At 60.7% G+C, this 56,102-nt stretch carries 56 protein-coding genes and 1 pseudogene (1 of these 57 running past the window's edge); 18 read left to right on the top strand and 39 right to left on the bottom strand.

The genetic code is table 11. The features are described from left to right. Window positions 1–223: 223 nt before the first annotated feature. The 19 genes from ACH0CP_RS16625 to ACH0CP_RS16715 all read right to left on the bottom strand — a co-directional run bounded on the left by ACH0CP_RS16625 (window position 224) and on the right by ACH0CP_RS16715 (window position 20,082). On the bottom strand, window positions 224–2,167 hold the full coding sequence (locus tag ACH0CP_RS16625; protein WP_406889822.1) for an NERD domain-containing protein: 1,944 nt from the start codon (window positions 2,165–2,167) through the stop codon (window positions 224–226). 130 nt (window positions 2,168–2,297) lie between these two features. Then, window positions 2,298–2,600 carry a hypothetical protein gene (locus ACH0CP_RS16630; RefSeq protein ID WP_406889824.1) on the bottom strand — a complete coding sequence of 101 codons (303 nt, stop codon included), beginning with the start codon at window positions 2,598–2,600 and terminating at the stop codon, window positions 2,298–2,300. Beyond that, the gene (locus ACH0CP_RS16635; protein ID WP_406889825.1) at window positions 2,597–3,796 is read right to left on the bottom strand and encodes a helix-turn-helix domain-containing protein; all 1,200 of its coding nucleotides are present in this window, start codon (window positions 3,794–3,796) and stop codon (window positions 2,597–2,599) included. Before ACH0CP_RS16635 ends, ACH0CP_RS16630 begins: the two co-directional genes overlap by 4 nt. Before the next feature lie 786 nt (window positions 3,797–4,582). Then, entirely contained in the window at window positions 4,583–5,116 is a 534-nt protein-coding gene (locus tag ACH0CP_RS16640; protein WP_406889827.1) for a hypothetical protein, read from the bottom strand. After that, entirely contained in the window at window positions 5,113–6,273 is a 1,161-nt protein-coding gene (locus ACH0CP_RS16645) for a toxic anion resistance protein (RefSeq protein WP_406889829.1), read from the bottom strand. Before ACH0CP_RS16645 ends, ACH0CP_RS16640 begins: the two co-directional genes overlap by 4 nt. Window positions 6,274–6,402: 129 nt before the next feature. Further along, window positions 6,403–7,305 carry an HpcH/HpaI aldolase/citrate lyase family protein gene (locus ACH0CP_RS16650; protein WP_406889831.1) on the bottom strand — a complete coding sequence of 301 codons (903 nt, stop codon included), beginning with the start codon at window positions 7,303–7,305 and terminating at the stop codon, window positions 6,403–6,405. Then, entirely contained in the window at window positions 7,302–8,408 is a 1,107-nt protein-coding gene (locus ACH0CP_RS16655) for a cysteine protease StiP family protein (RefSeq protein WP_406889832.1), read from the bottom strand. The genes ACH0CP_RS16650 and ACH0CP_RS16655 overlap by 4 nt, the downstream gene beginning before the upstream one ends. Beyond that, on the bottom strand, window positions 8,402–9,121 hold the full coding sequence (locus tag ACH0CP_RS16660) for a sucrose-6-phosphate hydrolase (RefSeq protein ID WP_406889834.1): 720 nt from the start codon (window positions 9,119–9,121) through the stop codon (window positions 8,402–8,404). The genes ACH0CP_RS16655 and ACH0CP_RS16660 overlap by 7 nt, the downstream gene beginning before the upstream one ends. A 7-nt stretch (window positions 9,122–9,128) precedes the next feature. Next, on the bottom strand, window positions 9,129–10,349 hold the full coding sequence (locus ACH0CP_RS16665; protein ID WP_406889836.1) for a phosphoribosyltransferase domain-containing protein: 1,221 nt from the start codon (window positions 10,347–10,349) through the stop codon (window positions 9,129–9,131). Window positions 10,350–10,359: 10 nt separating this feature from the next. Then, window positions 10,360–11,424, bottom strand: a complete 1,065-nt coding sequence (locus tag ACH0CP_RS16670; protein ID WP_406889838.1) for a DUF4236 domain-containing protein — start codon at window positions 11,422–11,424, stop codon at window positions 10,360–10,362. A gap of 8 nt (window positions 11,425–11,432) precedes the next feature. After that, window positions 11,433–12,560, bottom strand: a complete 1,128-nt coding sequence (locus ACH0CP_RS16675) for a S1C family serine protease (protein WP_406889840.1) — start codon at window positions 12,558–12,560, stop codon at window positions 11,433–11,435. Then, complete coding sequence (locus ACH0CP_RS16680) at window positions 12,557–13,564, bottom strand: ATP-grasp domain-containing protein (RefSeq protein ID WP_406889842.1); 1,008 nt, start codon at window positions 13,562–13,564, stop codon at window positions 12,557–12,559. The genes ACH0CP_RS16675 and ACH0CP_RS16680 overlap by 4 nt, the downstream gene beginning before the upstream one ends. A 35-nt stretch (window positions 13,565–13,599) precedes the next feature. Continuing rightward, window positions 13,600–14,889 (bottom strand): VWA domain-containing protein, encoded by a 1,290-nt coding sequence (locus ACH0CP_RS16685; protein WP_406889872.1) that lies wholly within the window; start codon window positions 14,887–14,889, stop codon window positions 13,600–13,602. A 102-nt stretch (window positions 14,890–14,991) separates the two neighbouring features. After that, on the bottom strand, window positions 14,992–15,573 hold the full coding sequence (locus ACH0CP_RS16690; protein WP_406889844.1) for a TerD family protein: 582 nt from the start codon (window positions 15,571–15,573) through the stop codon (window positions 14,992–14,994). Between the two features lie 68 nt (window positions 15,574–15,641). Beyond that, window positions 15,642–16,220 carry a TerD family protein gene (locus tag ACH0CP_RS16695; RefSeq protein ID WP_406889846.1) on the bottom strand — a complete coding sequence of 193 codons (579 nt, stop codon included), beginning with the start codon at window positions 16,218–16,220 and terminating at the stop codon, window positions 15,642–15,644. Window positions 16,221–16,355: 135 nt separating this feature from the next. After that, window positions 16,356–17,456: a DUF475 domain-containing protein gene (locus ACH0CP_RS16700; RefSeq protein ID WP_406889847.1), complete on the bottom strand. Its 1,101-nt coding sequence runs from the start codon at window positions 17,454–17,456 to the stop codon at window positions 16,356–16,358. Window positions 17,457–17,563: 107 nt separating this feature from the next. After that, the gene (locus tag ACH0CP_RS16705) at window positions 17,564–18,727 is read right to left on the bottom strand and encodes a TerD family protein (RefSeq protein ID WP_406889849.1); all 1,164 of its coding nucleotides are present in this window, start codon (window positions 18,725–18,727) and stop codon (window positions 17,564–17,566) included. A 61-nt stretch (window positions 18,728–18,788) separates the two neighbouring features. After that, window positions 18,789–19,370, bottom strand: coding sequence for a TerD family protein (locus ACH0CP_RS16710; protein WP_406889851.1), 582 nt, complete (start codon window positions 19,368–19,370; stop codon window positions 18,789–18,791). Window positions 19,371–19,932: 562 nt separating this feature from the next. After that, window positions 19,933–20,082, bottom strand: coding sequence for a hypothetical protein (locus tag ACH0CP_RS16715; protein WP_406889853.1), 150 nt, complete (start codon window positions 20,080–20,082; stop codon window positions 19,933–19,935). Between the two features lie 179 nt (window positions 20,083–20,261). On the opposite strand from ACH0CP_RS16715, the pseudogene ACH0CP_RS16720 reads away from it, so the two are divergent. After that, window positions 20,262–20,552 (top strand): annotated as a pseudogene (locus tag ACH0CP_RS16720) (integrase core domain-containing protein); the annotation flags it as partial. Between the two features lie 768 nt (window positions 20,553–21,320). Here ACH0CP_RS16720 and ACH0CP_RS16725 read toward each other — a convergent pair. Further along, window positions 21,321–21,974, bottom strand: coding sequence for a recombinase family protein (locus ACH0CP_RS16725; RefSeq protein ID WP_406889855.1), 654 nt, complete (start codon window positions 21,972–21,974; stop codon window positions 21,321–21,323). Window positions 21,975–22,222: 248 nt separating this feature from the next. Between ACH0CP_RS16725 and ACH0CP_RS16730 the strand changes: the two genes are divergently transcribed. From ACH0CP_RS16730 to ACH0CP_RS16755, 6 genes are all read left to right on the top strand, one after another. Beyond that, window positions 22,223–22,471 carry an AbrB/MazE/SpoVT family DNA-binding domain-containing protein gene (locus ACH0CP_RS16730; protein ID WP_018251286.1) on the top strand — a complete coding sequence of 83 codons (249 nt, stop codon included), beginning with the start codon at window positions 22,223–22,225 and terminating at the stop codon, window positions 22,469–22,471. Then, window positions 22,464–22,862 (top strand): type II toxin-antitoxin system VapC family toxin, encoded by a 399-nt coding sequence (locus ACH0CP_RS16735; protein WP_066781968.1) that lies wholly within the window; start codon window positions 22,464–22,466, stop codon window positions 22,860–22,862. The genes ACH0CP_RS16730 and ACH0CP_RS16735 overlap by 8 nt, the downstream gene beginning before the upstream one ends. Window positions 22,863–23,052: 190 nt before the next feature. Then, entirely contained in the window at window positions 23,053–23,580 is a 528-nt protein-coding gene (locus ACH0CP_RS16740) for a GNAT family N-acetyltransferase (RefSeq protein WP_020819857.1), read from the top strand. Then, window positions 23,580–24,704: a tyrosine-type recombinase/integrase gene (locus ACH0CP_RS16745; protein ID WP_241211911.1), complete on the top strand. Its 1,125-nt coding sequence runs from the start codon at window positions 23,580–23,582 to the stop codon at window positions 24,702–24,704. The genes ACH0CP_RS16740 and ACH0CP_RS16745 overlap by 1 nt, the downstream gene beginning before the upstream one ends. Continuing rightward, the gene (locus tag ACH0CP_RS16750) at window positions 24,701–25,291 is read left to right on the top strand and encodes an ADP-ribosyltransferase (RefSeq protein WP_080993660.1); all 591 of its coding nucleotides are present in this window, start codon (window positions 24,701–24,703) and stop codon (window positions 25,289–25,291) included. Before ACH0CP_RS16745 ends, ACH0CP_RS16750 begins: the two co-directional genes overlap by 4 nt. Further along, window positions 25,288–26,052: a hypothetical protein gene (locus tag ACH0CP_RS16755; RefSeq protein WP_020819854.1), complete on the top strand. Its 765-nt coding sequence runs from the start codon at window positions 25,288–25,290 to the stop codon at window positions 26,050–26,052. Before ACH0CP_RS16750 ends, ACH0CP_RS16755 begins: the two co-directional genes overlap by 4 nt. A 3-nt stretch (window positions 26,053–26,055) precedes the next feature. On the opposite strand, the gene ACH0CP_RS16760 is transcribed toward ACH0CP_RS16755, so the two are convergent. From ACH0CP_RS16760 to ACH0CP_RS16770, 3 genes are all read right to left on the bottom strand, one after another. Then, complete coding sequence (locus ACH0CP_RS16760) at window positions 26,056–27,228, bottom strand: MFS transporter (protein ID WP_020819853.1); 1,173 nt, start codon at window positions 27,226–27,228, stop codon at window positions 26,056–26,058. Window positions 27,229–27,345: 117 nt separating this feature from the next. After that, window positions 27,346–27,798 carry a Cu(I)-responsive transcriptional regulator gene (gene cueR, locus ACH0CP_RS16765; protein ID WP_020819852.1) on the bottom strand — a complete coding sequence of 151 codons (453 nt, stop codon included), beginning with the start codon at window positions 27,796–27,798 and terminating at the stop codon, window positions 27,346–27,348. Beyond that, a complete protein-coding gene (locus ACH0CP_RS16770; protein ID WP_020819851.1) occupies window positions 27,795–30,305 on the bottom strand; it encodes a heavy metal translocating P-type ATPase in 2,511 nt (836 codons plus the stop codon). The genes cueR (ACH0CP_RS16765) and ACH0CP_RS16770 overlap by 4 nt, the downstream gene beginning before the upstream one ends. A 160-nt stretch (window positions 30,306–30,465) precedes the next feature. On the opposite strand from ACH0CP_RS16770, the gene ACH0CP_RS16775 reads away from it, so the two are divergent. From ACH0CP_RS16775 to ACH0CP_RS16785, 3 genes are all read left to right on the top strand, one after another. Next, complete coding sequence (locus ACH0CP_RS16775; RefSeq protein ID WP_020819850.1) at window positions 30,466–30,684, top strand: heavy-metal-associated domain-containing protein; 219 nt, start codon at window positions 30,466–30,468, stop codon at window positions 30,682–30,684. Then, window positions 30,681–30,983, top strand: a complete 303-nt coding sequence (locus tag ACH0CP_RS16780; protein ID WP_020819849.1) for a DUF305 domain-containing protein — start codon at window positions 30,681–30,683, stop codon at window positions 30,981–30,983. Before ACH0CP_RS16775 ends, ACH0CP_RS16780 begins: the two co-directional genes overlap by 4 nt. 198 nt (window positions 30,984–31,181) lie before the next feature. Then, window positions 31,182–31,412, top strand: a complete 231-nt coding sequence (locus ACH0CP_RS16785) for a hypothetical protein (protein WP_020819848.1) — start codon at window positions 31,182–31,184, stop codon at window positions 31,410–31,412. A gap of 100 nt (window positions 31,413–31,512) precedes the next feature. Here the strand turns inward: ACH0CP_RS16785 and ACH0CP_RS16790 are convergent, their stop codons facing one another. Genes ACH0CP_RS16790 through ACH0CP_RS16800 form a run of 3 tightly spaced genes read right to left on the bottom strand, consistent with a single transcriptional unit; the run spans window position 31,513 to window position 33,415 of the window. Continuing rightward, complete coding sequence (locus ACH0CP_RS16790; protein WP_021224427.1) at window positions 31,513–32,118, bottom strand: short chain dehydrogenase; 606 nt, start codon at window positions 32,116–32,118, stop codon at window positions 31,513–31,515. A gap of 33 nt (window positions 32,119–32,151) precedes the next feature. After that, window positions 32,152–32,835: a DUF1349 domain-containing protein gene (locus ACH0CP_RS16795; protein ID WP_048938673.1), complete on the bottom strand. Its 684-nt coding sequence runs from the start codon at window positions 32,833–32,835 to the stop codon at window positions 32,152–32,154. Between the two features lie 31 nt (window positions 32,836–32,866). Beyond that, window positions 32,867–33,415, bottom strand: a complete 549-nt coding sequence (locus tag ACH0CP_RS16800; RefSeq protein ID WP_237449739.1) for a TetR/AcrR family transcriptional regulator — start codon at window positions 33,413–33,415, stop codon at window positions 32,867–32,869. 239 nt (window positions 33,416–33,654) lie between these two features. Here ACH0CP_RS16800 and ACH0CP_RS16805 point away from each other — a divergent pair, with 239 nt between their 5' ends. From ACH0CP_RS16805 to ACH0CP_RS16815, 3 genes are read left to right on the top strand one after another with little or no spacing between them, the layout of a single operon-like run. Next, complete coding sequence (locus tag ACH0CP_RS16805) at window positions 33,655–35,487, top strand: copper resistance system multicopper oxidase (protein ID WP_037445095.1); 1,833 nt, start codon at window positions 33,655–33,657, stop codon at window positions 35,485–35,487. Beyond that, window positions 35,484–35,795, top strand: a complete 312-nt coding sequence (locus ACH0CP_RS16810; RefSeq protein ID WP_125445810.1) for a hypothetical protein — start codon at window positions 35,484–35,486, stop codon at window positions 35,793–35,795. The genes ACH0CP_RS16805 and ACH0CP_RS16810 overlap by 4 nt, the downstream gene beginning before the upstream one ends. Further along, on the top strand, window positions 35,792–37,003 hold the full coding sequence (locus ACH0CP_RS16815) for a copper resistance protein B (protein ID WP_037445092.1): 1,212 nt from the start codon (window positions 35,792–35,794) through the stop codon (window positions 37,001–37,003). Before ACH0CP_RS16810 ends, ACH0CP_RS16815 begins: the two co-directional genes overlap by 4 nt. Before the next feature lie 161 nt (window positions 37,004–37,164). Here ACH0CP_RS16815 and ACH0CP_RS16820 read toward each other — a convergent pair whose 3' ends face one another. Beyond that, on the bottom strand, window positions 37,165–37,515 hold the full coding sequence (locus tag ACH0CP_RS16820) for a metalloregulator ArsR/SmtB family transcription factor (RefSeq protein WP_048938679.1): 351 nt from the start codon (window positions 37,513–37,515) through the stop codon (window positions 37,165–37,167). A gap of 87 nt (window positions 37,516–37,602) precedes the next feature. Continuing rightward, entirely contained in the window at window positions 37,603–38,787 is a 1,185-nt protein-coding gene (locus tag ACH0CP_RS16825; RefSeq protein ID WP_037445089.1) for an MFS transporter, read from the bottom strand. A 100-nt stretch (window positions 38,788–38,887) separates the two neighbouring features. Between ACH0CP_RS16825 and ACH0CP_RS16830 the strand changes: the two genes are divergently transcribed. Then, window positions 38,888–39,163: a metal-sensitive transcriptional regulator gene (locus ACH0CP_RS16830; RefSeq protein WP_017502085.1), complete on the top strand. Its 276-nt coding sequence runs from the start codon at window positions 38,888–38,890 to the stop codon at window positions 39,161–39,163. Here the strand turns inward: ACH0CP_RS16830 and ACH0CP_RS16835 are convergent. From ACH0CP_RS16835 to ACH0CP_RS16850, 4 genes are read right to left on the bottom strand one after another with little or no spacing between them, the layout of a single operon-like run. Continuing rightward, window positions 39,123–40,610 (bottom strand): efflux transporter outer membrane subunit, encoded by a 1,488-nt coding sequence (locus ACH0CP_RS16835; RefSeq protein WP_125445809.1) that lies wholly within the window; start codon window positions 40,608–40,610, stop codon window positions 39,123–39,125. The genes ACH0CP_RS16830 and ACH0CP_RS16835 overlap by 41 nt on opposite strands. Window positions 40,611–40,618: 8 nt before the next feature. After that, the gene (locus ACH0CP_RS16840) at window positions 40,619–41,530 is read right to left on the bottom strand and encodes an efflux RND transporter periplasmic adaptor subunit (protein ID WP_037445086.1); all 912 of its coding nucleotides are present in this window, start codon (window positions 41,528–41,530) and stop codon (window positions 40,619–40,621) included. A 9-nt stretch (window positions 41,531–41,539) separates the two neighbouring features. Then, window positions 41,540–41,731, bottom strand: coding sequence for a DUF1656 domain-containing protein (locus tag ACH0CP_RS16845; protein WP_037445084.1), 192 nt, complete (start codon window positions 41,729–41,731; stop codon window positions 41,540–41,542). Beyond that, window positions 41,728–43,803: an FUSC family protein gene (locus ACH0CP_RS16850; RefSeq protein ID WP_048938671.1), complete on the bottom strand. Its 2,076-nt coding sequence runs from the start codon at window positions 43,801–43,803 to the stop codon at window positions 41,728–41,730. The genes ACH0CP_RS16845 and ACH0CP_RS16850 overlap by 4 nt, the downstream gene beginning before the upstream one ends. A 307-nt stretch (window positions 43,804–44,110) precedes the next feature. Here ACH0CP_RS16850 and ACH0CP_RS16855 point away from each other — a divergent pair, with 307 nt between their 5' ends. The 4 genes from ACH0CP_RS16855 to ACH0CP_RS16870 all read left to right on the top strand — a co-directional run bounded on the left by ACH0CP_RS16855 (window position 44,111) and on the right by ACH0CP_RS16870 (window position 46,949). Continuing rightward, on the top strand, window positions 44,111–44,806 hold the full coding sequence (locus tag ACH0CP_RS16855; protein WP_048938670.1) for a FadR/GntR family transcriptional regulator: 696 nt from the start codon (window positions 44,111–44,113) through the stop codon (window positions 44,804–44,806). A 44-nt stretch (window positions 44,807–44,850) separates the two neighbouring features. Then, entirely contained in the window at window positions 44,851–45,321 is a 471-nt protein-coding gene (gene cueR, locus ACH0CP_RS16860) for a Cu(I)-responsive transcriptional regulator (RefSeq protein WP_037445076.1), read from the top strand. A gap of 199 nt (window positions 45,322–45,520) precedes the next feature. Beyond that, window positions 45,521–46,411, top strand: a complete 891-nt coding sequence (locus ACH0CP_RS16865) for a hypothetical protein (RefSeq protein WP_200875329.1) — start codon at window positions 45,521–45,523, stop codon at window positions 46,409–46,411. After that, window positions 46,350–46,949: a hypothetical protein gene (locus ACH0CP_RS16870; protein ID WP_125445808.1), complete on the top strand. Its 600-nt coding sequence runs from the start codon at window positions 46,350–46,352 to the stop codon at window positions 46,947–46,949. The genes ACH0CP_RS16865 and ACH0CP_RS16870 overlap by 62 nt, the downstream gene beginning before the upstream one ends. Window positions 46,950–46,975: 26 nt before the next feature. Here the strand turns inward: ACH0CP_RS16870 and ACH0CP_RS16875 are convergent, their stop codons facing one another. The 7 genes from ACH0CP_RS16875 to ACH0CP_RS16905 all read right to left on the bottom strand — a co-directional run. Then, window positions 46,976–47,242 carry a hypothetical protein gene (locus ACH0CP_RS16875; RefSeq protein WP_125445807.1) on the bottom strand — a complete coding sequence of 89 codons (267 nt, stop codon included), beginning with the start codon at window positions 47,240–47,242 and terminating at the stop codon, window positions 46,976–46,978. Between the two features lie 408 nt (window positions 47,243–47,650). After that, on the bottom strand, window positions 47,651–50,878 hold the full coding sequence (locus ACH0CP_RS16880) for an efflux RND transporter permease subunit (RefSeq protein ID WP_037445067.1): 3,228 nt from the start codon (window positions 50,876–50,878) through the stop codon (window positions 47,651–47,653). Between the two features lie 3 nt (window positions 50,879–50,881). Next, complete coding sequence (locus ACH0CP_RS16885; protein ID WP_052648640.1) at window positions 50,882–52,051, bottom strand: efflux RND transporter periplasmic adaptor subunit; 1,170 nt, start codon at window positions 52,049–52,051, stop codon at window positions 50,882–50,884. 3 nt (window positions 52,052–52,054) lie between these two features. Further along, window positions 52,055–53,317 carry a TolC family protein gene (locus ACH0CP_RS16890; RefSeq protein WP_037445066.1) on the bottom strand — a complete coding sequence of 421 codons (1,263 nt, stop codon included), beginning with the start codon at window positions 53,315–53,317 and terminating at the stop codon, window positions 52,055–52,057. Between the two features lie 74 nt (window positions 53,318–53,391). Next, on the bottom strand, window positions 53,392–53,733 hold the full coding sequence (locus ACH0CP_RS16895) for a hypothetical protein (RefSeq protein WP_234415797.1): 342 nt from the start codon (window positions 53,731–53,733) through the stop codon (window positions 53,392–53,394). Window positions 53,734–54,099: 366 nt separating this feature from the next. Beyond that, window positions 54,100–55,161 (bottom strand): cation diffusion facilitator family transporter, encoded by a 1,062-nt coding sequence (locus tag ACH0CP_RS16900; RefSeq protein ID WP_037445065.1) that lies wholly within the window; start codon window positions 55,159–55,161, stop codon window positions 54,100–54,102. Window positions 55,162–55,293: 132 nt separating this feature from the next. Further along, window positions 55,294–56,102, bottom strand: the 3' portion of a protein-coding gene (locus tag ACH0CP_RS16905) for a TonB-dependent siderophore receptor (RefSeq protein WP_234415798.1). The gene runs 1,390 nt beyond the window's last position; 809 of the gene's 2,199 nt are visible here — the last part of the coding sequence; its start codon lies off the right edge, out of view — the gene reads right to left on this strand; it ends in the stop codon at window positions 55,294–55,296.

A 56,102-nucleotide genomic window follows, 5' to 3' on the forward strand; every position in this document is an offset into this window, starting at 1 on the left:
TCCTCACCGGCGAATACCTCTGGCCGAAGGGTGCCGAGGCTTAGGGTGTCATTTCGCCCTCAGCCGGATTCGACCCCTAATATGGGACTTCTCAGCCGTTGCACCGCCCCCATCGCCGAGAGACACGTTGATGGGGGTACCCATCTTACACCACGGTCTGGACCCATTGATGTGGACTATCCCCATGACTACCCGAAGGTCATACGTATGCCGCACCTTAGGTTTAGCTGACCATCTCGTTGTAACGCCTGCCAAATTCTGCGAGTCTAGGCTCCGAGCAAACGACAATTATATGACTGCCAGCTGGATGACGCTTCAAGCGAGTGAGTGCAGCATAAATTGCGGTGCAGTTTTTATATTCGCGGATGCTAGCGATGTAAACTACGAGAAGCCGGGTCTCCCATCCTTTGAAACTGTGAAAGGTCGTGGCCTTGATGCGCGGTTGACCCATCCAAAATGCCATTTTCAGGCGGCCTTCCTTCGCCTTGTCATGTTCGTAAGTGTGGGCGATGTTGTGCTTATATCCTGTGTATGTTTCCAACTGGTCGACCACCTTTTGACCGTGATCGATTGAATCACAGAGAAACACGATGTCGCTGTTGGACGTGCTATTGTCTTTCACATTGTATTTCATTTGATGCACTGCATATGTGCACTTCGCGACGGCCTCCTGCTCTGAACATTGGATCCAGCGAACCGAGCTTTCGTCCAGTTCGAGGCTAGCCTGGTCACGTTCAGGCAAATCGCGCGATTCTGCGGGTAGGTAACGCGTGGCGAAGTCCCTCGCGAGGCCCAGGGCAGCGGAAGGGACGCGGTAGCCGACCTTGAGTTGGGCCCAGGGCCCCTTGAATCCGGCTCCCGACATCACCTCTTCGGTCCAGTTCCCGGCTGTGCCGTAAACGTCCTGAGTGACATCGGCGACCAGCACCATTTCACCATCCGTGCGGCAAATTTTGCGCAGGGCGTCCCACCACTGGGGCAGGAGATCCTGTCCCTCATCGACAAGCACGGCATCGAACTGTTCGAATTGGCTGAGCGCACGCGCAGCCTCTCCGGCTAAGCGAGGAACCTGATCATTCAGGATTGGGCCACTGATCGCACTGATTCGCCGCTTCTTCTCTTTAGGATCGAGGCTTGGATTATTCTGAATCTCGGCGATCGGCTTCATGATCTTGCTGTATCGATCGAGGAACCCCAGGTGTTCGATCCGCCTGTGCTGGCAGACCTGTTTGGACCACCCGTGAAAATGAGTGAACGTTACTCCGCTCATCGGCTTCGACACGGATCTGCCGTTCACGACGAGATCGCGCAAGCCGCGCACGATCATGTCATGCAGGTAGTGCCACAGCGTGATGTTGAACGAGACAATGAGGACCGATTTGCCCTCGCTGGCAAGCCGAGCGGCGCGACCGGCCAGCACCACCGATTTGCCCGATCCCGCTGGCCCTTTGATGCGGCGATAGCCCGATGGGGTTCTCGTGTTCGTCATGGTCCGCTGGTTGCTGTCCATGACCAGCGGTTCGCGCTGGGTTTTGGCAAAATCGGGTTCGACGAGCCATTTCCGCATGTCGGCAGCGTGATATGGCCGCATGACCGTTTGACCTTCACGTTTGAGCAAGGGGATCCTGCGTTTCAGGCCGCCTGCCATCATGTCTTCCTTCCCGGCGACGGGGAGCCAAGTTTCCCGGTTTTCCTGTTCCTTGTCGTTCAGAAAGCGCTTTTGAAGCTCCAGTATCTGGTCCCGGGGAGCAAATGGGAAGATCACGAGGGGCGTGATCGTGCCGAATCCTGCCTTTTCGGGCAGGCGGGGGCAGTATATATTGAAGATCGCTTCCTTGTATTCCTTGATCCTTGAAAACGGGTTGGGGATGGCAAATTCCTCGTCACCCTTTCGAGCGTAGAGTTCGGCGTGGCCGTTGTCTCGCGTTTTGATAAAATAGTGCATCGCGTCGAAGTTCCAGTCCTTCACCTCGATCACGACGATGCCGACAGTCGGATTAAGGAGCACGAAGTCTGGGCGTGTGCCGTTGAGGTGGGGCTGGAGGTAAATCTCCCAGGCCTCGTCCAGTTCGCGATCCAGTTGATCAAACACCAAGCGCTCGCCAGCAGTGAGCGGCTGCCTCAGACTGTCGAGTTCGTTCCGGGGAGGTTCGACGATACGGGACATGAGCAACCTTTTTCAGAAATTCAAAAGTGTGTTATTGCAAAAACCTAAAACGGACGTTTACCGGTTGTTTGCACGTGCTACTCCCGGTCCGCAGTACCTTCCTGGCACCTTCGGGCCGGTAGCCTCCCGATCAGTGGATCCAGGCGGTGGTGACGACGAGGCCGTTTTCAGCGACGATCACGTAAGCGCTGCGGGCGCGCTCAAGCCGGCGGGCGTCTGACCCGACCTGCTCGACGAACCGCCGCCAGGTGCGATCGGTGAAGGCATAGCTAAAGCATCCCCCACCTGCGTGGCGCTCCTGGCCGAAGTCGATGACGGCATCGATGATGTCTGGTGACATGCTGCGTTGCTGGCTGCGCAGCGCCGCGTGTCTGCTGAGTTTCGTGCCCGCGGCGGCGCACGAGGTGGGGCGGCGGCAATCGAACGGGTTCACTGGCTGCCTCCCTCGAACGCAGCCTTTGATGCGGTGCGATGCGCCTGAAGTTCCTCGAACCTCTCGACGTCAGCCTTAGTGCAAGGGTAACTAGGTTCGGGCTCGTGCTTGAACCGCCTACGGAAGGCGAAAGGGGCGGGGTACCGCGCGTCGTCAACGAAGCGGGTTTCTGCGAAGGGATTGGCACGGGCCTCCTCAATCGTCTTGTCTGAGTAGTAGGCCGGATACCATTCTGCCGGATGGCAAAGCGCTGCTGTCAGTTTCTCGTATTCCTGCGCCCATTCGGGATGCTCCAGTTCGTAGCCCTGGCGCCATTGATCGAGCTTTGCCTGGCTTGCTCGCCGCTGGTCCTCGAGCATCGCGTGGTGCGCGGCCGCTTGGTCGGCCAGATCCTTACGAATGAGCTCGGCCAGCTGGTTCAGGTCGCCCTTGTTCGCGATCTCGGCCTTGTCGATACTGGTGGAGAAGCGCACCTCGCCGCGGACCAGCCTGCGGGTGATTTCCGGATCTCCCTCGGCGACGAGATCAAGCAAGGCAACGTGGGGATTGAAGCCGTTGGCATCGGGCACATGGTCGGGCCAGTTTTGATCCCACATATCGATGCTGACCGCATTGTCGGTTTCCGCGACCATCCGGCGCAATACCTCGAAGAAGAGATTGCGCGGAAGAGCCGTTGAACCCTGTTCTGGTTCGAGCCCGAAGCATTTGTGATTACGGACTGCCTCGCGATCGAGGTCCAGACCTTCGACTTCGTCCGGGCTTCCAAACCTTCCGATGCGGATGCCCCGGTTCCTCGCTTCGCACTCATGCGCCGCGAAGAAGGCATCGTCATCGCCGGGGATCTGGAGCGCCCGGGCCGCGACGGTCGCGAACAGGATTGGCGCCAGTTCGAGGATCTGGGTCTGCGAAACGTTGAAAACTAGCTTCATGGCCGCGTAGGCATTGTGCGACGCTGCCGACACCCGGCCCGAAACGATGACGCCTTCCATGCTGTCCGCAAAGTCCGGGTCGAAGTCCTTGGGGCTGCAACCAAGCGCTTCGGCCAGCTTCACGATAGAGGCGCTCTTGGGTATCTGGTGGCCATTGGCCCAGCGACTGACTGAGCGCACATCGCACTGGATTTTTTCGGACAGCTGTTTTTGGCTGGCCCCACACGCCTTCATTTTCTTACGAAAAAGTTCCGCCTTAAATGCCATGTCACATCTTCCTCTGGGTGGTACGATGCCAGTAGTACGGCGGTGTGAAGGTCATTTTAAGATGGTCAATTTTGTCCTGTTTTCCCAGGTGTAAGAGGGTAATATTTTGGATATTTGCAAACCCGCATTGAGAAAGGACAAAATATACGACAATTAGGGATTATCCGGTTAGTTCGATCGAAATTCGCGCAAATTAACCGTACACGTTGACGACCGATCGGGCTGTTTGAGGTGGCCCCCTAAATGACCTGACAGGGTCTCACTCTTAGATAAGAGTGAGGCATATGACTGAGCATACGACCATGCGTTACACCGATGGCGAGGCTTGGTCCGGCACTGGCTTTCCCGATTGGGATCGAATAGCGGGACGCTCTCAGCCGTCCCAAATGGCGTGATGTGGGACATTTCTGCCGCTCCTAGATGATGTGTCGAATGGCAAGTCTTGCCAGGAGCCGACTTCCAGCGCTGCGCCAACCGGCTGCCAGATGTCGACCGAGGCTGGCCGATAGGCGAATGTCCGGTTCCGGACCGGCATATGGCGATAGCTGCCGTTTGCGCGCGTTGACTACCGGCCAAACTCGGCCGTTCAAAGCTATCTCAAAGAATGGCTGATCCGCTGTAACCCGCCGTTCGTTCACCGACGCCGTATCGGACGGACGACAGTCCGGCTCTAGGCTAGCAGTCTGGTGAGACTGTAGGAGACGGTTCCGTCCTGTGGGACGCGGCCGCCCGTATTATCCGTTGCATCATCCTAGCCGCCCTAAGTGGCGGTTAGGCCCAGTTCTCTCATCTGTCGAACGGATTGCTGTTCGTGTAGCGCTGGCTGATGAACTTCGTGTTGTTGGTGAAGGCGTCGATGTCGTGTTGGGCGAGGTTGCGCAGGATCTCGTCGATCTTGCCTTGCATCTGGTCTAGGCTCTCATTCAGGATGAAGCTGGCAGATTTTCCGGTTTTTCGGAAGATCTCGGATCTATGCTCGGATGGGATGTCGATGTAGCTCTTGATGAGCTTTGGCAGGTGCTGCTCGCGCATCTGGATGACATCAGCTTGGCTGAATCCCGGTATATGCTCCCGGTGCATCGCCTTCTCAGCTTCTGTGAGGGAGGCCAGGATGCGGGTGACGCGCCCCTTCGAACTATTGGGAACCCGGTCGTCGTCATAGTTGACAATGACAGGCGGGATAGCCGGTGACGTCGGCATAGCCGTTGGCGCGGGACTAAACCCGCTCACCAGTCGCCGGAAGAAGCCAGTCCCGCGCATACGGAGCACCAAATAGCCAAAGGTGAGGCAAAGGGATAGGAGAAGGAGAAGGCGGATCACGTTGCACTCAACAGCGGACTAACTTCGCTCGACCGCGAGGCGCCCTGCGAACGGGCGATATAGGCTTCGGCCTTTTCGCTCTCGTTGGAGAGCGTGGTGACAGTCGCCTTCATGCTGTCGAGAGCCTTCAGCTTGAACTCATCGACAGCATCCATGGTGGCGTAGATGTTTGCGAAGGCGCGCTGGAGAACCTCGACCTGGATCGTTGCCGAGGCGGCCTGCTCATGAATGCGGCTGGTGTTGTCGCGCAGCAGGTTGCCGGTGGAGTCGATGATGTTCGCCCTCGTCGAGTTCAGGGATTCGATCTGCTGGAGAACGAGGCGTTGGTTCGTCAGGGCCTGCGCAACGGTGACAGCCGTGCGGAGTGCGCTGATCGTGGTCGTGCAGGCGCGATCGACGCCCTTGATGAGCTCAACGTTGTTCTTCTTGATCAGATCGAGCGCGAGATAGCCCTGAACCGTCACGGCCATCTGCGTGAGCAGATCGGTCTGTCGCTGACGAACATAGAACAGCGCGGTCTCGCGGATGGCTTTGGCCTTCGCAGGATCCGCGTGGTCGAGATCGTTGGCCTTGTCCCCAAGCTTGGTGTCGAGCGATTTGGCGATGACGATCATCTGCTCGAGCTTGCCCATCAACTCCCACATCTTGGCGCGCTCACTGTCGACCGCGATGTTATCCTGCAGCAGCTCGTCCTTGCCGCGGGTCAGGGCGCTCAAGATGCCCTGGATGTGTCCCTGCGCCGACGTGTAGCGGTCGAAGTAAGCCGTCAGTTTGTTGCCGATGGGAATGAGGCCGAGCAGCTTGCGCGGCTTGAGGAGATTCCCTTCACGGCTAGGATCGAGCCGCTCGACAACCTGGCGCAGCTCGACCAGGGAATTGCCGACGCCGCCGTCGATCGACTTGGTTGAGCGATCGAGGAAGCGGTTCGACTGTCCGGCGAGAGCGTTGATTTCCTTCTGACCGATGTTCGTCAGCTGGTTCACCTTTGCACCGAACTCGGGGCTCTGCGCATCTTGGACAAGCAGGTCGTTGACGAAGCCATCGACCTTCACCTCCAGCTGAGAGCGCACATCGTTCGCCACCGGTACGAGACCCGCTGCTTTCTCGACGAGGACAATTGCGACAGGATCCGGAGCAGTAAGGGTGAGATCGGTCATGTTCTGCTTTCGCGTCGGCCCCAGAGAGCATTGAGACAAAAGTCGCTAGAAAGCGCTAGTGGCTAAAGTCCAGAAGCCTCATCTCAGGGCTTCCAGATACGCCTCAAGCGCGCAGAGAAGGCCTTCCTTTTAGGCGACCATCACTGCCCGCAGATTGTCGTCCTGCCGCACGCCGAAGTGGTGAGCACGCTCGATGACTGTCCCCGCCCACCGGCGATGAGTTGCCGGCTCGCACATGCTGCCGCCGGAGGCGAACACCGCGCGGGCGTTGACGTCGAGGATGGAGCGCGCTTCGCACAGTTCTGCGGCCGACGGCTGGAAGCAGCCGTGGATGACCTCTACCTGGGACGGATGGATCGCAGTCTTCGTGAGAAGGCCGTGCTCGATATCCTGCTCAACTTCTTCACGGAGTAGGTCGAGCGAACTGTAATGCTCGAGCACCGGTGCTGAGACGGCAAAGCCGGCAGGAATGAACGTCGATACCAGATCGCGAATGACGTTGCCGAGCGGTCCGTCATACGCCGTTCGATACTTCGACCGACGAACGCCGAGCACGTTCAGGATGTCGTTGCCGCCGGTACGGATTGCCGTGACGCGATCGCTGAAAGGTTCGAGCTGGCGGCACAGTTGCTCAAGGGCGCGACGGTCGAAGGCTTCTGGACCTTCAATCGTAGGCATGAAGCAATGCTCATTCGTCGTCATGGGTGCGAGCCAGTGTGCGATGTTGCCCGTGTCGACCTTTGGCATGACGAAGCCGTTGATCGCATGGATGTTGGAGAGACCTAGCATCGAGTGCATCATCGAGATGTCACGTGGGCGCACATAGACGGTCAGCCGTTCCGGCAGATCGGCGATGATAGCGAGATTCTTGACAAAGGCGTCTATGCCATCGACCACCTGGTCTTCGCGAAGGGAGTCCTCCAGGCAGATGACAATCGAGCGCAGCGCGTGGTGTTTGCCACGAACGATGTCGATCAGGTTCGGACGAAGGACTGGGACGTAGAGCGTTGCCCCAAGAGCGATGGCGTTCATTCTTGATCGCCTCCAACTTTCTTGATGATGGTAACTGCTCGATAGGTGAACAGATCTCTCCGCTCGATCGGGACGCCAGACTGGTTCGCGATGTGAATCATGTGCTGGACCTCGGGGTCATTCAGATCGCTGAGGTAGAGCTTGTCGGGAACGCGCCGCAGGATAGCGCGGGTCGCCTCGGCGATGCCTGGCTTGATGCGATTAACGTCGCCGACGTCATCCTTGGCCATGAGCTCACGAAGCATGCGCTCACAAGATGCCTGCGCGGCCGCGGCGCTCACGGGAGTCCAGTCGGGAAGACGGTCCGAGAGCGTTGGGGCGCTTTCAATCGCATGGATGAATGCTGCACTGATGTCGGCGTGAGCGAATTCGCTCATGTACCGGCAGGCATGAAAGTCGCCTGGGCCGACCACGTCATCATTCAGAACAGATCGGCTGATGAGCCCGGAAGCGATGCCATTGAGCAGGCCGCTCGGGATGACATAATCTTCGGTAGTTGCTGCGAGGTGCGCGCGGCCGGCGGGATCTGCGATTACCGCTAGGAAGGCTTCGAAGCCGAGGTCGTTCTCGCGAAGAGAACCTAGCAACTGCTTCGTAATGGCCCCCTTGCCCGTCCAGCCGTCGACGAACAGGGTCGTCTCGACCCCGTGTCTCTCTTTGATGAAACGCAGGGCATTTTCATCGATGCCGCGGCCGCGGATGATGCTGACGGAGTAGTGGTGAGTGGTGATACCAATCCGTTCGAGTTCGCGCTTCAGGAGCACGCCGATCGGCGTGCCTGCGCGCGCCAGCGAGACAACCACGCATTCGCGGTTGGTCTGAGGACGTGTGGTAATGCGCGCGGCGAGATGGTGGATGTCCATCTTCAACCGCGAGGCGTTGCGCGCAAGGGCCTCCGCATAGAGCGCCATATAGCGCTCGTCCGGGACCTTCTCGGCCGACAGCATCTCGGAATAGTGCTTGGCGCCGGACTGGATCAGCAGCTCCTTCTCGTTGACCGGCGTCGGATCGATGTCGACGGGCTTCAGAAGGATCTGCACGTCGCTCGGATCATAGCTGCCGGAGAAACAGGTAGCCGTGGCTGGATGATCAGCGATCAGCACCAGTTGCTCTCCTTGATCACGCTCTTCCAAAGCTGCGAGTTGGTGGGCGTCATTGCGAAGTCGCAAAGGTCCATGAAGCCCACGTCCGAATGGCTGTCGCCGGCCCCGATGATGGGAACTTCGCCATCACGCTGGCGGACAATCGCGATCAGATAACGCACGGCATCGCGCTTGTTCAGCCAGCCGGGGAGGAATGCCAGGTTGTTGCCGTTTCGGTGAACGCGCCAGCCTTCCGGGATAGAGGCCTGGATTTGGTCGAGCGACGCGCCGTTCGCGACATTGTCCTTGATCACCACGTAGAGATCGAGGCCATTCTCGGATACGATCCAGTGGCGGAAGGTCTCGGCATCGAGGCCGGCGGTCATGCGGTGATAGACGTCCTGCACGCTTTCACCCACGGCGGCCGCCGTTTCGAGGATAGCGTGCCATTTCTTGTCGACCTGGCCGTCGGCAAGAATGATGCAGCCGCCGTTGGACGTGATAGCCGGCTCCTGCTTGATCTTGACGCGGCCAAGAACCTCACGGCTTCGGGCGGTGACCGGTACCACGACGCCATTGTTGAGCCACGCCATGAATTCGGCCTGCTTCGTGGTCGCGTAGCCGCTCTCTGAGCCGTCGGCGAGGAAGCTCATAGGGGTGAGCTCGCCATCGCCCGACGGGCACTTGCGACGGGTCTGGAACAGCGTGTCGTCGAGATCAGTCAGGATCAGCATGATTGGCTTATCTCTTTTCATATGTGCAAAGGACCAATTCGGCAGGAACATCGGTTCCAAGGTCTCTCACAGAGAGCACAGCTTCGTCGGCCTGGTGCCCAGGGATTTCGCAGGCGATTATGATCCTATCCGGTCCATGCTGCAGGATGTTGTAAAGGAAGCACGGGGCCCCCGATCCGTAAGCGTCGGTGAACCGCGAGACGGTCTTCATGGCATGGCCAAGCGTCGCGGGCGTGCGGGTGATGCTCTGGACGGCAGCGACGCCGCCCTGACGTTCGATCTCCTCAGCGATCAGCAGGGCCTCATACGAATGCTCGCCGTCGCCCAACACAAGGATACGTTCGCCTGACGACGCCGTGACTGGCAGGCGATTGGACGCTTCGGCGCAGCGCAAACCCGACCGGCTGCGCATTCCGGACGACGGCGCGGCGCCCGTCCCGTTTGAACCGGCAGCAAGCGGCGGGGCGGTGTTGGTGGCCCCGGGAGTCCACCTCATCGTGCCGGCGATGATGGAGTGGCCAGTGGATGGCAGTGGCATCCGTGAGAGATATGCGCCGCCGCTCCAGTCGGTGATGCAGCATGTCTCTACGCGCTCGAGATGCGGCATGGCGTCGCGCATGCCTTCAACGCCGGAGACGAAGGTGTTTCCGGTGCTGCATTCGTCATCGATGATCACGAGGGTGCGAGCATTGCGCGCAGTGGCGAGGACATCTTCATCCGTGATCTGGACCAGATGCGAGGTGGCGTGGCTGTGCCCCTCTTCGAAGCGGGCGATCGTCGTCGCGCCCTCAACGACCTGGCGGGAGGTCTGGAGATAGATCGAGAGGACATCGGGATGGCGCGCCTGGTAGGCAGCGAACACCCCCTGCCCCAGCGCTGTCGCTGTTTCAGCCATGCCGAGGAAGGCCACTGGCTGAGATAGGTCGTGGGGCAAGGAAGCTGCGAGCTGACCCATGGTTTGACGCATGTCGGCCGGGCGCGCGGGGAGATGCCGCCCAAGAACCTTGGAGACGATCAGGAAGCCACGCTTGGGGTTTGCGCGCGCAGCGAACTCGCACAATTCGGACAGGTCTGGGCCCGCCTCGACTTCGAGAGCCAAGGAGCCAGTGGGAAGCTCAACCTCGTGGGTGCGACGCGTCTCCTGTTCAGCAGGAGCGCGAATTGCGCTTGGCATTAGAGTTTTCTCCGTGAGCACCGCGTTACGGGCCAGAATGAGATCATTGGTCACGCAAATACCATCAGCTTAGGGGCGTTTGCACGAGCAGAACGCCGCGAGCATTTGCCTGTATTTTTGCACCGAAATGCCGGAGGAGGTTGTGGGGATCGATTGAAGCCATCTGGCTTCGATCGATCCCGTCCCAAGCACTTCGACTGACTTCTACGATTGCGACATACTCGTCATCGACATGTCCCGTGGCAGTATTGCGCTGGGTGTACGCCGAGACAGCAACCGATCGGATCGCATCGGACGTTGCCATGGCATGTCCGATCAACCTGACGATGATCGAACATACGTGATCAAAATAGAATCCTGCGACTTCCTTTTGAGACACTGGCTTCTCTTCAAGACTGAGCCGGGTCATCACTGCTTTCCAGCGGGTCGTTGGCATGTCTTCGATCTCAGGGAGATCAACGTCGAGGAGGAGGCGCCCCTTATGGAACGAGATTGCTATGTTGGTCTCCGCAGGCCACTGAAGATCGCCAAGCGTCTGGAGAAGACCGTCGGCGAGCTCGTCAGCGCCGACCTCACCGTTTGCGCGTGCGGCGTTCCAGGTCATCAGAGCCTCCATGAAGGCTTCTTGCGACGGATATTGCTCCCGCTTCGGCTTGCCCATGTCCGAAGAGCGCAGCGTCTGCGTGGTGACGGGAATGTCGTGATGAAGCCGGCGGAGGCTATCAATCACATCGTTGCGCGCGGTTTCGCGGTCTTTGAGGAAGGTCTGGATCTCGTCCTTCATCGCGGCCTTGGCTGTCGAGAGGAGCGACGCGTCCAGTGGACCGTTATCCTGATTGAAGAAGTGGACCGTATCATCGACCAGTCGAACGGTAACGGTCTCTGGCATGCATAGGGCCGAGCGGCCACGGCTCGCTCCAGAAGCGCTGGAGGACCCACCCGAGGGCTGATCCAGGCGCTCTCGCCAGCTGAGGCCGGTGCCTGGAACGCCAACATTCCCGTATACGCCGCGCTTGCCTAAACTTACCGAGGTGCCGCGTGGTCCGACGCTCAGGGATGCGCCGCCCTTGGAGAAATTGATCCTGACACCGGGGAGGATCTGGATGCGCTTGGAGAACCGAAAGCCCATGAGTGACCTCAAGCCAAGACGATGATGCTGACGACGGATTCACGAAGGCGATCGACAACTTCCCGGCGAGTCCCGCTTCCCAAGGGGCCGATCGACGGGAGGGGCTTGCCGGTGGCCGCGACCATCTCAAAGACGAGCGAGGCCCGGATGCCGAAGTTCACGTTCTCGGAGATGCTGCCGCGCTCGCGCATGTTCTCGTGGGCGAGCGACGCGGAGGTGATCCCTACCAGATTGCCGAAGTCGTCGATAACAGCGCCGCCGGACGAACCCGAGGCGATCGGTGCGGTGAACTGGAAGCGGGAGATGTCCCCGGCTTTGCCGCTCAGGCCAGACACGTTGCCGGTGGTAACTTTGAGATCAGCACCCAAGAGATCCATAAGCGGATAACCCGACGCCATGATGCTCTCGCCGAGCCAGATTGGCGTGGTCAAACGAATGGGTAGCGGTGTGCCGCCGACGTCGCCCTGCAGAAGAGCAAGGTCGTGATCTTCGTCGACAGCGATCAGCGTCAGCGGGTTGTGAGTTCGACCTAGTTGGAAGCTTCTGCCGGCTTCGACGACATGCGCGTTCGTCACGACCAGGTTGTGCCCGACAATGACACCGCTTCCGCTGGCCAGTGCTGAGCCAGGCGTGCCGCTCGGGCGCCGCGGACGGGAATTGTGGTCTCGCACCTCGTCGGGCTGCGACGAGGAAGATCGCCGCGGCAGCTGAAGGTGGCCAAGGTTACGTGCGCGCAGGTAGGCGTCGGCGCCGAAGGTGAAGCCTTCGTTGGACACCTTGAGGCGGAGCTTGCCGGATTTCGCATAGACCCCGGCGAGAATGACCGCTGCCAGGCTCTGCGCTGGTTTGGGTAGGGAATACCGCTGGCCGTTTATCTCGAGATCGAGCGGGTAGCATGGATTTACGAACCCGCCATCCCGATCGTCAGTGATGTAGGCCACCACCTCATAGTGCTCACCCGGATCGGCAAATGCGGGAAGATGCCATGCCCCTAGCGAATGCCGTGACAGCGGTGTGATGGCCCCATTTGCGGCGATTGCCGCGACAGCGATCCGAGTATCGTTGCCGGCGAAATGGAAGATGCCAGAAGCGCCCTCAGAAAGCTCGATCCGCTGCCCAGACTGGAAGCTGCTCATGCGGCAAGCTCACGTGTGCGCGGACGCACGCTCGTCTCGATCTCGACTTCGAGGTCAATATTCGGCTTGCTCACCATGTCCGGTGTCAGGCGGCCGGTGAGAAGGCCGCCCCACTCGGCGAGGAGGGCAGATCCGAACTGCTCTGCATAGACCGAGCCGCCGGCGGGCCGTGCGTTGATCTCGAGAACCTTCCAGCTGTCATCGCTGGCCTTCCGGAACTGGATATTCACCACACCATGGAGCTGGAAGCGAGAAACGAGGCTTTTTGCGTCGTTCTCCAGAGGATGGCTGGACTGAAGCCGCTGGCGCGTGCCGTTCTTGGTGCGCGCGATGTATTTCAGCGCCAATCCCTCATGGGAGAGGATATCGAAAGACACCTCTGGTCCTGGGAGGAAAGGCATGACGACCTGAGGTTCAATTTCAGCGGTGGCTTCCGCAGCCCGCAGGGCATCAAGATAGATATCCTGGCGGATGCGACGTGCATCGGGATCCATCAGGTGAGACAGAGGATTGGCTTTGGTGAGCGTCCAAAAGCCCTGACCATTCACGCCTTCTCGCGGCTTCACGCATGGATCGACGTTGTCATTCGTGGCGCGGAAGCGCTCGACGATGCGAGCGAGATCAGCAGCACTGTGGGCGGTGAAGGTCGCGAGATGACAGGGCTCGTTCTTCAGCGCCTCCGAAAAGAGGAACTTGTCCTCGAGGAGTTCGAGGGTGTCCAGATCCGCCGGGAGGTGAACACGGCACGGAAGGCCGCCGCCGGCGAATAGGTGCCGCCGGGCTGTCGGCACGAAGACGTCGATCTCGTGATCGATGATCTGCCGACAAGCCCAGGCGAGGTAATCCACTCCCTTCGCTTTTGGCTCAACCCAAGTCTGCGAAGGGCCTTCGTAGATCGGTTTCCCTTCGGCAGTGCTGACGATGACCTCGAGGGCCGGGTCGGCGGCCATCATGGCCCGGGCGATGGGAGCTAGCGAGAAACCGCGGTTGAACCAAATGCGCATGGTGTGCCTGTGCAGGAGGGAGTGCAGCGGGAGGATCAGCGCAGAATATTGTGTTGGCGCGCGTCCTTGAGCCACTGCGGAAATTCGAAGAGGATCCGCTCGTAGAGCTCGTCGTCGCTGATCTTCGTGAGGTCGTCGACGCTGAAGAAGCCTGCATTGTCGACCACGCGGCCGGGCAAGGTATCGAGCTTGCGCAGGATGCCATAGTTAGCCTTGCCGACTCCAACGAACTGCCAGAAAATTGGGCGATTCGAGGTGCGGGTCAGGATGTCGGCGATCTCGGCGGATCGGGTGATGCCACCATCGGTGACAAAGATGATAAGCAGTGGTTCGGTACGAACTGGGGGCTCTTGAGCGAGGATGGCGTTCATGACCAGAGGCTCATTGTTTCCGTAGCCGATGGACTTGCCGCCCCTGGTCCGAGCCCCTCCAAACATACCCTTCTCCCCAGTGGGTTGTGCGCCGATCTTGGCGCCCGGCGATGGGCAGGTGCGGGAGACAAAACCTTCAAGATTGGTGGCGGTAAGGTCCTCTACGCGTTTGCACTCGGATGCGTAGAACCAAGTCGGCATGACGCCGTCTTGGTCGAGACGAAGAGATACCGGAGCGAGACGCTCCACCGTCTCCTGCACGGTGCCATCGGCGTATAGCCCTGCCATAGATCCGCTGGCGTCGATGACGAACTTCACCTCGGCCATTTCGTGCTCGATGCCGAGCTTCTTGAGCGTCACGCCAACCTTTTGCTTTCGCAGGTCAATCTTGCTCAGCGACACCGGCGGGGGAGGCGGAGGCGGAGCAACGGGTGATGGCGCCGGCGGAGCTGCAGCGGTGGGCTCATCGGCCACTTCGCCACCAAGGTGCTTCACGAGATCGGCGAGGCCGCCGGAAAAGCCTTGCACGACAGCCCCAACACGCCACGTGCCATTATGCTGGTACAGATCCAGCAGCATCAGGGCCTTCTCGTCGCCAAGACCGGCGAGCGCGTTGATCTGTGCGGCGCCAGCGATCTGTACGGAAAGCGCACGAGCTGAGCGAAGCGGCATGTTGTCGTGAGTGGCGGTGATCGAGATGCGATCGATCGACTGCGGCAGTCGGTTGAGATCAACGATGATCGATGTGGAGTTGCCGCCCTTGCGGAAGGTGATCGCACCTTCTGGACTGCGCTCATTGCTGAATAGGATGGTGTAGCGGTCGTCAGCGATCTTACGATTGGCGTCGAGACCAAAGGCAACGATGTCGATGTCCGACGGCTCATGGGTGACGGCGATCTCGATCATCCGGCTGGTCGTCAGGCCAGATACGGCGCGCTTCTCGCCGGGGGTCATCGTCTTCAATGGCCTATTCCTATCGGTCAGAAACTGAAGAAGGCCGCCAAGCTTATTCGGCTCGGCGGCCCTCCTATCGTGGTGTTGTTATCGCCGGTCGGATCAGCCGATGTTGACGCCCATCGCGTTGGCGAGGCCGCCCAGGCCGCTCTGCCAGCCTTCGCCGATCGCCTTCACCTTGATCTCGCCGGTTGCCGAACGATACAGCTCGACGAACACCATGGCCGCGTTGGTGCTGGCGTCTTCCGACAGGTCGTAGCGAGCCAGTTCCTTGCCGTCGGCGTCGTTGACGACACGAGCATAGGCGTTCGACACCGAACCGAAGTTCTGGCCGCGCTCCTGGCCCTCGTGGATGGTCACCGCGATGACGACCTTCTTCACGGCCTGCGGCAGCTTCGAGAAGTCGATCGTGATCTTCTCGTCATCGCCGTCGCCTTCACCGGTGCGGTTGTCGCCGTGGTGGGTCACCGAACCGTCGGTCGAGAGTTTGTTGTTGTAGAAGATGAAGTGAGCGTCCGAGAGGACCTTCTCATTTTCGCCCAGCACGAAGGCTGCTGCGTCGAGGTCGAAGGCTTGACCATCGGTCTTGCGTACGTCCCAGCCGAGACCGACCGTGACGGAGGTGAGGCCGGGAGCCTCCTTGGAGAGCGAGACGTTGCCGCCCTTGGAAAGCGAAACTGCCATGTGAAACGATCTTTCGCGCTGGAATGAAGACGGTCGAAGAGGAACCTCCCCGACCGGTGCGGCAACGATCAACCGATGTTGACGCCGTAGTTCGAGGCGAGCGGGCCCAGGCCGCCCTTGAAGCCTTGGCCGACGGCGCGGAACTTCCAGTCGTTGCCGTGGCGATAGACTTCGCCCAGGATCATCGCAGTCTCGACCGAGGCGTCTTCCGATAGGTCATAGCGCACGACTTCCTTGCCGGTCTTCTCGTCGACCAGACGGATGAAGGCGTTCGAGACCTGGCCGAACGATTGGCCGTTCTTCTCGCCATCGTGAATGGTCACGACGACCGCGATCTTGTCGACGTCGGCCGGCACCTTCGAGAGCGTGATCTTGATCTGCTCGTCGTCGCCTTCGCCTTCACCGGTGCGGTTGTCGCCTTGGTGTTCGGCGGCCCCGCCGGCGACGATCTTGTTGTTGTAGAAGCAAAAGTCGGAATCGTTGCGGACCTTGCCCGAGGCGTTCAGCAGAAACGCCGAGGCGTCGAGGTCGAAGTCCTGACCGTCGGTAGCACGAACGTCCCAGCCCAGGCCGACCATGATGGCGTCGAGACCGGGTGCTTCCTTCGAGAGCGAGACATTGCCACCCTTGGAAAGCGAAATTGCCATTCGGTAGTCCTTTCATCTTTTACTTGGCGGGTGAGTGAAGCCGGTTGGTGCAATCCGCCGACAGCACGCCGGGAATGATGACCCTCGCCCTCATCGGGCGTTCCCCGGCAGCGACCCCGCCGCCGGGACTAAGGATCACTGGGTGCGGACGTTCGGCACGACGTTGCCTGTGGGCAGGATAGCCTCCGCACGACCGTCTTCCTCGTATTCGCCGGGGAAGAGCTTCTTGTGTCGGATGGAGGCCCAAAGCGCGACGCCAATGAAGGTCGCACCAATCAGACCGGTGATGACTTCCGGCGTATGGACGCGGATGCTCAGGAGCATGATCGTCGCAAGCGCGATGATGGCGTAGAAGGCGCCCGGCTCCAGGTAGCGGAATTCCGACAGGTGTCCGCCGCGAACCAGGGCGATCGTCATCGACCGGACGAACATGGCGCCGATGCCGAGGCCGAGCGCGATCAGAATAATGTTGTTGGTGATCGCGAATGCACCGATCACGCCGTCGAAGGAGAACGACGCGTCCAGAAACTCGAGGTAGACGAAGGCGCCGGCGCCCGAACGAACGATCTTGCCGGTGACCATGTCCTCTTCACCACCCATCATGTCGCCGAACTTCTGGACCGCCAGGTAGGTGAGGACGCCCGAGAGGCCGGCGATCAGGAATGTCTGCTGCTCGCTGCCACTGATTAGGAACGAAAGCGCGACGATGATGATCGAGGTCATGATGTATGGTGCAAACGGAATGCGACCGATGGCCATCAGCGGCTTCTCGATAGCGCCGATCCACATATGCTCGCGGTCAGCGTCGAAGAAGAAGTTGAGGCCGACCAGCATCAGGAAGGCGCCGCCGAAGCCCGAAATGCCGATGTGAGCACCGGTGACGATGTCTTCGTATAGCTTGTGGTCGGTGAGCGCGATGCGCGCCGCTTCCCATGGGCTAACGCCAGCTGCGACCGACACGATAGCGATCGGAAACACGATGCGCATGCCGAAGACGGCGATCAGAATGCCCCAGGTCAGGAAGCGCCGCTGCCACTTAGCATCCATGTTCTTGAGGATGGACGCGTTGACGACGGCATTGTCGAGGCTGAGCGAGGTCTCCATCACGCCGAGGATGGCGGCGATGAATACCATGCCGAGAGCTGCACCAAGCAGACCGGTTTCGGCATAACCGGCGAGGCCGGCGAGAATGAGACAGATGATCGTAAAGACGATCGATCCTGCGAAGTTTTTCATTGATCCCCCTCCGGATGGAGATCTGGTGCCGTGGCGACAGATCGAAATTGATGGAGGCCTGTAGGCCGCCGTTCGGTGTGGTGCCGAGGGCGGTCCAGAAAGGCCGGCTAGTCTTTTGTAGCGCCCACCCAGTTCAGGTAGATGCCGACTGCATCGGCAAACTCTTTCTGGCTCGGATAATATTTCATGTGACGCTGCATCTGCAGTTCACCATCAACATTATCGATGACTGCCACGCCACAGAGACGCTTGTTGCTGTGACCTTCGTTCATGCGAACTTCGATTTCGGGTTGTCCCGGGATGTTCATTTTGACGACCCCGTCAGTCTTCTGCCAGTTCGGCGCACCCTCATAAATGAGGGCGAACACGCCGATACGCTTGATGCGATCGAAGAACCGACCGTTGACCCGGATCGTCTCGCCGCCGGTAACAGCCCCGGTGCGGTCGTCGCCTGACAGTTCGATCCATGGCTCTTCGTGATAGCTGCCGAAGGTGCGCCCCAAGGCCTGCACGACGCCGCGGTAGCCATCGTCCAACTCAAAGAGGACGCCTAGGTCGAGATCAACCTTCTTCGATCCTCCGAAGAAGCCGCTGCTGCCGGAACCTTGGTTCCAATTGAGGTTGAGGATGATTTCGCCGAACGTCTCCCCGGTCTTTTTAAGGCTGACGACGGAGTTGTTCTTTTCGAGCGAGATCTTCTTCAGCGATACCGGCGCAGCCGGCGGAGGCGGAGGCGGCGGAGGCGGAGTTGGTGCAGGTGCCGCGGCGGGAGCGTCCGCCACTTCACCACCGAAGTGTGCAATCAGAGCAGCCAGGCCGCCGGCGAAGCCAGCTGCGATGGTGCCAATCTTCCATCCCGAGAAATGGCGATAGATCTCGATCATCATCACCGCCTTCTCGGTGGTGAGATGCTGGGAGACATCGAAGGTCGCCTGGTTACCGTTGATGCTGACGACCAGCGGGCGGGATTCAGCGATTGGACGCTTGTCATGAGTCGCCGTGAAAACGATGCGATCGATCGACGTCGGAAGCCGGTCCAGATCGAGCGTGAAGGTAGCTGTGTCTGAATAAGCCTGCAGCTGGATCGCGCCTTCCGGCGACGACGTGTTGGAGAACAGCACGACATAGCGATCATCACCGATCACCTTTGCGCTGTTCAGCCCGAAGGCGGCAATGTCGACGCCACCGAGGCCGAAGTCGACTTTCACTGCGCATTTTGTGCCAATGCCCAACTCAGACAGACCGCGCTTTTCACCGCGCTGAAGCTGCATCAAATCCCCCCTGTTATGAATGAATGGAGCCGGGATCAGTTGAGCCCCGGCTCCGTGCGCTTCAGATTGCGCTGGCAGCGACGTGCGCCAGATCCCGGACGGTACGCCCGCTGGTGCGCGTTCCCACCGCCTTGAAGTTCCATTCGCCGCCGGCGCGCGAGAGAACGCCAAGGATGAGACCGGTATGCGAACCGCTATCCGAGATGTCGAAGCGAGCGAGTTCGCTGTTGTTGGTGCCATCGACGACGCGGCCGTAAGCGTTTTCGACTTTGTCGAAAGTCTGGCCCTGGAAGCTGTTCACCGTCAGAACGATGTGCTCAACGTTGCCAGGCAGACGGTCGAGTGCGATCTCGATCGTCTCGTCATCACCGTCGCCCTCACCGGTGCGATTGTCGCCGCTATGACGTACGGAACCATCGACGCTTTGGAGCTGGCCAAACCAGACGGTGTCCACAACGCCCTGGCGAGCGTCGAACAAGATGGCCGAAGCGTCCAGATCGATGCTATCGGCGCCGCCGAGAACTCGACCGAAAAACCCCTTCGCCTTCGCTACGTCCCAGCCCACGCCCAGCAAAATCTTGGTGAGGGTTTTCTTGGCTTCCTTGGTCAAGCTGACGGACTGGCTCTTCGTGAGCGAAATCATGAGTGTGTAAGCCCCCCTTCTTTTATCGACTTATTATACGCAACGAACAAATTAGCGTACGTGTATCCGTGTGACGGCAGTCGGTTATATCCGGTTTCCGACTGACGGAAACAGCTTCCCAGTTAGACTCATTGCTCCATCCTTCGAACACTATCATCATTGTTTTTTTGATTAACATGCTTTATAGCTTAACTCACATTAAACAATCACAGGACAGCTTTTGGATAGTGTAGGGAAGTACGGAAAGTCACGAATGATGCTCAGTTCAAGGCGCATCGGTATCGCATCTCCGAGTTTATAACGTCGCCATCCCACCTTCCGCGTAATCAGCGCTGGATGTCAATCCTTGTTGGAGAAGCAGCAATCCGGAATTTACCCGGAGCCGCAGGCCTTCCCCCGGGACTTGAGCTAGCCACAGTCCTGTCCACTCCCTGCTGGCATGAGTGTGTGGTCAGCCAGCGAGATGCGCTCTTGTCCGGTGGCAGGAGCCGGATTGTAGCTGACGGAAAGATCGCATGACTGACCTGACGAATGAGCCCGGCCAACTTCCGCTGTTCCTGTTTCAACCATCGCCGTTGCACATGGCAGTCGCTGCGACCTCGCGGATCTGAGCTGCGCCGCTCTCCGCCTCGACCACGCGGCCGCGGTGCTGGCGCAAGCCAGTCGCCTCGAAGGAAGCGAGTTCATAGACAGCTTCGATCTCGTTGAGCATGGGTTGGCCGAGGCACTGTTGATCGACGGACCGCGTAGAAGTTCCTGGAACACCTACTGAGAGCGGTGCCCTACCGCATTCACACGATTCTCACAGACAACGGCATTCAGCTCGCCAAGCAGCCACGCAACCGGACCACCGCCTGGTCACGTCAGATGCGCTTCGACATGATCTGCGAGGCAAACGATATCGAACACCGGCTCACCAAGCCGCACCATCCGTGGACCAACGGTCAGGTTGAGCGCATGAACCGGATCATCAAGGAGGCGACCGTCAAACGCTTCCACTATGAAAGCAACGACCAGCTCCGGACGCACCTCGCCGACTTCATGGCCGCTTACAACTTTGCCCTCCGGCTCAAGACGCTGAGCGGCCTCACGCCTTAGGAATACATCGCCGAGATCTGGACGTCAGAGCCAGACCGGTTGATTGTCAATCCGATCCGCCAGATGCCGGGACTAAACAATTAGGGGCTGGGTACGCCTCTGCCGCTGATCCTGGTGGATGACATAAATCGACGCAAACCGCTGTCGCTGAGGCTTTGGAGGAGGATCAGCAAGTCGATCTTTGCGTCTCCAGGCAGCCGACGTTTCCACTTCCTCAATCTCAACATACGTGAGCTGGCGATCACGCATGCGGGCAGATGCGGCTTCCCTAGGACGCCAACTTTTCGGAACGGCTTGCAGCACAACGAGTGGCAGCTATCCGCGTCGGCTCACCCGAAAGCCGCCAGGCGGCTAAGTTTCGGATATCGGCGGTTCGCTTCATCGTGCAGTCCGATGACCGCGGGCAGCTTCCGAGAACGCACCGTTTCAAGCGGAATGACCGACTTTAGGGCGCAAAGCCGACCGGCTTGTTTGCGCGACACGAATGGCGGGTTTCGGTAGGAGCCGCCGCTCGCATCGACGACGCCGAATGTCTTGAGCTGGTCGGCACCTGCCGTCCCGACTAGGAAACTCCAACGGGATGTCCGGGCGGACACGGTGATCCAAGGGGCGACGAACGCTCCGCTTCCCAAAACCTGTTCCCAATTGCTCTTTCCCGAAACTGCCGGTCAAGCACGGAGAAACGGGACAACGGAACACCCTACGACGCGGCCCGTACACGCCGTACACGATCGTAACCAACACAGAGCCGGGATGGGCGAGGTATCGCGGTCCAAGTAGATGGCGTAGACTGCCGCATCGGTCACGGCATCAACAGCGAAGGTCTTCCTTTGCGTACACCGTCGGTTCGCTTCACGAAGTCGGCGGTATCGCGGCGGTCCTGGCGCGGTGAAGGGCGGTCACCCGCTTGACGTGGGCGATGCTGCATCCGGCTAGTTCCGCCGTCTTCGCGATGCTCATGCCCGCCTCGCGCAGGCCGACGATGCGGCGGTGATGGGCAAGGTCGGGCTTTCGGCCGGTGTACCGCCCAGCCCTCCTAGCGATCTCGATCCCCTCGCGCTGCCGCTCGCGCCGGGTCTCATAATCGTCGCGCGCCGTCTGCAGCGCGACGCGCAGCAGCATGTCCTGCACCGCTTCGAGCACAATGCGCGCCACGCCCACGCTGTCCGCCACTAAGTCACTGAGGTCGACGATCCCCGGTACCGCCAGCCGGGCTCCCCTGCCGCGGATCGTCCTCACTAGCAACTCGGCTTCCGGCAGCGGCAGGCGGCTGATGCGGTCTATCTTCTCGGCCACCACGACTTCGCCCGGCTGCAGATCCGCCACCATGCGCAGCAGCTCCGGCCGATCGGGCCGCGCACCCGACGCCTTCTCCCGGTACACCGCCGCGACGTAGAAGCCGGCCGCCCGCGCGCCAGCCACGATGTTCTCCTGCCGCGTCAGGTCCTGCTCGTCCGTACTCACACGAAGGTACACCCGCGCCGCCTTCACCTCGCTGCCTGCCATCTGCTCATCACTCCCGCTCGGCTTATTTGGGTACACCCATGTGAGCCACCACTGCGGCAACCGGCTCGGAATAGCAAACGCCGATCCTGTCGAGCCTAGCTCAGCAAGCCAGGTCTAAGTAGCTAATGGCGCTGATATGAACGACGACTGATCACCAAACGCGCTGAAGTGCGCTGCTTCGCGCTATCCGTCAGCGCCAATATCCGGTATGATCCGAGAGTTGGGTCAGCCAAGCGAGTTCAGTGCAGATGGAAGCACAGAGGGTCAAGATCGTGGACGGTGGTAAACTCGTGATCCCGGCGGCCATGCGCCGTGAGCTCGGGATCACCACGGGTGATACCGTTCTCGTCGATGTCGACGATGGCGAGCTACGGGTACGTTCCGTGCCTAAGGCGCTCGAAAGGGCTCGCGCGATCCTTCGCAAATATGTGCCCGAAGGCGTCGGTTTGGCTGACGAGCTGATCGCAGAGCGCCGGCGCGAGGCGGAGCGTGAGTAGCAAGGTCGTACTCGACGCCTCCGCCCTGCTCTGCCTTCTGAACGACGAACCTGGGGCGGATCGGGTAGTCGACGTCCTGACCCGCAGCATTATCGGAACGACCAACCTCGCCGAGGTCGTCTCCAAGCTTCGGGACCGAGGATTGCCGCTCGACGAGGTACGTGAGGCTCTTGGCGGGCTGCACCTCGATGTACGGCCGCTCTCTCCTGCCCAGGCGCTCATCATAGGCGACCTGCGACCGTCGACGAAGGCGCTTGGACTTTCGCTTGGTGACCGAGCGTGTCTTGCCTTGGCGATTGACCTACAAGCGGAGATGTTCACGACGGACGGGCCGCTGGCGAGCGCTGAGGTCGGCGTCACCATCACCAACGTACGGCCGCTGGCCGATTAGCCGCACATTCGTGCTTTTGGGTACGGTACGCTCAGGCAGGCGAGTTGTGGCGGAACAGAGCGGCTGCCGTCCACTGTTTCGGGCGCAGATCCACTCTTTTCAGCTGCTGCTGTAGGTAGGATGGCGTCCACCATTTTAGGGAAACCTACAGGTTGGATACCTTCGAAAGGATCACTCAAGGACGAAAATCATGGTCGCTCGGTACAGCCTGCAATCCACCGTGAAGGGTGAAACGGATCCGGTGACGCTGATCATACATCAGACTGCGGATACGAATGAGCAGCTCGAACTGCTGCTGGCGGTCGAGGGCGCGAAAACCCTGAAGCTCGTTCCGGGTCGCGACCTGGACGGCGCGAAGATAATGATGCGCGCTGGAGCCTCGTTCAGTCGTCACCAGGGCGTCCGGCTCTCAAACGGCTTCAACGTTGTCGACCCATCAACCTGGCATCGCCAGGGCATCGGTACTGTCGCCCTCAACCTCATGGTCGATTGGGCGAAGCGTCACCATCCTGATGCTGACATCCGCCCAGTCGAGCTCAAGCGATACAAGCAGGATGTTGAAGACGACGATCCACGCCTGGCCTTCTATCGCCGGTTCAACCTTCAGTGGGATCTCGCGGATCAGGATGAGGATGCCGTGAATCTTCTATCGCTGCCTATGAAGGTGCGAGACCTTCAGGCAGTCCCACTTCCGTCGCGGTTGACACTATTGCCATGATGAACGGCGACGTCCCCCCCGCTCCTCCGCCTCCGGCAGAAGTAGCTGACGATCTCGAAGCTGTCCTCGCCGGTGCGATGGTCCTTCTCGATACCGTGGAGAGCCTCGAGCCTTACCTTCCGGATCTGACCGCCGACGACCGCGAGCGTGTCGATCGCTATGTAGGCCGTGCCTCGGCCGATGCCACGCTGCGCGCGTACAAGTCGGATTGGCGGCTGTTTTGCGCCTGGTGTCGCGAAAGTGGTTACCGGCCGCTGCCTGCCACACCTTCAACTGTGGCCGCGTTCCTTACATTGCTCGCCGAGACCGGATTTGTCCCCCTCGAACCACGACGGACCAAGACGGGCAAGGTTCTTCCGCGCAAAGCGCCATCTCCGCTTGGCAAGGCGACCATAGGCCGGCGGCTGGCTGCAATCGTGTTCGCCCATCGCGCAGCCGACCTGGAACCCCCGACCTCCCAGCCGGACGCCGCCCGGCTCGAAAAGGCGATGCGCGCGATCCGGCGGGAAAAGCGTGACGACCTCCCGGACAAGAAGCGCGCAGCCGATGGCGATGTGATGCGCGACATGCTCAGGAGCATCACCGGGGATGACCTGCGCGCCTATCGCGACCGCGCGCTGCTTGCGATCGGGATGGCAGGCGCCTTCCGACGCTCCGAGCTCGTTGAAGTAACAGTCGCCCGGGTGGCCGAAGATGCGCGCGGCCTTTTGATCCGGATTCCTTCCTCCAAGACCGATCAGGAGGGCGATGGCCAAACCGTGGCCATTCTGGATGGTCGCAGGCTCGAACCTGTCCACCATTATAATGCATGGATTGAAAAGGCGGGGATTTGCAGCGGTCCGGTGTTCCGCAAGCTCACGCCGCAGGGTCGTCTCACTGAAAAGTCGATGAGCGCGCAGGGCGTGGCCCTTGTGGTCAAGGCCGCAGCCGTAGCGGCCGGCTATCCGCCTGAATTGTTCTCTGGCCATTCGCTGAGGGCCGGCTTCCTCACCGAAGCGGGGCGGCAAAGCGCGAACCTGTTCAAGATGAAAGAGCATAGCCGCCACTCGTCGCTCGAGATGGTCGCCGAATATGTGCGGGACCATGAGCGGTTCCGCGAGCACGCGGGGGAAGGTTTTCTGTGACAGCACTCATCGTAACTGCAAACGGCCTGATCGGCCGTGAGCGAGAGTTAACCGAGGCAGAGCACTTGGCCTTGCGAAGCTATGGGGCGGATTCGACCTTTTTTCATGCGATCGCGCAGGGGCGCACCGAGGCACTGTCGCACAATCCGAACTTCGGCACGTTTTCATCCGGCGCGCGTGCAAAACGCGACGCCATCGACGCCGTTTTCTCAATGTCGCGCCTGTTGAGTGCGCAGACGCTCTGGTCGGGCCATGGCCATGGCTGGGGTGTTCGCGGCGCCCTGGAGGGGGCACCGGCCAGCTTTGTGGGCCTGCATTATCGTTATCCCGGATACATCTCGACATCGACGGAGCGAAGCTGGTGCGACGCATTCCTCGACAAGCGCAGCCGCAACCAGAGCCGCCCCACCATGCTGGAATTTCGGCTGCCGGCCGGCTCGCCTGCGATCGACATGCACGACGGCGCCGCTCAGGGGGAATTTGAGATCCTACTCCCGCGTGACACCCTGTTCTCGATCACCGACGCACAAATGCTACCGGGGGACCTTCTCCAGCTTATCCTGGAGCCTTGCGAGGCGCCGGTATGAGCGAGGATGACTGGCCTCGAGTCGACGATCAGGCGGGACCAAGGCGAGCCGAGGATATCGGTCCCACCGAGCTCACGGCAGCCCTTAACGCGCTCGCTGGTTTCAGCGACAATCCCTGGCTGGTCATGCAGGGTCAGCAACTGGAGCTGATCGACAATGTCCTCAACGGCATGGAGCGCGAAGTTCTGCGGCACATGCACGATGACGATCGACCGCTTGAGACGATGGCGCTTTTGACGGCTCTCTCGCCCATGTGGATCTACGCAGCTTACGAGTTGCTGCGGACGTGGCGCCAGCGGTGCGACGAAGTGGTCCGACTTGCGTCCAGCGGCGGCTTCGATCTGAAAGCAGCCCATCTGGAACGCGAGGTCAATTACCAGCACTACGATCGGGAGCTTCGCGCGCAGCAGCTCAGAATCGCCCGCGACAATCCCGAGCTTGTACAACGGATGCGCGATGATCTGGCGCGGACCGAGATGGGGTTCACGACGATCGAGTTTATCCGCATTGCCCTTGCCAAGCATGAGGTCAGCGGCAGCAAATCCAAGAACAAACCGATTGCCTTTGCGCCTGGGCTCGCGATGCCCAATCGCTACACAGGCAGCATGGAATATGAACTGAGCGTCGGCGGCTCAATCATAGGCTACCATACTCGCCGCGACCTCGCCGAAACGATCCGCTTCATGCCTACCACGCCGGTGCCGACCGCGGAAGAAATGAAGGATTTCCGGGAGTATATGCGACCTCCAGAGGTCGGCTGAGGCTTAAGCCGTCTTCCACTTGCCATTAAAAACTCGCCACCCGACCATGCCCGCTGCAACGCCCAGCATTCCACCGACGAGGTAAGCGCTCGGCGCATCATCCGGGACAAACAGCCCGCCGGCGACGTATCCACCAATAGTGGCGGTCCGAGTGACTGCGCCGTAGATTGCAGCAACCTTGCCATGTTGGGCCGGCGGACACTCGGATTGGAGCAACGTTCGCACGGCAACGTTGTGGATGCTGTTAGCCCCGCCGCCGGCGACGAACGCGATGGCGACGATCGCCAGTGTGCTTGGCGCTAGGCCGATCAGCAGCATGGTCGCCCCCATGACCCCAGCCGTCCCGAACGCTGTCGCTCCCAATCTGTTGCCGATGACGGTTTCGGCCATCGTCGCGCCAAGGAGCATCCCGGCGGCCCAGAGGGCGGTAAGCACGCCAAATGCAACAGGCCCGCTCTTCAGCGTCATCATCACCAGGAAAACGAAAGCGACGTCAGCAATTGCCGTGGCAAAAACCTCCAGGCTCAGCGCGCCCGTGACCACCATAATTCTTCGATTACCGAGTAATGGGCGGTAGTCGGCGAACAGATCAGGCTCTGCCGCTTCTTCCTTCTGGGGTCTGCGGCGCAGGCCACTCATAGCTACGATGCAGCACAAAACGGCAAAGCTGGTGGCATCGACCATAAGTGCGTTGCTGGCCCCGATCCAACCGATTAGGATTCCACCTGCGACCGGACCTGCCAGCATGCCCAAACTACGGACGATTTCGAGATAGCTGTTCGCGCGCGCCAGCGTCATGCCGAGCGCGCCGGAAAGGACCGGAATGAGCGCAAAGGTGGCGGCACTGCTGATTGTGAACAGCAGGCTCAGAACCGCCGCACCGACGAGGGTCATCGGCGGGATAGCTGCGACGATCGCGATCACGACTGCCTGCAGTGCCGAGACGACGATCAGCACCAGAGCTGCGTCCCTGCGATCTATCAGCCGCCCCGCCCAAGGGGCGGCGATCAGGCCGGGAAGCAGCTCCGCGATGAGCAGGGTTGGGACGCCATATGCCGATGAACCTTCGGCGGTCCGAAACATAAGCGTGAGAAGCGTAATTTCATCGCCGATGGTGGAAACCGTGAGCGCAGCGAGTACCAGCCATCCCCACCCCTGCCGGAACTCCAAGGCCATTGATGCACTCCCCCTCTACCGTTCCGTCCGTCTTGGCCTTCCCTGATAAGCTCTCTACCATCGGCGTCCCCCAATCCGCGACGATGTTCAGTGAATTACCGGAGAGCACAGAGGACTTCAGGGTCGATGACGCAGGCGGCCAATTCCGACAGAGGCCGGGGCCGGTAACGCACTTCCCGATGAAGGCTCTTCAAGATCCGCGATAATCGGGCAGTCTGGACGGTCATCGCCGGCGCAGCAACTCACCAGCCCCTGCAACGTATCGACCATCTGGTTGAGCCCCTTGATGCGGTCCTGCAGCTCGAAAATATGCGACTGCGCAATCCGCTTGACGTCGGCGCTGTGGCGCGACCGGTCGCGCCACAGGTTGAGGAGCTCGTTGATCTCCGTCACCGCGAACCCAAGGTCCCGCGCGCGTCGGATGAAACGGAGCATGTTGACGTCGCCCGGTGAATAGTCCCGATAACCTGAATCCCGGCGATCCGCCTTTGGAATGAGGCCAGTCTGCTCATAGTAGCGGATCATCTTAGCGGAGACGCCGGACGCCTTGGCTGCTTGGCCGATGTTCATCGCCCCGCTCCCTTTTCAAGCGTGCCAGTCGATCCCTCCGGGGGTTGGAATCCCCGAAGCCGCAGCGAATTACCGAGGACGAACACGCTCGACATTGCCATCGCGCCGGCAGCAAACACCGGTGACAGCAGGATGCCCCAGATCGGCCATAAAGCACCGGCAGCGACCGGGATGAGCGCCGTATTATAGGCGAAGGCCCAGAAGAGGTTCTGGCGGATGTTCCCGATCGTGGCACGAGAGAGCGCGATCGCCGACGCCACGCCGTTGAGGTGGCCCGACATCAGCACGACGTCGGCAGCCTCGATGGCGATGTCCGTGCCCGTGCCGACCGCAATCCCGACGTCTGCCTCGGCAAGCGCCGGTGCATCGTTGATGCCGTCACCGATGAAGGCGAGGCGACCATATTCTGCTTTCAGGCGGCGTACGGCCTCGACCTTTCCGTCAGGCAGGACTTCAGCGACAACCTCGTCGATGCCCAACTGGCGCGCGATCGCCTGGGCGGTGTGCTGATTGTCGCCGGTGATCATCGCAACCTTCAGGCCGAGACCGTGAAGAGCGGCAATGGCCGCAGGGGTCGTTTCCTTGATGGGATCAGCCACAGCGATGACGGCTGCAAGCTTGCCATTGATCGCTGCATAGAGGGGCGACTTGCCTTCAGCGGCCAGGCGTGATGCTGTCTTGGCGAAAGCGGTGACGTCCAGACCAAGCTCGCGCATGTAGCGATCCGCCCCGATTTCGACCCGATCGCCAAGCACCTCGGCGCGAACACCGCGCCCGGTCAGGGATTCAAAGTTGGCCACCTCAGCGAGACTAAGCTTCTCGGCAAGAGCGGCGTCGACAATAGCGCGGGCAATCGGATGTTCGGACTTGTCCTCTACTGCCGCAATCCGGGCGAGAACGGCCGACCGGTCGAAGCCGAGCGTGACCTGCAAGTCCGTCAGCGCAGGTCGGCCTTCGGTCAGCGTGCCGGTCTTGTCGACGGCGACGACCTTGGCATCACGCAGCAGCTGCAGCGCTTCTCCCTTGCGGAACAGAATGCCCAGTTCAGCTCCCCGCCCGGTGCCAACCATGATGGCTGTAGGCGTCGCCAGACCCATCGCGCAGGGGCAGGCAATGATGAGGACCGCGACCGCATTGACCAGCGCGAAGGTCAAGGCCGGGGACGGACCGAATACCAGCCAGGCGCCGAACGTGAGCGCGGCCACCGCCATGACAGCGGGCACGAACCACATCGTCACCTTGTCCACGAGCGCCTGGATCGGCAGCTTCGATCCTTGCGCCTGCTCGACCATGCGAATGATCTGGGACAGCATGGTGGCATCGCCGACTGCCGTTGCGCGGAATGCCAGAGCCCCCTTCTGGTTGACAGTGCCCCCGACGAGGCTCGCCCCTTCCGCTTTCCTGGCCGGAATTGGCTCACCGGTGATCATGGATTCATCGACGTAGCTTTCGCCCTCGATAACCTCGCCGTCGACAGGGATCCGTTCACCGGGCCGAACTTCGATGATGTCGCCCGCAACGACGTCTGCGACGGCAACTTCGACCGTACCGTCGGCACGGCGTACGCGCGCTGTTTTGGCCTGGAGGCCAACGAGACGCTTGATCGCCTCGGACGTGCGCCCTTTTGCCCTCGCCTCCAGATAGCGGCCGAGCAGGATCAACGCGATGATGACCGCTGCCGCCTCATAATAGACGTTCACTGTCCCTGGCGGGAGAAGCGTCGGAGCGAAAGTGGCAACAAGCGAATAGCCATATGCCGCCAGCGTGCCGACCGCGACGAGCGAGTTCATGTCCGGAGCGAGCCGGATCAGGGCCGGGAGGCCTTTCTGGTAGAAACGAAAGCCTGGAATTGCGAGCACGAGGGTCGTCAGCGCGAACTGAATGTACCAGCTCGTCTGCATGCCGATCGACATCGCAATGTACATATGGACGCTGGGAATGAGGTGAGACCCCATTTCCATGAGAAAGACCGGGAGAGCGAGGATCACCGCGATGGTGAGATCGCGCTTGAGCAGCTTGCGCTCCTCTTCCTTTCGATCGTCGCCGTCATCGGCATCGGCGGCCTTCGCGGCCAGAGGTTTTGCTTCATACCCCGCGCCAGCGATGGCAGCGATCAGCGACTTTGCGTCAGCCGCGCCGCGGATCGTGGCGCGCTCGGTCGCCAGATTGACGCTCGCTTCCACCACACCCGGCACGGCCTTGAGCGCACGCTCGACGCGCCCGACGCATGACGCACAGGTCATGCCGAGCACGGTAAGTTCTGTGGTTTCTGCTGGCACCGTATAGCCCGCCGACTCGACCGCTTTTACCAGCTCGGACCGATTGACCGGGCCTCCCGTCGTGATGCTTGCCCGCTCGGTTGCGAGATTGACGTTGACCGCGCTCACGCCTTCGATCTTGCCGATTGCGCGTTCGACGCGGCCCACGCACGACGCGCAGGTCATACCCTCGATGGGCAGGGTGATTGTCGAAACATCTGTTTCGATGGGGGATTTTTCGGCCAGCATGTTCCGCTTCCTCGATTCTCGCGAACTTGACCAACCCCATGTGAGGCTTCCCATCATTGGAAGGTCAAGGTTCAAGTTTTTTTGGCCGGGCGGGTTGACCTTCCAACGATGGCAAGCCCCATTTCTTACGGGACGAACTCGAATTTTGAGGAGAATCCCGATGCAGTTCCACGTCCAGGACATGACCTGCGGATCGTGCGTCCGGCACATCAACGAGGCGATCGGCAAGGTCGATCCTGCGGCCACTGTCGAGGCCGATACCGTGTCGCGCACCATTTCCGTGACCACCACCGCAAGCCAGGAAGATATCCAGAAGGCGCTGGCGGACGATGGCTATCCGACCACTTTGGTCGAAAGCGCCGAGGAGGTGCAGTCGTGAAGCACGAAGGACATAGCGAGCATCAGGCCGAAGGCCTGTCGGATAACCCTGTCATTCGCGATTATCAGGTCGCAAATAACCGCATGCATGCGGACATGGCGATTGAGTTCAGCGGGGACGCTGACCTCGATTTCCTGCGCGGCATGATCCCGCACCATCAAGGCGCGATCGACATGGCCCGCGTCGTTCTCGATCACGGCTCCGATCCCGAAGTGAGCAAATTGGCGCAGGCCATCATCGATGCGCAGGAGAAAGAAATCGCGCTCATGAAGAAGTGGCTCGCTGACCGTAGCCAGTAAGCCGCGCATCCCTATGGCCGGCCTCCTCTGGGCTGCCCCCCAGTCCCCCTGAGCCCTTGGGTCGGCCAGGTGGCTGGGTGTTGATCAACGCAACACCCAGCCATGGGTGCGCCTCGGTATCCAACAATGGAGCCGAGGCGCATTTGCATCCGCCACAGTTGATGAGTTGCAACGAACACACTGCTGAAAGGACGTCTGATGAATGTGACCGTAGGAGCCATCATGCTGGCCTTGGGCGTCGGCATCATCCTTTGGACCAATCAACGAGCGTTCAATCGGCGCAATGTCGCAGGCGTGCAGGAATTCAACTCCTACGGCCATGCCCTCCTGATCCGGACGCTCGAACGGATCGGCAGGCTTGTGGCATGGCTCTTGATGCTCGTCGGCGCCGGATCGCTGTTTGTTTACTTTATGACCGGTCGCGGTTGATGCCCGGTCGGGGGCCAAGGCCTGCCTTGTCGAAGGCCACTGGGCTGCGATCATAGCTGGGTATTCGAAAGCCCCGCGAACGCGGGAGCTGCCAGCGACATCAGGCGTCCACGATCAGAACCTCACCGGATATGAACCCTTCGACCGACCGTTGAAATGCCTTCCCCACGAGCGCGCCCGGAACCGGCTCGAAGCCCGGCATCATGGCACCATAGACGTCCCACGCCTCCTCGAGGACGGTCGGATTGACCACGTTGATCCGTATGCCGCGCGGCATTTCGTGCGCGACGCAGCGCACGAATGTGTCGATCGCGCCGCTGGTCGTCGCATCCGCGATCGCCTCGGGAACGGGCTTGATATTCAAGATCCCGGAAATGAGGGTAAACGAGCCGCAGTCAGCGACATAGTCACAGCCTACACGCACCAGGTTGATCTGCCCGAGCAGCTTGCTTTCGATGGTTACGCGCCATTGATCATCGGTCATGGTCACGAAGGGCGCGTACTCGCAGTGGCCAACGGCGCAGATCACGGCATCGACTTGTCCGACCTTTTCAAACAGCGCTCGGATAGATGCCGTGTTGGTAATGTCCACTTGGTGATCGCATGTCGAGCCAGAGCGGCTGGCGGTCACGACGTCGTGGTGGGCGAGGCCTTTGAGCGCAGCCTGTCCCATGAGGCCGTTAGCCCCAACGATGAGAATCTTCATTGTCGTTGTCTTTCCCGGGTCGATTTTGCGCCGTCAGAGGCCGAGGCGAAAATCCGAAATGCTGGTCTTGGTCAGGGTCAGGTCCCGGAACTGGGTCACAGATCCCTTGCCCTGCGGCGATTGCGCGCTCACGCCCACCCACAGCTTCTGAGGATAGTCATTTTTGAACAAGCGGATCAGCTGCCAGCTCTTCTGGTCCGTCGAATAGTAGAACCCGACCGTTTTCGTATCCGAAGAGATTTTCATCCAGACATTCGGCGCTGTCACAACATCATGATTGTTGTCATCGGAGGTGTCGTTCGTGCGGACGCTGACGATGCGAACCCGTCCCCGCTCATCACGCTCCATCGCCATTTTGAGCCAGTGGGCATCATCGACCCATATGTAGAAGGTGCCGGCGTCGTAGGTAGCGTTGAACGACGGGGTCACCAAACCTGACAACGTCCAGGACTTGGCATTATCGACTTCTGCCAGGAGAACCGGCGCAGTGTTGTTCGACAGCTTGCCGTCGGGATCGCGGAAATTGTCACGCCCGCCCTCGCTCGCCAGCGAGATCATTCCTCCTTCAACCTTCGCGGATCTTGCCGCCTGATTAAGCGATCGGGTGAAGCTGATTCCCGGCAGGGCCAGGTTCACTTTTTCATCGCCCATTTGCTGAGCATTCGCCGGCAGCGCCAGACCCATTGCGATCACCATCAAAGGGAGTTGCACTTTCATCGTCAGATCCTCTTTTCTGTCTTGAACGTCGTCAGGTCACCGCCGAGGCGAGTAGACCGGCAAGATGATCGACCGCTTCCTTCTTCGAAATGCGGCCGCGCTGCACCTCGTTCGAGAGCGATGCGGCGGCGCCGACAAAGGCTACGACCGAGGCAAAATGGATGGGACGTGCAGCGCGAGACTCGAGCGTCGCAACGCAAAGGCCGACATAGCGATCATCGCAGTCCCGGCGCATGGTTTCCATTTCGGCGCCGCCACTCAGAGCGCCAGCCAGCGCCGCTGCCACAGGCCCTGACTGCTCGACGCAATCGACATAGGCCTGGGCGATGACTTTAGCCGCCTCCTCGACCGTAGCTGCGCGCTCGAGGGCCTTGGTCAGCTCCTCGATATGGCCGGTATAGTAGCGATCATAGAGCGCGCAGAGCAGCCCTGCCCGGCTCTGGAAATGGTTATAGGCAATCGGCTTGGAGACCCCTCCCCGCTCGGCCGCCTCGGCCAGCGTCAGAGCATGCACGCCGTGCTCGGCAACATACGACCATGCAGCGTCGAGTAGGGCATTGCGGCGATCCGCCGCGGACAACTTCACCACCGGAACAAACTCATATTACGATTCGTAACTTACTTATCGTAATAAATCGCTCGCGACGCAAGCGCACCTTTTTGGTGTCTCGGAAGCGGCGTGATCAGAACGGGTTCGCTGCTTCATGGCGATCGAACACATTGCCAGATTGCGTTCGCGAGAAAGAGCTTGACCTTACCATGATGGGAAGGTGGACAAGGTATGTCGTTTTATCCCCTCTGAGGGACTTGAGAGGCGACATGACTGATTTGATCGACCGCCGTGCCCTCCTTCGGGGAAGCGCGGCTTTGGGAGGAACGGCTGCGCTCGCCAGCTGGTTTCCTGCCTGGGCCCAACCCGTGTCCGCCGGTATCGTGCGGCCACTCCCGACAGTGTCCGGCGATGAAATCCATCTGAAGATCGCTGCGCAGATGATGACGATCGATGGCCGGATGAGCCATGCGATCGGCATCAACGGCACAGTGCCCGCGCCGCTTGTTCGGCTGCGGGAAGGACAGAAGGTCCGCCTCCATGTTGAAAATGCACTGGACGAGGACAGCTCGATCCACTGGCACGGGCTGATCCTCCCCTTCCAGATGGACGGCGTTCCAGGCGTGAGTTTCCCCGGGATCAAGCCCAGGTCGACCTTCACCTACGAATTCCCGATCGTTCAGTCGGGGACCTATTGGTATCACAGCCATTCGGGTCTGCAGGAACAGCTGGGCCATTATGGCCCGATCGTGATCGACCCCGCCGGCGAGGACCCGATCAAGTCCGACCGCGAGCATGTTCTGGTCCTGTCCGACCACAGCCCGCTTCACCCGCATACGATCTTCCGCAAGCTCAAGCAGCAAGGAGGCTACTTCAATTTCCAGAAGCAGACGCTGGCTGGCCAGCTCGCTGGCCGTGACCAGAGCGGCAAGGATCGGCTTGCCTGGGGCGCGATGCGCATGGACCCGACCGATGTTTCAGACGTAACGGGCAGCACCTACACCTATCTCGTGAACGGCCATGGCCCTCGGGACAACTGGACGGGGCTGTTTCATCCGGGCGAGCGCATACGCCTGCGCATTATCAACGCCTCGGCGATGACGACGTTCAACTTCCGGATTCCCGGTTTGAAGCTGACGGTGGTGCAGGCAGATGGTCTCCCGGTTCGTCCGGTGAGCGTCGACGAAATTCAGGTAGCGGTTGCCGAGACCTATGACGTGATCGTCGAGCCGGCAGACGACCGTGCCTATACGATCGTTGGCGAGAGTGTCGATCGCTCGGGGATGGCGCGCGCCACCCTTGCTCCGCGCGAGGGCATGGCCGCAATTGTTCCGCCGCTGCGCAAGCGTCCCTTAGCCGACATGAAAGACATGGGGATGGGCGATATGGCGGGTATGTCCAGCATGGATCATTCGGCCATGCCCTCGAGCGGCAAAGATGCTGCTTGCCCGCCGGAACATGCGGCGATGGGACATTGCAAGCCCGCCGGCGACGCGGCGGCAATGGACCAACCGACGATGAGCCACGGCACCGGCGGCATGAAGCATTCGATGCGCGACATGTCGATGGCACCCGAGGTCAAGGACACACCGACGGTTCAGACGATATCGCCGATGCCGATCGACCGAACGGGCGAACCAGGCCAAGGGCTCAAGGATGTCGGCCACAAGGTGCTGGTTTACCGCGATCTCATGGCGGTCGAGCGCAACCCCGACGTAAGAGCGCCGGACCGATCGATGCGGATCCATCTGACCGGCAATATGGAACGTTACATGTGGGCGTTCGACGGCGTCAAACTGAGCGAAGTGAAAAAGCCCATCCCGTTTCTCAAGGACGAGCGGGTCCGCATCACGTTGGTCAACGATACAATGATGGGGCACCCCATCCATCTGCATGGACATTTCTTTGAGCTGGTCACCGGCCACGGCGCCTACGCCCCGCGCAAACATACCGTCCAGGTGCAACCCGGCGGCACCGTGACGTTCGACGTGACGACTGACGCCGTGGGCGACTGGGCGTTTCATTGCCACATGCTTTATCACATGCACGCAGGGATGATGCAGATCGTCTCCGTGCGCCCCCGCGAAGGAACGGCCGCATGAAAATCCTCATCTCTCTGTTCGCAACCTCGATCCTGGCTTTGAGCGCGCCGCTGGCTGCCCAAACAATGGACCACAGTCAGCATGGCAACACCCGGGCAGATGCCAGGAAAGCGCCGTCCCGGCCCTCGGCCAAGCCCACGGCGAAGCCACGCAAAGCGCCTGCGCCTTCGCGCCAGGCGCCTGCGAAGAGCGATCCATCCTGCCCGCCCGAGCATGCCGCCATGGGTCATTGCACACCCAAGCCTGCCGGTGCCGCCAAAGGCAAGCCAAGTGCCTGGCTCAGCCATATGAACGAGTTGCGAGCATGAAAACCCTGGCATTCCTGAGTGCGGCGTCGGTCCTGGCGCTCGCCAGCCCGGCGGGCGCTCAGTCCATGGATCATTCTCAGCATCAAAGCGCGCCCGCGTCGGCCGCAGATAGACCGGACGCGACAAGCAAGACGGGGGCGACGGCATGTTCTCCGGAACATGCCGCCATGGGGCACTGCAAACCCGCCCCGGCCGAAGCGAAAAAGGACCCGCTTGTCCCTGCTTCGGCGCCCGAGGTCAAAGTCCGCAAGCAGCCTGTCTGCGCCCCGGAGCATGCGGCGATGGGCCATTGTACACCGGCGCCCGACACGCAGGAAGGTGACGAAGATTCGTCAGCTGGACCACCCCCGTCAGCGACATCTTCAGACCCCTCCTGCCCGCCCGAACATGCGGCAATGGGTCATTGCACCCCGAAGGCGGCCGCTCCCGTTATGCCATCGGTGGAGCAGTCGGGGACTGCGCTTCCAGCCGGCAATGCACCGGCGCCAGCAGCGCCCGACGCAGATTATGCAGATCGGGTCTGGGGTCGCGATGCGATGAAGCCTGTTCGGAACGCCATGATGAAAGAGCATGGCGGGATGTCCTATTCACAGGTCATGCTCAATCTCGCCGAGATCCAGATCCGCGATGGCAAGGAAGGCTATCATTGGGATGGAGAGGCCTGGTTCGGCGGGGACATCAACCGGCTGACGGTCAAATCTGAAGGCGAAGGTGATTTCGGTGGCGGTCTGGAGGGCGCCGAGGTCCAGGCTCTCTACAGCCGCGCGATTGGCCCCTACTTCAATCTGCAAGCAGGCGTACGGCAGGACATCCGACCAGAGCCTTCGCGCACATACGCCGTCATCGGCTTTGAAGGCTTGGCCCCCTACTGGTTTGAGATCGAGGGCGCGGCCTTCGTCTCGGACAAAGGCGATCTCCTGGGCAGGATCGAGGGCTATTATGATCAGCGTATCACGCAGCGCCTGGTCGCGCAGCCACGCGCCGAGGTGAACCTTTCCGCGCAGGATATGCGCGCGGAAGGGATCGGGTCGGGTCTGGTCAATGCCGAGCTCGGGCTGCGGGTTCGATACGAGATTGTCCGCGAGTTTGCGCCCTATGTGGGTGTGGCGTGGGAACGAAAATTCGGCGAGACGGCCAGAATTGCTCGCGCTGCCGGCGAGGACACCGGAGGTTTCAATCTCGTCGCCGGTGTTCGGGTCTGGTTCTGACAGAGATCGCACGCGCGGATTTTCAACGATCCTCGCCGCGATGCTCTTGAGGCTGCCCCGGACTTTCAGGACTGTGTTCGGGAAGGCTTCAAGTGCGGCCCAGACGCGCGCCAGCTAGAAAGCTCGAGTTGACGCGCGTCTGGGCCATCCAAACGGCCGATTCAGTCCTCGCTGTGATCCTCACCGATATGGGATGCCATATCGATCAGCATGTCACTGACATGCGCATCGGCTACCTGATAGAAAACCTGGCGAGACTGTCGCTCGCCCCGCACCAGTCGGGCACCACGCAGTAGCCGCAGATGGTGGCTTACGAGCGTCTGGGAAAGACCGAGGCTTTCTGCAATGTCGCCAACCGCCTTGGGCACATTCAGGCAAAACAGCAATATCCGCAGACGGGTCGGATCGCCGAGCAAACGAAAGGTCTCGGCCAGAATAGTCATCTCATGGCTCGATAGGCGGAGATGCGCATCCCCCACGTCCGGGCCTGTATGTTCATGGACGTCAGACATTTCGATCTCACTCTTGGCAGCATGCATTCGACATATGTGGACATGTTCATATGCACGAGATGAGGCTCCTCTCCAAGGACGACAAGGTCAGGGGGCGACTTTCGCTCGTGACGCCTGCCAGACCAATGGCACCAGCATGAGCGCCAGCGCGGGCAGGATGGCCCAATTGATCACGACCCAGCCTGCGCTGTGCATCACCGATCCTGCAAGGAAGGACACAATGGCTGTCACCCCGAAGACGAGAAAGTCATTCGCACCCTGGGCCTTGCCTCGTTCTGCAGGGGTGTGACAGTCGGTGACCATCGCGGTCGCTCCAATGAAGCTGAAGTTCCAGCCGACACCAAGGAGCGCAAGCGATCCCCAAAAGTTCGACAATGCGGCGCCGCTCAAGGCAACGGCACCCGAACCCGCGAGCAGCACAAGGCCGAACGCGGTCACCCGCTCCTTCCCGAACCTGGCCATCAGGCGACCGGTGAAGAAGCTCGGGCCGAACATGGCAAGAAGATGCCACTGGATTCCCAGCGCCGCGTTATCGACCCCGTAGCCTTGCTTGACCATCGCGACGGGCGCGGCCGTCATCACAAACGCCATAACGCCATAGGATACAACGCCGGTCGCGACCGCAAGAATGTAGCGTGGCATTCTCAGTATCTCGAGCAAGGGTCGCCCGGTATCGATCCCTTGCGCGGCCTGCTCGGCCCGCGGTGTTCGAAGCATGAGCAGGACGGGGATAGCGATCATCGGCAAGATCGCCTGGCTGAGAAAGCTGCCCACAAAGGGAGGTGGCAGGGCGTCACGCGTCCAGATCACAAGCTGCGGGCCCACGATCGCACCGATGAGACCGCCGACCATCACCCGCGAGATCGCGCGGGTCTTCATTTCGCCCTCCGCTGCATCGGCCGCCGCGAACCGATAGCTCTGTACGTAAGAGCTGTAGAGCCCCGCGATGAAGGTTCCCAGGCAGAAGACTTTGAAGGAGCCGGAGAAAATGCCAAGGGCTGCCACGGCGCCACCAAGAATTCCCTTCAGGGCTCCCAGGACATAGCCCGCTCGTCTGCCCCACCGTCGCATCATGGCTGCCGCCGGCAGCGTGCCAAATGCAAGACCGAGGCCGAAAAGGCTGACTGGAAACGTCGCCCAGGCCGGATTGGAGGCAAGCTGCAGCCCCACCAGTCCGCCAAGTGACATCACAATCGGCGGACTGGCGCCGCCAAGGGCTTGCGCCGCTGCCAGAACAGCGATGTTGCGCCCAGCCGTCTGCTTGCTATTCATGGGAACCTCTCATCGGGCGGAAATCGGTTGGTCGGCGGCCGCTCCACATGCTCAGTGCCTGCCGACGCGTTATATACCCGTCCAGGGTAGGGGTATTGCAGTGGATCCAGGCGACATCAATGACATAAGCGCGGCCCTCAACCGGATCGCCGGCCAGGTCAAAGGTGTCGGCCAGATGGTCGAAGATCAAAGGTACTGCATCGACATTCTCCATCAGGTGCATGCCGTCAAAGCCGCGCTATCCAAGGTCGAGACGCAAATCCTGAAGTCCCATGCGGCCTGCTGCGTCGAACAGGCGATCGCCTCGGGTGACGCCGAACAGCAGCGTGCCAAGTTCAACGAACTGGTGGAGATCTTTGCGAAGGCGAAGCTATAGGAAGCTGCGCTTCGGGCACCGTATCTGATCGCTCTTGCTCGAAGACAGTCTGCCACCCTCCGCCCAGGGCCTTTGCGAGAGCGATAAGGTTGACGGCCTGAGCCGCCTTGCTTTGTGCAAGGGAATCTTGTGCGGCAAAGAGTGCGCGCTGGGCTATCAGCAGATCGAGATAATCCAGCGTGCCGGCGCGGCGCTCGCGCAATGCCCGATCAAGGGCTGTCTGGCTATCGGCCGTCGCGGCGCCGAGAGCTTCGCGGCGCGTCGCCTCTGTCTCAATCCCGGTCAGCGCATCCTCAACATCCCTGAAGGCGACGCGGACGGTCTGTTCATATTGCAGCCGCTGGGTCGCCGTGATTGCCTCGGCAGCGCGGATACGAGCCTTGCGCTGACCATCGTCGAACAACGTCTGGCTACCGGTTGCCGCAACACTCCAGATGGTGCTGGCTGCGGAGAAGAGCGAGCCGAAGCCGCTTGCTGCGGTACCCAAGGTGAGCGGGATACGAAAGCGCGGAAAAAGATCCGCCACAGCGACGTTTTGTCGCGCGGTAGCCGCAGCTATTCGTCGCTCAGCCCCGCGCACATCGGGCCGGTCCCGCAACACCTGCGATGGCACGGACACGGGAAGCGCTGGCGCAGATGGCAGGATATGCGGCGTGCGTTCAAATTCCTGGCCCAGATCGCCAGGAAACCCTCCTGTCAGAACACCGATGGCATGCGAATGCCGGGCGATGCGGCCGCGCCACAAGGGCAGTTGAGCGAGAGCCGACTGCCATTCGGCCCTCGCCTGCGCAACGCTCGAACCGCTCGCGAGCCCGGCCCTCTGAAGGCGAGTCAGGGTATCGAACGTAGCCTTAAGACGGTCGACATTCCTTTCTGCGATGTCGAGGCGCTCCTGGGCAGAGCGCAGTTCCACATAATTTGTCGCGATTTCTGCAAGCAGGCTGAGCAGGACTGACCGCCGGTCTTCCTCGGCTACACCAAGTTCTGCATCGGCGGCCTCGACGCTTTGCCGAAGTCTGCCGAACAGGTCGATCTCCCAGCTCGCCTCAAGTTGCACAGATTGCGTGTCGGTAAATCCGATGCCGCGCGGCCATTCGACCCTTCGGCTCGTCTGCTGCTGCAGGCTGTTGGCGCTAATGCCGATCCTGGGCTTCAGCGTGCCCGAGAGCGCATCGCGTTCCGCGCGCGCGACGATGAGCCGTTGAGCCGCCACCTTTAGATCGAGGTTGTTTACCAAGGCCTGATCAACAAGCCGGTCAAGAAGCGGGTCTTTGAACCCTCGCCACCAGGTCTTGAGGTCGGTAACGTCTGCCACGCCCGCCGCAGCGGGCAAGGGCTCGCTCCAGTTAGATGGAAGCGTTGGCACTGGCTCGTCATACCGTACCATCCTTGGGGTGGCGCAAGCTGAAAGCAGCAGCACGGGTATCAGCGCGAATTGGGGACGCATGGTCTGCCTCACAGGAATTGACGGGTCCAGGCGAGGAGACGGCCATCGTTATTGGCTTTGCCGATTGCGATGCTGCAGCTCATGCCGGCCGATAGGCTGATTCCACGGGGAACCTTGTCGATCTGGACACGCACAGGGATACGTTGAGCAAGGCGGATCCAGGTGAAGACCGGGTTGACTGCCGGTAGCCCGCGCTGGTCAGCCTTTTCGTTGGTGTCGGTGACGCCTCGCCCGATGCTCACGACATGGCCTTCTATGGGTTGCTCGAACCCCATCAGCCGGATCCGAGCCTTCATGCCGGGCGCAATGCCAGCTAGCTTCGTTTCTTCGAAATAGCCTGTGACCCAGAAACTGCTGGAATCGACGACAGCCACCTTCGTATTGCCAGCCTCGGCATAGTCGCCCGGGCGCAGGCGCAGGTTCGTCACATAGCCATCGATCGGCGCTCGAACGACGGAGCGCTCGAGATTGAGGCGCGCGACATCAAGCGCCGCTACCGATCCGGAGTAGGCGGCATGGGCGATGCGAGCCTCGCCATTTGCCTGGTCGATGGTCTCGGTCGCGATAATATCGCCGCCCAGAGCCGTACGACGACGAGCGATCGCTGATTTCACCGAAGCCTCGGCGCGGCGCCCCTCCAGGTCGGCGTTCGCGCTTTGCACCGCGAGCGCGAAGCGCTTGGGATCGAGGCGATATAGAACATCACCGCGCCGGACGAATTGATTGTCCTTCACGGCGACCTCGGCGATCGTCCCTGACACCTCCGGCGCGATCTGAACGACGTCCGCGCTGACCCGGCCATCCCGGGTCCAGGGCGAGCGCACATAGGTCTGCCAGAGTGTGGAGATCAAAATGCCGGCAGCCAGGACGATCAGCAGGGTGATCCCGACGCGCAGGATGGGCTTGATAAAGGTTGGCATCGGCAAATCTCACAAAAGGAAAAACAGAGCAGCGAGGATCGCGAGATAGACCGCGCATTCCATCAGGCCCGGGTGCCAGACGAACCGCAGCACGCCTGTTCGTGTCAGCAGCGCCCGTGTCCCAACGAAGACAGGCAGCGCCGCGATGAGGTAGAGAAGCAGCGGCGGCAGGTAGACGCCGGCGAAATTGACTTCGGTCATGCGATTTTCCTCGTCCCGGCGATCCACGCGCCGTGCGCTTGCTTGAGGATGCTGAGATTACGGATGCATGCAGCGACCCTGTGCGTGATCGCCTGATCCTCGCCGCCTTGGTGATCCGATTGTTGTGTTGCCTCGAACAAGGAATCAAGCGTCAGGCTTGTCGCCGGATCATCGAGCGCCGCCGCGTCTAGGGCAGCGTTCCCGAAGTGGAGCGCGCGCTCGGAAATCCTGTCATCCTGTAACGCGGCCCTGAGCCGGAGCGCGGTCCGCCCATAGTGCAGTGCCCCGAGCGCTTCGGTCAGAACCGCAGCGGCCACTGATGGCCTCGCCTTCAGACTGACGGCGATGTTTACGAGGCGGTGGTGCTGAAGATGCTCCCAAGCGTGCCGACGCCCGGTCCATCCTTTGCGGATCGCCATCGTGACAGCTCTCCGGAATGCTGTCTCGTAGCGATGGGCCCTCGCGACAGGGTTGAAGGGGAGGATAAGCTTGAGGACCAACAGAGTGGCGATCACGGCGACCATCCAACCCAGCGCCTCGTTCAGGAAGAAGGCGCCGTCGAACAGCATCTGGTTCTGCGCATAGACCAGCGTGTTGAAAGCCACGAGGAAACCCATGCCATCGAACACGTAGCGTGGCACCGTCGTTGCGTAGAACCCGGCAAGCCAGAAAGGCAGCATCGATGCGATCAACAGCGGAAAGCCATTGACCGACGGAAGCAGGAGAAAAACGCATATGAACGCGGCTGGCAGGGCAACCAGCGTCCCCCTCACAAAAGACCACGCGCCTCCCACCGGATCGCCGGTCATTGCCATGAGGATGCTGTAGGGCGCCAGCAGAAGCAGCATGAGTGGCCATTGCTGCAGACCCACACCGATACCGATACCGCCAGCGATGACGATCGACAAAAGGGCGCGCACGCCGTTCTCCACGGCCGCAGTCCAGTCGCGATGGAAATGGAAGCCGCGTGTGGGGTGCGCATGCACGCCGTTAAGCCCCAGTAAGCCAGCGATGCCACTTTCCCAGTCCTCGATGACCTCGAGCAGCTGATCGAGCGCGATGATCACGTCGGCGCGGTCATGGGCGACCTCAAGCTCGGCGATGATCTGATGGAGGCTGAGGTGAAGCCCCCGAATTTCTGCAAGTGCGGCTTGGAGACCGGCCCGGTCGCCGGTCTCGATGCGACCGATAGCCGCCGGCAGATGAGCGCCTACTAGTTCGCGAGCCTTGAGAAACGACGGGTCCCGGGCGACGGAGGCAAAGGCGAGTTCGCGCGCACCAAGCAAGGCGGCGAACATCCCCGCCAGCCCCTCGCGGACCGCTCCGACGCGCACCGCGACATCCGTTGATTCAGCCCTGCTCAGTTCGAGCAGGTCTTCGATTGCGAACATGTCGGCTATGTGGGTGGCGCCCACATCCTGGACTCGCTCCGGATTGTTTTCCACACGATCAAGCACGAGGCGCCCAATCATGGTCAATTGCCTTGTGATCGCACCTTCAAGTTTGCCGCGAGCGGCGCGCCTGGAGAAAATCGCCGTCACAAGCCCAAGGCAGACGACACCGACCGCCACGCTTGCCACCCGTCCCAGCACGATGCTCAGTGCGTTTTCGGGAACTTCGAGCGCACCATAGGTTGCAAAGCCCAGTGTATAGCCCGCAACCGCAGGTCCGGTTGATCGGAACCCGCGAATGAGCGTCGCGGCGCCGCTACATATGCCTAGCCAAAGCCCGAAGAAAATGAGGAACAACGCAGGGGCCTGAATGAAGAGGCCCATGACGATGATAGCGGCAATGCCGCCAACCACCGTACCTGCCAGTCGCCAGCTTCCCTTCGCCAGCACGGCGCCCTGATTCATGTTCGCGACAAGCATCACGGTCGAAGCGGCCGAATAAGGCTTGTCCATCTGAAGGGTATAGGCGACCCAATAGGCGAGCGCGGCGGCGGTTACCGAGCGAAAGACATAGGCCCAGCGCGGCGTGAGCAGGTCAAAGACTTTCAGCTGCCGGGTTGCGAGGCCAAGGGCGTTCGCGGTCCTGCCGCCGAGCCGACTTTCAATCGTCTGCAGCCTCATCCCCTGACGCCCAAAGCGCAGGCGGTGGCTTCGCGCACATCCATTTTGATTGTGACTGACATGGGCAGGATTGTCCTGGGTTAGCGGGTGTCAGGGCCGGAGACTCCAAGCCTGCTCACCCTTTAACATCCAATCATCCTACCTTTCTCTTTCCAAAGTTTCAAGCTGTGGTAAGCTGGTCAACGATGATGGCATTCGCCGACCGCGGCGATGCTGGGCGCCAAGGCCCCGGAAAAGCGCGGATTTCGGTCATATATTGAACGCCAAATTGATGGGATGACCGGATGAAATCCGCTAGGAGAAGTCGATGACTCGAAACGCAACCCTAACGCAGGCGCCTCGCCGGTCGCTTGTCGACTCGGCAATCGAACAGATCCGCACCCAGATTGAGAGCGGGGCCTGGCGTGTGGGCGAGCGCATCCCCAAGGAACAGGAGCTTGCGGACCTGTTGGGCGTCAGCCGCAATACGACCCGCGAGGCGATCAGGGTCCTGTCTCATGCTGAAGTCCTGGAAGTTCGCCAAGGTGATGGAACTTACGTCCGGCTGAACGTCGATCCGACGGAGGTTATGCGACGGGTGAGCCGCTCTAGCCTCCACGATCATTTCGAGTTGCGCGCCATGCTCGAGGCCGAAGCGGCCCGTCGCGCGGCGACCCAGCGCTCCGATGCAGACGTCATCAAGTTGCGGAAACTCCTCAAGGTTCGCGGAAATCAGGAAGACCACAGCCGTCTGGAGAAGTTCGTCGATGCGGATATCGCCTTTCACAGTGCTCTTGCGTCCGTTTCAGGCAACACAGCGCTGATCGAGCTCTATCGCTACTTCTCGCAGGCGATCCGCTCCGGGGTCTGGTCGGTCCTTGACGAGGTGGACCTGCCCGAACCGGCCCTTGAAGCGCATGAGGCCATCGTAGACGCCATCGAGCGAAAGGATGCGGAAGGCGCGGCGCTCGCGGTCCGTGAAGTCGTCGGTCCGCTCATCAAGGCGCTGGCCGACAGGAGCTGAAAAGCGAGATACTATCCAGGGACCCTGAGCGCAGGAGAAGAGGAATGAACATAGGGCAAGCCGCAAAGGCGTCAGGCGTATCCGCCAAGATGATCCGCTACTATGAACAAACTGGCCTCATCCCAAAGGCTGACCGGCGCGACTCCGGGTATCGCGATTATTCGGATGCCGATGTTCACAATCTGCGCTTCATTCGTCGGGCGCGGGACATGGGATTTGCGGTCGCCGAGATCAACGACTTGTTGAGCCTGTGGCGGGACCGTTCGCGACAGAGTGCGGATGTAAAGAAGATTGCCCAATCCCATATAGACGAGTTGAGTGCCCGGATCACCGCTCTCGAGCAGATGCGCGGGACGCTTCAGACACTCGTTACTGGCTGTGTCGGCGATGCCCGACCAGACTGCCCGATCATCGCGGACCTGGAAGAGCCGGCTGAAGACCGCGGGAGCGTCTACAAACCCGATGGCGTGGCGCGGCTAAGGCACCAGTCGATTACCAAAAGGCGGGTCACCTGATGATGCAGGCCGCGGTAAGCCACTGGCACGCCCCTGCGGCGGAAAAACAAGGTTTCGACATAGAAATCTTGATTTCCTCGCGAATGCAGCAGCCGTAATCAATGGACAAAGCATCGCGTGTCTCCATGAACCGTAGACTTGCCGATGCTAATATCGTTCAGTTCCAACACGCCCCTTCCGCCACTGTCTTGAGCTACACATGACGACACAGCGTAATTCTGTTCCCTATGGCGCCAAGAAGGCCGGCGCGATGCGTGAGATGGCGCAGTCGGAGCGGCTAGACTTCATTGCCGAGGGCCTGACGATCATTCTGACAAGCGCGCGTGGGTTTTGGAACGCCGCTGAGAAGCTGACCGACAATCCCCGGGAAGCGTCTGTTCTCGAAGGCTTCGCCGAGGAAGAATCTGCGAAAGCGCTGATCTTGCTCGATCTGGTTCGATGCCCGCCTTCCAAGGTCGATGGGCGCATCGGGCGCATTGTGAAGAACTTCTACAGCCATCTTGCCAGGCTCATATACGCCAAGGCGCAGAGCTGGCGGCCCGTCAACGTCGAGCAGTTACAGGACTATGTCGATAGCGAACGCCAGGGCCATTATCTCGAAGGCGGAATGAGCGAATATATCCTGCCGAACTGGGCAATCTACAGCCGCGAGAGCACCCTCTACGCTGACATCGAACAGCACGAAGATGGTGTACCGCAGTGGAGTGACCCGACGCTCTTCTCGAGCTTGGGCATACATACACGCCCCTTCGCACTGACGCTGATCGAGGCGCTCGATGCTGTAGGCGTATTTTCGAGGGCAGGGTTAGAGGCGGCCAGCGATATCTGGGGCACCGTCGATTTTCGGGCCAAGGAGCATTCTGGCCATGTCAGAGACCTGACGCGGCAGTTGGCCAAGCGCCTCGAAGACGAAGAGTTGGTATCCGAAAGCGCGACCCAGGAACATGTGCGCTGGTTTCACCAGTTCTGGCAGATGCCGATGTACAATCTCGATTTCACGATGATACCAGCCTCGCTGGATCAGCTGAATGCCGATCGTGAAGCTGCCTACTGGTCCGAAGTTGGCTATGAGCACCATGGCGATTATTAGGGTCGGTGGGGATTACGCTGATGCGGATTTTGCCTTGCTCGGCAGGCACTTGAAGCTGCTGGACATTGAAATTTGTCGGATCAATGCAGCGATCGTGTCATCCCGTGACCCCGAATCTGACGGGCTCTGTGACGCCGGCGAGTATTTTATAGGTCATGGCTTCATTGCCATTCAGCGCTATCTTACCGCTACCCGAACCGGTCTGGGGATCAGTCTGATCGATGCGTTGAAGGTGCCGCCGATCCTGCGGGGCGGCCTGTCATTGGCCGCAGCGCTCAACGCGGCGGCCAATTACTGGAAGCACATGGAAGAGTGGATCGAGGCTCTTAACGGGCTCGATGGCGGTACGTTGAAAGGCAATGCGCTAAGGACGCTTCAGCAGATCGAAGCTGTCACCCCATGGGAAGACTATACATGCGCAAATTTGTTGGCGGTGCTTCTTGACGGCCGAGCGCTGGAACTCTCGAACCTCTTGCCATCGATCGCAGAATGGCGGGACAACCTGATCAACACGCCGCTGGTGAACAGTGGAGGGTGAATGCCGCAGAGCTCAGAGTGGCAACATCAGCGAACATCCACCCTGTCCAGAATATCGAAATCGCCTTCTGCACAAAAGATGACATGGACCGGCCCCGGCGAGAGGTTGTCCCAGGTCCATTCGTAGAGGCTGCCATGTTGAGGGCTTAGTTCACCTCGCTGCTTCGCCGATGTAACGCCATTGGCGATGAGAGAACTGCTATGACCGTCTTCCAGACGAAGGCGGTAGCGAACCCTGCCAGCTCCGCTGTCGCTATCGAACCTCATCCTCCCGCCCGCAACCATGTAAGCCACGATCCGATCCGATGCGTTTCGCCTGGCTCGATCGAGAACTCGAATCTTTCTAGCTTCGAGAGGTCCTTGGACGCGCCGCTGAGCAGGCCGGCCGCCAATCCCACGCCGAGCACGCCGAGCACGCCGAGGATCGCGCAGCCCGCTAAGCCCAATCCGAGGGGGCGTGAATTGAGCCTCCTCATCGACCGGTGGCCCCTGGCTGGTACTTGGTGGGGTGTAAGGGGCCTGGCCGGAAACCCGTTGCCGGCTGATACAACGACACACATTTTTTGAGATCGGCCGGGAGAGGCGTGTTCCGGGCATCTGCGATGGCAGGATCGAACATGGTTTCCTCGCTCATCGGTTCGATCCTCTGGCTCGATTAACGGGAAAGGATGGGAGGGCGGCAGCTGCGGCCCTCCCCCCTCTTCAGTGCTGCGGCTGCGCAGGTGGAGAGATCCTGCCGTCGGTGGCCTCTCGCGAGGCCATCTTCGTGCGTCCATAGCGCGCATAGAGCGTAGGCAGGACGAACAAGGTCAGAAGGGTCGCCGAGATCAGGCCGCCGATAACCACCGTCGCCAGCGGCTTCTGGACTTCCGCCCCGGCGCCGCTGCCCAGCGCCATCGGCACGAACCCAAGGCTTGCCACCAACGCGGTCATGACCACCGGCCGAAGCCGCTGGAGGGCGCCAGTGCGCGCAGCCTCTGCCCGGTCCATGCCCGTCCGCATGAGATCCTGGATCGAGGAGACCATCACCAGACCGTTCAGGACCGCAATGCCGGACAGAGCGATGAAACCGACCGCTGCGGAGATGGAGAAGTCCATGCCACGCAGGAAGAGGGCAAGCACGCCGCCCACCAGAGCGAGCGGGACGCCGGTGAAAACGATCGCAGCATCGCGCACCGACCCCAGCGCACCATAGAGAAGCAGCAGGATCAGGACGAAACATGCCGGGATCACCAGTTGCAGACGCGCCTGCGCCGATGCCAGATTCTCGAACTGACCACCCCACTCGAGATAGCTGCCTGGCGGAAGACGTACATCCTTGCCAATGGCAGCCTGGGCATCGGCCACGACGCTACCGACGTCACGGCCGCGGACGTTCGCCTGGACGACGACGCGCCGCTTTCCGTTTTCGCGGCTGATTTGGTTAGGACCATCGATGACGCGGATATCAGCGACGCTTGCCAGGGGGACGAACTGCCCACTTGGCGTCGGGACCTGCACCTGGCTCAGCAAGGATATGTCGGCGCGCTGATCTTCAGAAAGACGGATCACCACAGGAAAGCGGCGATCGCCCTCGAAAATCATGCCTGACGGCTGCCCGCCCAGGGTCGCATTGACGATATCCTGCACGTCCTGGGCGGTAACGCCGAGACGAGCCATGGCATCACGATTGACCCGAATGTCGAGCATGGGAAGACCTGTGGTCTGCTCAACCTTCACGTCGACGGCACCATTGGTTCGGCGCAGAACGCTGGCGATCTTTTCCGCAGTTGCGTTCATCGTGTTGAAGTCATCTCCAAAGACCTTGACCGCAATGTCACCGCGGACGCCGGCGATGAGCTCGTTGAAGCGCATCTGGATCGGTTGGGTGATTTCATAAGCGTTGCCGGGAATTTTGCTGAGCTGCCCTTCGATGCGGGAGATGAGCGCCTCCTTTGTGAGGCTTGGGTCCGGCCAGTCTTTCCGGTCCTTCAGAATGACGAACATGTCGGTAGCATTGGGCGGCATTGGGTCGGATGCCAGTTCGGCCGTACCCGTCTTGGAGAAGACGAACTTCACCTCCGGTTGCTTCGACATCATCTGCTCGATGGGGACCTGCATTGCCTGGCTCTGCTGAACCGATGTAGCCGGAATACGCAGTGCCTGAATCAGGAGGTCACCTTCATCGAGCTGAGGCAAGAAGACCTGCCCCAGCGACATGAAGGCCAGTATTGCCAGAGCGAAGCCACCGACGCCCGCGCCGACAGTGACGACCGGCCGCTTCATTGCCCGATCGAGACCAGGTTCGTAGCGGGCCTTGAGCCAGCCCATGATCCGCCCTTCTTTCTCCTCGATCCGCTTGGAGAGCCACAAGGCGATCGCGGCGGGCACAAAGGTCAGCGAAAGGATGAAAGCGCAGACCAATGCTATGATGACGGTGAGCGCCATCGGAACGAAGGTCTTGCCTTCGACGCCGGTCAAGGTGAGCAGCGGCACATAGACGAGGATGATGATCGCCTGGCCATAGACCGACGGCTTGATCATCTCGCGTGCCGCAGAAGCGACAGTGTCGAGACGTTCCTTCACGCTCAGCAGACGCCCTTCGCGATGCTGATTCTCCGCCATGCGTCGCAAGGCGTTCTCGACGATGATGACAGCGCCATCGACAATGAGGCCGAAGTCGAGCGCGCCAAGGCTCATGAGGTTGGCCGACACGCCGGCCCGCAACATGCCAAAACCCGTCAGCATCATGGTGATTGGAATGATGATTGCGGCAATGAGCGCGGCACGGAAGTTGCCGAGCAGGAGGAACAGCACGACGATAACCAGCAGCGCGCCTTCGCTGAGGTTCTTGGCAACCGTTTTGATGGTTGAGTTCACCAGCGCCGTACGGTCGAGTACCGGCTGGACGATTACGTCGGGCGGCAGCGAAGCATTGATCTCCTCCAGTCGCGTGGCGACAGCCGTCGCGACCGTGCGACTGTTTTCACCGATCCGCATGATCGCGGTGCCGACGACCACCTCTGTGCCGTTCTCCGAGGCAGATCCCATGCGGATTGCCTGACCAGTACGGACAGAAGCGACCTGAGAAAGGGTGATAGGGACGCCCTCCCTGGTCGCCACCACGATCTTGGAGAGTTCGTCGGCATTTCGGACAAGGGCATCAGCCCGGACTGCCAGGCCTTCACCATTGCGATTGACGAAGCCTCCTCCGACGCTTGTGTTATTGCGCTCCAGAGCCGTGCTGAGCTGCGTCAGGGTGATACCCATTGACGCCAGGCGCTGGACATCGGGGACGACGAGGAATTGCTTGGCAAAGCCACCGATCGAATCGACGCCTGCAAGGCCCTGCGTATTCTTGAGCAATGGCGAGACGATCCAGTCCTGGGCCGTCCTCAAATAGGTCGCCTTGTCAGCGTCGTTGGTCAGCCGTTCGCCTTCTGGCGTAATGTAGCTCCCATCGGGCTGCATGCCGGGTTCGCCGGGCTGATGCTTGTCATCCTTGCGGTGCTCCAGCCGGACGGTCCACATATAGACCTCGCCCAGCCCCGTCGCGATCGGCCCCATCTCTGGGGTCACGCCGTCCGGCAAATTCTCGGACACGCCGGTCAGACGCTCGCCCACCTGCTGCCGGGCGAAGAATATGTCGGTGTCTTCCGAAAAGACCGCCGTGACCTGTGCAAAGCCGTTCCGGCTGAGCGAGCGGCTATATTCAAGGCCGGGAATTCCGGCCAGCGCGGTTTCGATCGGGAAGGCAACCTGCTTCTCGACCAGTTCAGGCGAAAGCGCGGGCGCGCGAACGTTGATCTGGACCTGGTTGTTGGTGATGTCGGGGACTGCGTCGATCGGCAGGCGATACAGCGCGACAGCGCCAATCACGGCGGCAAGGGCGGTTAGCAGCAGGACGAGCCAGCGCTTGTCGACCGCCCAGTTTACGATGGGGGCGATCATGGCTCAATGATCCTCATGGGTGGCTTCGCCCTTGCCGAGCTCGGCCTTGAGCGTGAAGCTGTTGACGGTTGCGATCTCCTCGGTGCCCTTGAGACCCGACTTGATGATCACGCTGTCGCCAGCCGTGTCGCCAAGCTGGACAGCCGTCGCCTGGAAACCGGTCTTTGTCCGCACGAAGACGATCGACTTACCCTCGTCCGTCTGCACGGCGGTCAAAGGCACGTGGACTGTACTGTCGCCCCCGCTTGCCGCCAGGGCAATCGACGCAGTCACCGGCTCGCCGACACGCCAGATACCCTCTCGATTGTCGAGCGTCGCGATCACGGGGACGAGCCGGGTGTTGGCATCGAGCGCTGGCGACACGAATGTGATTTTCGCAGTTGCGTGGCGACCCCCAGCCTTGACGCTCACCGTGGCGCCCGGACGAACCCGACCGGCGTCTTGGGCCTGAAGGTTGAGTGAGAGCGAGACGCTGGAAAGATTTGCGACGCGGAACAGCTCGGCGTCGGCAGCGACCGTTTGGCCCAGCACCACGCTACGGCCGATCACTTGGCCCGACATAGGTGCCACGATGCCGATGCGATTGAGGCCCCCACCCCCAGTCCCGGCTGCCGCGACCTGTTGCTGCGCCAGACGAAGCGCAATCCGGGCCTCGGTCGCTGCTGTGCGAGCGGCAATGAGGTCCTGCTCGGGCGATACACGCTGCGAAAACAATCGCTGCTCACGCGCGAGATTGCTGTTTGCCAGGGACAGCCGCGCACGGGCAGCCTCTGTTTCGGCATTGAGAGATGCAGCCTCGCGGCTCTCGATGATCGCGAGCGTTTGCCCCCGGCCGATCGCTTGTCCAAGGTTGCGGGTCAACGACACGACACGGCCGCCGATTGCGGCCGACACGACCTGCGTGCCTTGTGGATCTCCATCGATAGTAGCGGGTAGCTCGATCGTACCCGCACCTCCCAACAGAGGCCGAGCGGTCTGAATGCCGGCCGAAGCAATCTGGTCGGCGCTCAGCGTGATCTTGCCCTCGTCCGCATGGGCGTTGCCACCCTCCTCATGTTCAGCAGCAGGCGCGGCCTTATTGTTCGCAGTCTCCTCGGTGCCACCGCCGCACGCGGCGAGTGCGAGCATGAGCGACAAAGGCAGAGCGGCGTGGATGATCTTCCTGGATTGCATGGATCAGTTCCCCTGTTCCGGCGCTGGCGCGGTCAGGCGCTCCAGCTGCGCACGGGCATTCTGGTAGGAGGTGAGCGCGTCGATGGCAGCGAGCCGTGTCTGCGCCAGCGTTCGCTCCGCATCGAGCAGGTCGAGCTGACTGAACTTGCCTTCCCGATAGCCGATACGGGCGATGCGGGCCGCCTCGCGGGCTGCTTCAAGAGCAGGTCCGGTCGCAGTTTGAGCGGTCACGGCAGCGTTGGATGCGGCCGCTTGCGCATCGGTTATGGCCTGCTCGATATCGAGCGCAGTCATTCGCTTCTGCGCTTCCACCTGATTGCGCTGCGCTCGGGCCTGCGTGACGGCGGCCCTGCCCGAATTGAAGATCGGGATCGGCATGGTGACGGTGAAGATGAGCGCGGTGTCGTTGGTGGCCGAAAGTCTGCGTACACCAGGTCCAGCTTCGAGATCGGGGACCCGTTGCGATCGGGCAAGCCGGACATTCGCGTCAGCAACTGCCAGATCGGCGTCCGCTGCCGCTAGAGCAAGCGTGCCTGCTGCAGTCGGTGGAACATCTGGACCATATCCATGCGGCAAACGCTCGAGCCATGCCGTATCCAGCGGACCGTCCACCGATTGCCCTATCCGACGAGCCAGATTGGCCCGGGATGCCTGAGCCAGACGAATGGTTCGGATCAACTCGGCGTCGGCGTTGATTTTGGCCACGTTGGCGCGTTGTTCCTCGATCGGTGAGGCGCGCCCGGCCTTTACGCGAACACTGGCGGCATTAGCGGCATCGCCGGCAATGCGAGACTGATCGCGTGCGGTCTCGACACGGCGTTCGGCTGCAACTGCCTCCACATAGAGCTGGGTGACCTGTAGCCTGATGTCCGCCTGTGTGATGGCCGAGACGAGCAGAGCCCGATTGGTCTGAGCATTAGCGACCGCAATGCGTGCCGAGCGCTTACCGCCCAGCTCGATCGGGATTGCGACACTGACCGTCGATTCGGCACTGCCAACGCCGCTATACGGTCCGCTCCCCGCGATGTTCTCTACTTGGGTCTGCACGGTCGGGTTGGGTCGAAGGCCAGCGACGGTACGAGCGGCACGCGCCGCCTCGACATTGGCCTGTGCAGCTTCTGCCGCCGGCGCACTGCCGCCAGCAGCGGCAACCGCCTGGTCAAGGGTGTAGGGTAACGCCCCTGCTACCGCAGCAGGCGTTTCCTGTGCCTGCGCCACAGCGACGCAGGACACGGCAGCCAGCAAGGCTGCAATGGATCGGAACATGAAAGGGAATCCTGAACACGAGGCATGGATGACCACTGGCCCGAATTCAGGCGCAGCAATCCGCTATGGCTCTGTCAGGCTATCGGCGGGCGCAGGTTAGGGCCGATGGCCCAGCGCTTGGAGGATATAGGTTGAGGGATGACCACCGGAGCGGTCAGTGCCAGAGAGATCATGTCGCTATTGGCAAGGGTCGGCACGAACGCTGACGAACCATGGCAGCCGCCGTGATGGTGCGGCATCGCCTTGTCGGTATCGCCTTGCGTCTGATCCATGTCGCCATCGCTATGCACATAGCCCGAACATTCGATGGTCGGAGCGCTGGGAACTTCCAGAGCATGCACAAGCGTCGTCGTCAGCATGGACAACGACAGCAGGCAGAGAAGGAAACGTCCTAAGCGGCGCATGGCGAGGTACATAATCGGCTTTCCCAAGGATGTCATCCGAGAACCTAAATCTTCAACGAACCATGATCGCCGTTAATGTTATTCCGTATCATCACTTCGTCTTGTAATGCGCATCTTAAAGATCGCACCTTATTTAAGACAACGGAAACGAGCACTGAATTCATATGACAGAAAAATGACTATATCTTTTGTCATGGCTTGAAACAGAGCATTAGTTCTTTGCCCTATTAGCTCACACGTGACGAGGTTGGGCACAGCGTCTGGCGTGAGAACTTCGAACGGAACAACCTGTAGTCCGCCCCGGGTTGTTCGAGGGAAGCCGTCGCCCCCGCTCTGGGGCGGCAGGGGCGACGGGACCGAGCGGGGGGCTCGGATCGGTTAGTGGGCGTGAGCGTGCTTTCCGGCACCCCCGCCACATGTGGACTTCTTGGCGGAGCCGTGACCATGGTCGTGGCCACTATGATCGTGGCTGGCTTTGTTCGGCGCAGCAGCAGTCCGTTCGGGCGAAAGGCTGCAACTGTCCGAGCCGCTCCAATCCACGGCAACCGTGGGGTGCTCGATCTCAAAGCGATCAATAAGCTGCCGCTCGACGGCCTGTACGACCGTGCGAGGATCCGAACCTTCGGCGAGACGGACGTGCATGGTTGCAAGGGTCCGCCCCGAGGTGATCGACCATACGTGGATGTGACTGAGCGACGCAACGCCCGGCACCGTGTCCTGGATATGGTGCTCGATCTCTTCAGCCGAAACGCCATCCGGCGCGCCTTCCAGCAGAATGTGCAGCGACTTGCCGAGGAGCTTCCAGGCACTGCGCAGGACCAGAAGCGAGACCACCACGGAGAGGATGGGATCGATAGGCGTCCAGGCAGTGAAATAGATGACCACGGCAGCGGCTACAGCGCCCACGGAACCCAGCAGATCGCCCATGACGTGGAGCGCTGCGCCCTTGATGTTGACGTGCTCGCTATCGCCACGCGTGAGGATCCAGAAGACAAGAATGTTCACCAGAAGCCCAGCGATCGCGACCCCGAACATCGGCGCGGCCATGACTGGCTGCGGCTGATTGAAACGCTCCCAGGCTTCATAGACGATAAAGGCGACGATCGCGAACAAAGTGACGGCGTTGATAAGGCCGGCGACGACCTCAAAACGCAGGTAGCCGAAGGTGCGCTTGGCGTCGGGCGAGCGCTGCCCGAAGCGGAACGCGGCGTATGCAAGAGCAAGCGCCGCCGCGTCCGTCATCATATGGCCGGCGTCCGCCAGCAGGGCCAGCGAGCCGGACCAGAGGCCGCCCACCACTTCGACGACCATGAAGGAGGCGATCAGACCGAACGAAAGGAGGACCTTACGTTCATTATCCTTGGTGATGGTCGGGGTGTGGGAATGGTCGTGATCATGACCATGGCCGTGACCATGGTCAGCGTGTGCGTGTGCTGACATGCGAGACTCGCGAATGAACAATGATGACGTATGAATACATGTTCATATGTCATGCGTCAACATCTTTGCGTCGGCCCGGCCATTTCAGTCTCCGACCGTCTCCCCCCTGAGCCGCTTCTCACCCTTCGGGCATCAGTAACGCACCGTGAGCGCAAGCATCGCGTTTCTCGGCTCGCCAAACAGGACCTGATTGAAGAAGCCGTTCACGACGGTGTAGCGACGATCGGTGAGGTTGTTGACCTTGAGGCTCAGGTCAGTCCGGGCCGACAGATCATAGCGCGCCATGAGGGACACGAGCGCATAGGGCACCTGACGCGTCCGAACCGGACCCATGGGGCTGGCGGCGGACTCGAAAGAGGCGCTGCGCCAGTTCACGCCTCCACCGACGGTCACCGCCCGCAGCGGTCCGGCAAATCGGTAGGTCGAGAAAATTCTCCCAGATGTCCGGGGAAGCTCAGCATTCAACCGGCCGCCGTCGGCGTTTTCTGCCACGAAATGGGCAAAGCCGGCATAGGTGTTCCAGCCGGGAAGGATTTCGCCCTGCAGATCGATTTCGACGCCCCGCGAAGTGGTCCCGTTTGCGGCGAAATACGCCTGCGTTCCATCCGGCAAGAGCTGGCCCGGGTCGATCTGGCCGACATTGTCTAGCCAGGATTTGAAGACCGCGATCGATGCACTGGCGCGGCCGCCGAAATAGCTCCCCTTGACCCCGAACTCGACGTTGCGCCCGTTTGTCGGCGCCAGCATCCTCTCGTCCCGGTCTCTGTTGGTCTGCGGATTGAAGATTTCTGTATAGCTGACATAGGCCGAATGGTGGGAATCGAGATCAAGCACGGCGCCCGCGTAAGGTGTGATCCTGCCACTTTTGGAGAATTCGAAGGATGTAAGCGCCGTCTGTTGTTCTAGATCGTAGAACGTCAACCGCGTGCCGACGATCACCT

This window comes from Sphingomonas sp. 179-I 2A4 NHS (genome assembly GCF_045369135.1).
GTDB lineage: Bacteria > Pseudomonadota > Alphaproteobacteria > Sphingomonadales > Sphingomonadaceae > Sphingomonas.

Excerpts from the sequence above, each read along its gene's own strand:
- ACH0CP_RS16690 (WP_406889844.1), bottom strand. The coding sequence starts at position 15,573 with ATGGCAGTTTCGCTTTCCAAGGGCGGCAACGTCTCGCTCTCCAAGGAG.
- ACH0CP_RS16840 (WP_037445086.1), bottom strand. The coding sequence starts at position 41,530 with ATGCCAACCTTTATCAAGCCCATCCTGCGCGTCGGGATCACCCTGCTG.
- ACH0CP_RS16710 (WP_406889851.1), bottom strand. The coding sequence starts at position 19,370 with ATGATTTCGCTCACGAAGAGCCAGTCCGTCAGCTTGACCAAGGAAGCC.
- ACH0CP_RS16755 (WP_020819854.1), top strand. The coding sequence starts at position 25,288 with ATGAGCGAGGATGACTGGCCTCGAGTCGACGATCAGGCGGGACCAAGG.
- ACH0CP_RS16645 (WP_406889829.1), bottom strand. The coding sequence starts at position 6,273 with ATGACCGATCTCACCCTTACTGCTCCGGATCCTGTCGCAATTGTCCTC.
- ACH0CP_RS16790 (WP_021224427.1), bottom strand. The coding sequence starts at position 32,118 with ATGAAGATTCTCATCGTTGGGGCTAACGGCCTCATGGGACAGGCTGCG.
- ACH0CP_RS16625 (WP_406889822.1), bottom strand. The coding sequence starts at position 2,167 with ATGTCCCGTATCGTCGAACCTCCCCGGAACGAACTCGACAGTCTGAGG.
- ACH0CP_RS16715 (WP_406889853.1), bottom strand. The coding sequence starts at position 20,082 with ATGCTCAACGAGATCGAAGCTGTCTATGAACTCGCTTCCTTCGAGGCG.
- ACH0CP_RS16695 (WP_406889846.1), bottom strand. The coding sequence starts at position 16,220 with ATGGCAATTTCGCTTTCCAAGGGTGGCAATGTCTCGCTCTCGAAGGAA.
- ACH0CP_RS16845 (WP_037445084.1), bottom strand. The coding sequence starts at position 41,731 with ATGACCGAAGTCAATTTCGCCGGCGTCTACCTGCCGCCGCTGCTTCTC.
- ACH0CP_RS16660 (WP_406889834.1), bottom strand. The coding sequence starts at position 9,121 with ATGCTGATCCTGACTGATCTCGACGACACGCTGTTCCAGACCCGTCGC.
- ACH0CP_RS16775 (WP_020819850.1), top strand. The coding sequence starts at position 30,466 with ATGCAGTTCCACGTCCAGGACATGACCTGCGGATCGTGCGTCCGGCAC.
- ACH0CP_RS16740 (WP_020819857.1), top strand. The coding sequence starts at position 23,053 with ATGGTCGCTCGGTACAGCCTGCAATCCACCGTGAAGGGTGAAACGGAT.
- ACH0CP_RS16700 (WP_406889847.1), bottom strand. The coding sequence starts at position 17,456 with ATGAAAAACTTCGCAGGATCGATCGTCTTTACGATCATCTGTCTCATT.
- ACH0CP_RS16650 (WP_406889831.1), bottom strand. The coding sequence starts at position 7,305 with ATGAACGCCATCGCTCTTGGGGCAACGCTCTACGTCCCAGTCCTTCGT.
- cueR (WP_020819852.1), bottom strand. The coding sequence starts at position 27,798 with ATGAACATCGGCCAAGCAGCCAAGGCGTCCGGCGTCTCCGCTAAGATG.
- ACH0CP_RS16815 (WP_037445092.1), top strand. The coding sequence starts at position 35,792 with ATGAAAACCCTGGCATTCCTGAGTGCGGCGTCGGTCCTGGCGCTCGCC.
- ACH0CP_RS16745 (WP_241211911.1), top strand. The coding sequence starts at position 23,580 with ATGAACGGCGACGTCCCCCCCGCTCCTCCGCCTCCGGCAGAAGTAGCT.
- ACH0CP_RS16675 (WP_406889840.1), bottom strand. The coding sequence starts at position 12,560 with ATGAGCAGCTTCCAGTCTGGGCAGCGGATCGAGCTTTCTGAGGGCGCT.
- ACH0CP_RS16760 (WP_020819853.1), bottom strand. The coding sequence starts at position 27,228 with ATGGCCTTGGAGTTCCGGCAGGGGTGGGGATGGCTGGTACTCGCTGCG.
- ACH0CP_RS16890 (WP_037445066.1), bottom strand. The coding sequence starts at position 53,317 with ATGTTCCGATCCATTGCAGCCTTGCTGGCTGCCGTGTCCTGCGTCGCT.
- ACH0CP_RS16850 (WP_048938671.1), bottom strand. The coding sequence starts at position 43,803 with ATGAGGCTGCAGACGATTGAAAGTCGGCTCGGCGGCAGGACCGCGAAC.
- ACH0CP_RS16730 (WP_018251286.1), top strand. The coding sequence starts at position 22,223 with ATGGAAGCACAGAGGGTCAAGATCGTGGACGGTGGTAAACTCGTGATC.
- ACH0CP_RS16785 (WP_020819848.1), top strand. The coding sequence starts at position 31,182 with ATGAATGTGACCGTAGGAGCCATCATGCTGGCCTTGGGCGTCGGCATC.
- ACH0CP_RS16725 (WP_406889855.1), bottom strand. The coding sequence starts at position 21,974 with ATGGCAGGCAGCGAGGTGAAGGCGGCGCGGGTGTACCTTCGTGTGAGT.
- ACH0CP_RS16825 (WP_037445089.1), bottom strand. The coding sequence starts at position 38,787 with ATGAATAGCAAGCAGACGGCTGGGCGCAACATCGCTGTTCTGGCAGCG.
- ACH0CP_RS16855 (WP_048938670.1), top strand. The coding sequence starts at position 44,111 with ATGACTCGAAACGCAACCCTAACGCAGGCGCCTCGCCGGTCGCTTGTC.
- ACH0CP_RS16870 (WP_125445808.1), top strand. The coding sequence starts at position 46,350 with ATGCCGATCGTGAAGCTGCCTACTGGTCCGAAGTTGGCTATGAGCACC.
- ACH0CP_RS16680 (WP_406889842.1), bottom strand. The coding sequence starts at position 13,564 with ATGCGCATTTGGTTCAACCGCGGTTTCTCGCTAGCTCCCATCGCCCGG.
- ACH0CP_RS16795 (WP_048938673.1), bottom strand. The coding sequence starts at position 32,835 with ATGAAAGTGCAACTCCCTTTGATGGTGATCGCAATGGGTCTGGCGCTG.
- ACH0CP_RS16880 (WP_037445067.1), bottom strand. The coding sequence starts at position 50,878 with ATGATCGCCCCCATCGTAAACTGGGCGGTCGACAAGCGCTGGCTCGTC.
- ACH0CP_RS16835 (WP_125445809.1), bottom strand. The coding sequence starts at position 40,610 with ATGCGTCCCCAATTCGCGCTGATACCCGTGCTGCTGCTTTCAGCTTGC.
- ACH0CP_RS16810 (WP_125445810.1), top strand. The coding sequence starts at position 35,484 with ATGAAAATCCTCATCTCTCTGTTCGCAACCTCGATCCTGGCTTTGAGC.
- ACH0CP_RS16895 (WP_234415797.1), bottom strand. The coding sequence starts at position 53,733 with ATGTACCTCGCCATGCGCCGCTTAGGACGTTTCCTTCTCTGCCTGCTG.
- ACH0CP_RS16885 (WP_052648640.1), bottom strand. The coding sequence starts at position 52,051 with ATGCAATCCAGGAAGATCATCCACGCCGCTCTGCCTTTGTCGCTCATG.
- ACH0CP_RS16685 (WP_406889872.1), bottom strand. The coding sequence starts at position 14,889 with ATGACCCCCGGCGAGAAGCGCGCCGTATCTGGCCTGACGACCAGCCGG.
- cueR (WP_037445076.1), top strand. The coding sequence starts at position 44,851 with ATGAACATAGGGCAAGCCGCAAAGGCGTCAGGCGTATCCGCCAAGATG.
- ACH0CP_RS16705 (WP_406889849.1), bottom strand. The coding sequence starts at position 18,727 with ATGCAGCTTCAGCGCGGTGAAAAGCGCGGTCTGTCTGAGTTGGGCATT.
- ACH0CP_RS16805 (WP_037445095.1), top strand. The coding sequence starts at position 33,655 with ATGACTGATTTGATCGACCGCCGTGCCCTCCTTCGGGGAAGCGCGGCT.
- ACH0CP_RS16900 (WP_037445065.1), bottom strand. The coding sequence starts at position 55,161 with ATGTCAGCACACGCACACGCTGACCATGGTCACGGCCATGGTCATGAT.
- ACH0CP_RS16820 (WP_048938679.1), bottom strand. The coding sequence starts at position 37,515 with ATGTCTGACGTCCATGAACATACAGGCCCGGACGTGGGGGATGCGCAT.
- ACH0CP_RS16770 (WP_020819851.1), bottom strand. The coding sequence starts at position 30,305 with ATGCTGGCCGAAAAATCCCCCATCGAAACAGATGTTTCGACAATCACC.
- ACH0CP_RS16635 (WP_406889825.1), bottom strand. The coding sequence starts at position 3,796 with ATGGCATTTAAGGCGGAACTTTTTCGTAAGAAAATGAAGGCGTGTGGG.
- ACH0CP_RS16670 (WP_406889838.1), bottom strand. The coding sequence starts at position 11,424 with ATGGGCTTTCGGTTCTCCAAGCGCATCCAGATCCTCCCCGGTGTCAGG.
- ACH0CP_RS16865 (WP_200875329.1), top strand. The coding sequence starts at position 45,521 with ATGACGACACAGCGTAATTCTGTTCCCTATGGCGCCAAGAAGGCCGGC.